We start from the raw sequence: 53,909 nt of genomic DNA, 5'->3' as shown, positions 1-53,909 counted from the left end.
GCTGGGTGAGCCTATCGTGCTGGTGGTCACCGCCTGCAGCCATCGCAAGGACGCCTTTGCCGCCGCGGAATTCCTGATGGACTTTCTCAAGACCGCCGCACCGTTCTGGAAGAAGGAAATCCTGCAGAATGGCAGCGCCCACTGGGTGGAGGCCAAACACAGCGATCAGGCCGCGATCGGGCGCTGGCAGTGATACCTTACACCGCACTGATTCTGGCCGGCGGCCAGGCCAGCCGCATGGGCGGGGTGGACAAGGGCCTGGTGGAACTGGCCGGCCAGCCGCTGATTGCCCGCACCTTGCAGGCACTGGCCGCGCAAAGCCAGCCTCCACAACGCATACTGATTTCTGCCAATCGCCATCTGGATGAATACGCGGCGTACGGGCATGCGGTATTGCCGGACACACTGCCTGATTATCCTGGTCCATTGGCAGGGCTGCTGGCGGGCATGCAGGCGGCACCGGACGCCACCTTGCTGATGCTGCCCTGCGATGCGCTTGTTCTGCCGGTAGATTTTGCTGCCCGCTTGCTGGCGGCCCTGCCGGGCCAACAGGTGGTCAGCGCCAGTGACCCGGCCCAATGGCACCCCAGCCTGCTGGCCTTGCAGCCCGGGCTGGCCGCTGCGCTGGCGGCTTATCTGGCGAGTGGGGGCCGCTCCATCCGTGGCTGGCTGGCCACGCTGCAACACCAAAGCCTGCACGTTGCGCAGAAGCTGCCCAATCTCAATACCCTGGCTGCAGTGCACCAGCTGGAACAGCAGTGGCCGGCTGACTGACGCTGTCCAGCAGCCAGCTTTTGAACAGCCGGGCATTGTCGCTCAGTGATTTGTGGCGGGGATGAGCGAGAAAATCCACCTTGCCGCTGACAAAGGCAAACGGCCCCAGCCGCTTAAGCACACCCTGCTGCAGCAGATCGTGCGCCATGAATTCCCAGCCCAGCCCTATGCCCATGCCCTGCAGCACCGCATTGAAAGCCAGCGTCACCTGATTGAACATCGGCACCCGTGCCGGCGGGCTATAAGTCAGACCGAAATGGCCGAACCAGTCATGCCAGTTGATGCAGTTCCAGGCCGAGGAGTCCAGCTGGATCAATGGCAGCTGTGCCAGATCCGCAGGCTGGCTGATGTCGGGAAAGTCCAGCTGCGCGCTATACACCGGGTACACCACTTCCGGAAACAAGGGCTCGGCGCACAGCGAACTCCAGCGCCCGTCACCATAGAAAATGGCAAAGTCGTACTCCGCCACGCTGGCCTCGTCCATGCTGTTGCTGGCGTGGATATTGACGGTAATGTCGGGATGCTGCTGGCTGAAGGCCACCAGACGCGGGAACAGCCAGAACTGCGCCACCGCGTGGGTGCAGTTCACGGTGAGCGTGTGGCGGTTATGCTCGGCCTGCAGCCGTGCCACGCTGTGCAGCAGCGATTGCAGCATGGGAGATACCTCGCGCTGCAGCGCCAGCCCGGCCGGGGTGGGCTGAATGCCACGCACCAACCGCTCGAACAGCGGCAGCTTGAGCCAGTCCTCCAGCGTACGGATCTGCTTGCTCACCGCGCTTTGCGTCACGCACAGCTCGGTGGCCGCCTTGGTAAAGCTGCCATTGCGTAGCACGGCCTCGAAATGAATCAGGCTTTCCAGCGGTGGCAGATTTCTCAGATAGCGACTCATGCAAGCTCCTTCCCCATTGTGTCCACCGCATGGTGGCATTCCCGATCAGCATCCTGTCATTGCCAGATCATTAATCCAGATAAGGTGCGTACTGGCAAGCCATTCCCAAAAGGAATGCGTTAATGCCGAGATATCCTTTGTCGGACAAGCCCGGCCGGCTTAGCCTTGCCCTTGTTTAGCACAATGGCAGGGAGCAGCAGATGAAACGGGGCATAAGCTATGCCGGCATGGCCGGGGCAGTGTGGGGACTGGTGCTGATGGTGCCGCAGGTATTGCCGGAATTCAGCCCCTGGCTGCTGTGCGCCGTGCGCTTCAGCCTGTACGGGCTGATTTCCCTGCTGCTGGCGCTGCCGCTGGCCGGTCGCCTGCGCGCACGCTTGCAGCGCGCGGATATCCTGATGCTGGCGCGGCTGTCGCTGGTAGGCAATCTGCTGTATTTCATCCTGCTGGCCGCCGCCATCCAGCTGGTGGGCATTGCCCCGGCTTCGCTGATTGTCGGTGTGCTGCCGGTCACCATCACCCTGCTGGGCCTGAAGGATGAGGGGGCCTTGTCACTGCGTCAGTTGCGCTGGCCACTGGCAATGGTGCTGGCCGGTATTGTCTGCATCAATATCGATACCTTTGGCGACAGCCATGGCAGCCAGAGCAGCTGGGTGCGGCTGAGCGGGGTGCTGGCCGCGCTGGGTGCGCTGGCCAGCTGGAGCTGGTTTGCCGCCAGCAATGCCCGCTATCTGCGCCAGCGGCCCTGTTTCGATAGCCATGAATGGTCCTGCCTGCTGGGCATGGTTACCGGGGTGATGGGTCTGGCGCTGTGGCTGGCTTGCCACTGGCTGGGCCTGCCCATGGTCAGCCATGCCACCACGGCCCAGCACTGGCAGCTGTTCTGGCTGGCAGCTGCCGGCTGCGCCCTGGGCGGCTCCTGGCTGGCCAATGCGCTGTGGTATGCCGCCGCCCGCCGTCTGCCGCCCACGCTGTCCGGCCAGCTGATCGTGTTTGAAACTGTCTTTGCCTTGCTCTATGGCTTTGTCTGGCTACAACGCTGGCCCCGGCCGCTGGAGCTGGCCTCCATGCTGTTGTTGCTGGGTGGCGTGTGCTGGGCTGTGCGCCGCCATGCCACGCCAGCAGAAGAGCAAGCCATGCCTGCCTGGCAGGGGAGTTGATTCCGGCGAGTGCAGCACAGAGACAAACCCCCTCTCGCTTTCCGGAAGGAAAGCGAGGCTCCTTTCTTCAAATTGGCAGGGCAAGGGTGGGGGGAAAGGGGAATAGATGGGAAGGCTGCGAAAGCAATATCTTAGTCGAAAGGCCCGGCTTTGCCGGGTCCAGTGCGATCGCACCAAATCACTTTATTAGCAGCCTGAAAAACGCTGCCAAGGCAGCGTTTTTTACTGAGAGAAACAAGCAGCTTACTTGCCGCCAGCCGCACCCAGCTTGGCGCGACGCGCCTTGACTGCATCAGCCAGGGTAGTCAGCAGCTTCTCGGTATCATCCCAGCCGATGCAGGCATCGGTAATGCTCTGACCATAATTCAGTTCACAGCCCGGCTTCAGATCCTGGCGGCCTTCCACCAGATGACTTTCCACCATCACCCCGAAGATGTGCTGATCGCCGGCGGCCATTTGGGCGGCCACATCATCGGCCACTTCCATCTGACGACGGTAGTCCTTGCGGCTGTTGGCATGGCTGAAATCCACCATCAGCTTTTGCGGCAGGCCCACCGCTGCCAGTTCGGCCGCAGCGGCGCGCACGTGCTCGGCGGAGTAGTTCGGCTCCTTGCCACCGCGCAGGATGACATGGCAATCCGGATTGCCACCGGTGGAAACAATGGCGGAATGGCCGGTCTTGGTAACCGACAGGAAATGGTGCGACACGCTGGCAGAGCGGATGGCATCCACGGCGATCTTCAGATTGCCGTCGGTACCATTCTTGAAGCCCACCGGGCAGGACAGGCCGGAGGCCAGTTCGCGGTGAACCTGGCTTTCGGTGGTACGGGCGCCAATGGCACCCCAGCTGATCAGGTCGGCAAAATATTGCGGGGTGATCATGTCGAGGAATTCGGTAGCCGCCGGAATACCCATGTCGTTCAGGGTCAGCAGCAGGCGGCGCGCCAGGCGCAGGCCGGTATTGATATCGTAGGATTCGTTCAGGTGCGGGTCGTTGATCAGACCCTTCCAGCCCACCGTGGTACGCGGTTTTTCAAAGTAGACACGCATCACCACCACCAGCTCGCCCGCCAGGCTGTTGCGCAGGGTAGAGAGCTTGCGCGCGTATTCGATGGCCGCTTCCGGATCGTGGATGGAACAGGGGCCGATGACTACCAGCAGACGGTCGTCCTCGCCGCGCAGCAGGGCAGCGATGTCCTTGCGCGTGGTGTAGATGACTTCGGAAGCGGTTTCGGTAATCGGCAGTTCGTACAGATGGGCGATGGGCGGCAATAACTCTTTGATTTCGCTGATTCTTACGTCGTCGGTCTGGCGTTGCATGTTTGTCCCTAGCTGATATCGTTTTTACCTTGCATAGCAGCAAGATACCCGTACCAGCCAAGGCCGACAAGCCCTTATGTACTTGACAAGCTCCGGCAAAAAAACAAAAAGCGCCATCGCAAGGCGATGACGCTTTGTTGGGCAGAACGCCGCAGAGTATCAGTCTGCGTACTGACGCTTCATGCGTTCGCGGCGTTCCTGGGCTTCCACCGACAGGGTGGCGGTGGGACGGGCCATCAGGCGGCGCAGGCCGATGGGCTCACCGGTGTCTTCACAGAAACCATAGGAACCATCGTCAATCTGACGGATGGAGGCCTGGATCTTCTGCAGCAGCTTGCGTTCGCGATCACGGGTGCGCAGCTCCAGTGCATACTCTTCTTCCAGCGTGGCCCGGTCCGCAGGGTCCGGGGTTGCTTCCTGCTCTTGCAAATGGTTGGCAGTGGCATTGGCGTTGATCAACAACTCCTGCTGCATCTGCAACAACCGGTCTTTGAAGAACTCAAGATGGTCGGCGTTCATGTAATCATCGCCTTCCCAGTTGAGAATATCTTGTTCGGTCAGCTTGGCCATAATTTTGGTGCTTCCAGCATGAGAGTTGGCAGACAGGCGAAGAAGATTACCCACGGTATCGGATTTGTGCAACTGCCAACGACAATTCGTCTTCTTCGGCGTCACCTGCTGCTGTCACTCGGTATAGCGCCATTCCAGGCCGGTAACAAGCCTGTCACATGAAAAAGGCGGCCTGGGGCCGCCTTGTGCAACTGCATGATGCTTATTTTTGCGACAGAACCCATTTGACCAGGGTCTTGATGTCGGCGTCGCTGACCTGGGAGTTCGGCGGCATCGGGATCGGGCCCCACACACCGGAACCACCCGCCTTGACCTTGGCGATCAGCTTGGCTTCAGCGCCCTTGTCACCGGCGTATTTCTTGGCAACGTCCTTGTAGGCCGGGCCAACCACCTTGTGATCAACCGCGTGACAGGACAGGCAGTTGTTCTTTTGTGCCAGCGCCAGATTGGCCATGGCCGGAGCGGCAGCAGTACCCAGCAGCAGGGCAGCAAGCAGCATTTTCTTCATCACGATTCTCCAGATCATTGAGGAAATTACACTACATCTTTTCAGATGCGGCAGAGCATGACAAATAAACATATTTGCTACATCGCCACCTTGAGTTGCATCAAGAAGCTGCTTTCCAGGAACTGCACCGGCAGCATCAGGATCACCTGGATGATCAGAAAGAGAATCAGCGGCGACAGGTCGACCCCGCCCACGGTGGCACGGCGGAAGGGGCGGAGAAACGGGCGGGTCAGCGCATCCAGCACGGGACTGAGCGGATTATAGGGATTCACCCAGCTGAGCACCGCCTGCACGATGACCGCACCCATCAGCAGCGTCAGCGACTGCTTGAATACATCCAGTACCGCCAGCAGTGTCAGTGCCAGCCAGGTTTCCGGCGCAGCCAGGGTGTACATGGGATTGAGCGCCAGAATGATCACGCTGGAAACCATGCTGACCAGCCAGGCCAGCAACATGGTGGCACTGTCGTAACCGCGCAGCGAAGGCAGCAGCTTGCGCAGCGGCAGCACGGCGAAATTGGTAGCCGCCATGACAAACTGGCACAAGGGGTGCTTGAATGGCGCCCGCGCCACCTGCAGGTAAAAACGCAGCAGCAGTACCAGCACGAACAGGTCGGCGATGGTCTTGATCAGAAATTGCACGGTTTCCAGAAACATGAAGCTTTAATCCTGACTGAGTTGTTGGCCCATTTCGATGGAGCGGTCACGGCAGTCCATGGCACCGGCGATGATGGCCGCCTTGACGCCTTCTGCCTCGAAGCGGCCGATGGCGCGTTCGGTAGTACCGCCCTTGGACATGACATTGGTGCGCAGGGTGGCCACCGGCAGCGGACTCTGGCGGGCCAGCTCCACCGCACCGTCAAAGGTGGCCAGCACCAGCCGGCGTGCTTCGTCGGCGGCAAAACCGGCCTGTTCCGCCGCTTCGATCATGCTTTCGATGAAATAGAAGACATAGGCCGGGCCACTGCCGGAAACGCAGGTAATGTCGTCGATGCCTTCTTCCTTGTCCAGCCATACCGTGATGCCGGCGGCCTGCATGATGGTCTCGGCATGGTCGCGGTCGGCGGCGCTGGCACCACTGGCGGCATACAGGCCGGAAACGCCCTTGCCCACCATGGCCGGGGTATTGGGCATCACACGCACGATGCGCTCGCTACCCAGCCAGCGCGCCATGGCATCACAGCGGATGCCGGCGGCGATGGACAGCACCATGCCGCCGTTCAGACGCGGCGCCAGTGCCTGGCATACTTCTTTGAGCTGTTGCGGCTTGACCGCCAGCAGCACGATATCGTCGGCCGACAGCTGTTCCGGCAGGCCGCTTGATGTGCTCACGCCAAAATCACGGGTCAGCTCGGCCAGCTTGGCGGCATTGGGGTCCACCACATGGATCTGATGGCCGCCCTGCTGGTGGAGTCCGCCAATGATGGCCGTGGCCATGTTGCCACCGCCGATGAAGGTAATCTGCATTGCCTGTTTTTCCTCTTTGACTCTTATATGCGCCTGGTCGCCTTGCAGGCGGCTGGTCCGCTTTTGAATGCCAGCTTATGAATGATAGTGGCGCGCACCGAAAATGGCAGTACCGACGCGCACCATGGTGCTGCCGGCAGCAATGGCTTGTGCCATGTCAGCGGACATCCCCATGGATACAGTATCCAATGTCAGACCTGCCGTGCGCAATTCCTGTTGCAATTGCTGCAGCAGGGCAAACTGGCCAGCCAGCTTTTGTGCATCTTCGGTAGGCTCCGGAATGCACATCAGCCCGCGCAGCTGCAGACGCGGCAGCGCCGCCACCGCCAGTGCCAGCTCTTTCGCCTCCTGCGGGGCACAGCCGCTCTTGCTGGCTTCGCCGGACACATTCACCTGCACGCACACCTGCAAGGGCGGCAGGCTGTCCGGGCGCTGCTCGGACAGCCGCTGGGCGATCTTCAGCCGCTCGATGGAGTGTACCCAGTGCGCGGCTTCCGCCACGATGCGGGTCTTGTTGGATTGCAGCGGCCCGATGAAGTGCCACTCGATGTCCAGCGCAGCCAGCTCGGCGGCCTTGGTCTGCAGCTCTTGCACATAGTTTTCGCCAAAGGCCCGCTGGCCGGCAGCATAAGCCTGTTGCACGGCGCTGGCGGGGAAGGTCTTGCTCACCGCCAGCAGGCGGACGCTGCCGGCCTCACGCCCGGCGGCGGCTTCGGCGGCATGGATCTGCTGACGGACGTGTTCGATGGCGTGTGCGATGGAATCGCTCATGGTGTTCCTTGTGGCGATGGCGGGCTGTCTCTACAAAGAAAACAGCGGGACCTGATGCTTAGATTGCTGTCCACATATCCTTTTGCAACAGCTTGCGCTTACAATCGCAAAAAACCTTAGCGTCATGCCCACCGCCGAGTAATCGTGGAGAAATTATAAATGGAAATTTCCGAGCTCTTGGCCTTTACCGTCAAGAACAAGGCATCGGACCTGCACCTGTCCGCTGGTCTGCCACCCATGATCCGGGTACATGGCGACGTGCGGCGCATCAATCTGCCGCCACTGGATCATCATGATGTGCACGATATGGTGTACGACATCATGAACGACTACCAGCGCAAGATTTTCGAAGACGAGTTCGAATGTGACTTCTCCTTCGAGCTGCCGGGCATTGCGCGCTTCCGGGTCAATGCCTTTGTGCAGAACCGCGGCATGGGTGCGGTGTTCCGGGTGATTCCGTCCAAGGTGCTGACACTGGAACAACTGGGCGCGCCGAAGATCTTCCAGGATATCGCCAGCTATCCGCGCGGCCTGGTGCTGGTAACCGGCCCGACCGGCTCGGGTAAGTCCACCACGCTGGCGGCGATGGTGGATTTCGTCAACGAGAACAATTATTCGCACATCCTGACGGTGGAAGACCCCATCGAATTCGTGCATGAAAGCAAGAAATCGCTGATCAACCAGCGTGAAGTCGGCTTGCAGACCCACAGCTTTTCCAATGCGCTGCGCTCGGCGCTGCGTGAAGACCCGGATGTAATCCTGGTGGGCGAATTGCGCGATCTGGAAACCATCCGCCTGGCGCTGACTGCCGCGGAAACCGGCCACCTGGTATTTGGCACGCTGCATACCAGTTCGGCCGCCAAGACCATCGACCGTATCGTCGACGTGTTCCCGGCCGGTGAAAAGGAAATGGTGCGCTCCATGCTGTCCGAATCGGTGCGGGCGGTGATTTCGCAGACCTTGCTGAAAACCAAGGACGGCAATGGCCGGGTCGCTGCCCATGAAATCATGATCGGCACCGCCGCCATCCGTAACCTGATCCGCGAAAACAAGATCGCCCAGATCAATTCGATGATCCAGACCGGCCAGCAACACGGCATGCAGACACTGGACCAGTGCCTGCAGGAGCTGGTGCGGCGCAATATCGTGGCGCCGAACGAGGCTCGCCAGAAGGCGGCATCCAAGGATGCGTTCTAAACTTCAGCAGGCAAGCTAGCCAGCGCGGATGGCCATCATGGAAAAAGACCAGGCATCAAAATTCATTCACGATCTGCTCAAGCATGCGGTGGGCAAGAATGCCTCCGATATCTTCATTTCCGCCGAATTTCCCCCGGCCATGAAGATAGACGGCAAGATCACCCCGGTGGCGCCGCAGCCACTGTCGGCCCAGCACACCAAGGAGCTGGTGCGTTCGGTGATGAACGACCGCCAGACCGAAGAGTTCGAGTCGAAAAAGGAAGCCAACTTCGCCATCAACCCGCCGGGGCTGGGCCGTTTCCGCGTCAGCGCCTTTATCCAGCAGGGCTGTGCCGGCATGGTGATGCGCAAGATCAATACCGAGATTCCCACCTTCGACAAGCTGAACCTGCCGGAGGTGTTGCAGGACATCGCGCTGATCAAGCGCGGCCTGGTGATTTTCGTCGGTGGTACCGGCTCGGGTAAATCCACCTCGCTGGCGGCACTGGTGGACTGGCGCAACAGCCACAATCAGGACCACATCATCACCATCGAGGATCCCATCGAATACGTGCATCAGCACAAGAAGTGCATCGTGACCCAGCGTGAGGTGGGCGTGGATACCGAAGACTGGGAAATCGCGCTGAAAAACACCCTGCGCCAGGCGCCGGACGTGATTCTGATGGGGGAAATCCGCGACCGCGAAACCATGGGCTACGCCCTGCAGTTTGCCGAAACCGGCCACCTGTGCCTGGCCACGCTGCACGCCAACAATGCCAACCAGGCACTGGACCGCATTCTCAACTTCTTCCCGGAAGAGCGGCACCAGCAGGTGCTGATGGACTTGTCGCTGAACATGCGCTCCATCATTTCGCAGCGGCTGTTGCCGATCAAGACCGGCCGTGGCCGGGTAGCCGCAGTGGAAATCCTGCTGAACACGCCGCTGATTTCCGACATGGTGTTCAAGGGGGAAATTGCCGGGCTGAAGGAAGTCATGGGCCGTTCGCGCGAGTCCGGCATGCAAACCTTCGACCAGTCGCTGTTCGACCTGTTCGAAGCAGGCTATATCAGTTATGAAGACGCGCTGCGCAATGCCGACTCGATCAACGACCTGCGTCTGAAAATCAAGTTGTACAGTGAAAGCTCCAAGAGCCGCGACCCACTGGAAGGCATCGATCACCTGGATATCGTCTGAGATATGCCGCACAACCCGTGCACGTCAGCACCCGCAGTGCGGCGCGCCGGCTGGAAAATAGCTGATGTACTTTGACGAAAACACCACCGTCCTCATCATCGAGGACTCCCTCACGGTACGCCAGAGCCTGCGCACCATGCTGTCCATGGCCGGCATTACCCGCTCCGATGCCGTCAGCAGTGCGGCAGAAGGGCGTGCACGGCTGAAGGGGCGGCGCTTTGATGTCGTGTTGTGCGACTACAATCTGGGCGACGGCATGGATGGCCAGGAGCTGCTGGAAGCCCTGCGCAAGACCGGCACCCTGCCACTGTCCACCATCTGGATCATGATTACCGGCGAACGCAAATACGAGCGGGTGGTGGCGGCAGCGGAAATGGCGCCGGACGACTACATCCTCAAGCCCTTCAATTCCAATCTGCTGCTGACCCGCATGAACAGCGCACACCGGCGCAAATCCTTCCTGGCGCCGGCGCACGAGCAACTGGAAAAGGGTAACCGTAGCGGAGCCATCAACACCCTGCAGCAACTGGCCGCCGCCGCCCCCGGCCCGATGAACCGCATCGATGCCAACCGGCTCTGCGCCGAGCTGCTGGTCACCGAAGGACGGCAGGGCGAAGCGCTGCACATCTACCAGGCCCTGCTGGAAAGCAAGGTGATTCCCTGGGCCAAGATGGGTGTGGCACGCATCCAGGCCGACCAGGGCATGCAAGGCGAGTCCAGCGAGCTGCTACGCGAAATCATCCAGGATGCCCCGCTCTATACCGATGCCTACGACCTGCTGGCGCAGAACCTGATCGACGAGGGTCAGTACGCCCAGGCGGTAGACGTGCTGGAAAAGGCGGTGAACATCTCGCCGCGCAATTTTCATCGGCTGAAAAGCTGTGGCACGGCGGCACTGCGCTCGGGCGATCCGGAAAAGGGTGCGCAATACCTGCAACGCGCAGTGGAAATCGGCCGCAACAATAATTTCTTTGGCCCGGAAGTACTGGTAGACCTGCTGCAAGCCTATTCCGAAACCGGCAACACCCAGTATATCGACCGCCTGCAGGCCGATATCAGTGCCAGCCTGGCCGAGCGGCCGGAAGCGCAATTCACCCTGTTGACCTGCAAGGCGCTGACCGCGCTGGTGCAGCAAAGAGCCGAAGAAGCGCTGATGCAGCTGAAGCTGGCAGCCGACGATCTGCTCAAATCCTTTGTCCATTTCGAATCGGCCCAGCGCTTTCTGGGCGCGGTGGTACGCCTGCCGGAAACGCTGATCGAGCCTGAGCTGCTGGCAAGCTGGACGCGTACCATCACCATGCGCTTTGCCTACAGCCGCCACGAGCTGGCCACGTTGCTGGAAATCGCCCGCAAGCATGCCCGTTGCAGCGAGCTGATCGAACACGCTTATGCCGAGCTGCAGGAACAAAGCAACCGCGCAGTGGAACTGACGACGGAAGGCCGGGCCGTCGAAGCCGGGCGCATGCTGCATGAAATGGCGATGCGCCTGTACAACGAGCGCACCGGCATGAATGCTTGCGCCATTCTGTTACGGGTACGCGAGCAGTTGCGCAAGAAAAACCAGGAAACCGGGGAATACGACCAGATGCTGCGCGAGATGCTGGACTGGCTGCCCAGGGACAATGAGCGGGTACAGGGCCTGCTCAGCCGATTGCACGATCAGGACGGTGCCGAAGCCCGTTCAAACTGAAGCAGCCGGCCTTTACTGCCACATGCTGTTGACCCAGTCCAGCGCCTGGGTTTCCACCCGCATCAGCACTTCCGGGTCATAGCCGGCCGGATGCGGGACGGCATCGTCTTCCAGACTCAGCGCCACCCGCAGCAATTCACCCAGCACATGGCGGCCTTCCAGTACCGCCTCTTTCAGGCTGTCCTCTATCGGCAGGCTGGCAATCACCTCGGCCTTGGGCTGCTGCACCAGCACATCCACCAGCGACAGCATGCCAATCATGAAGGCACTTTCCCTGACATCGCGCCGCTCCGGGTAGCAGGCTTCGGCCAGCAGTTCCATGATGCGGCCGCGCGTGGCCGCCAGCTCCAGCAGCGGGTTGCGCTGCGGCTGGACATCGGTGGCATTGCTGGCAAACAGCAACAGCATCGACCAGCGCTTGATCTTGGCCCGCCCCAGCAACATGATGGCCTCGCTGACCGAGGACACCGGCCGGCGGGTGGCGGCCGAGGCGGTCGAACTGAGCTTCATCAGCATCAGTACCACGTCTGGTGCCAGTTTCAGTGCCTGGGACAGTTCATCGTTGTCGGCATCGCTCATCAGCAAGCCCAGCAGGCTGAGCATGGCATGCTGGCTGGCATTGGCCTGGCGGGTGGACAGCACGGTGGGACGGGCAAAGAAATAACCCTGGAACCACTGGATGCCCAGCTCGCGGCACAGTTCGAACTGCTCCACAGTGTCGACCTTCTCCGCCAGCAGAATGCCGGGAAAGCTGGCCAGCTCAGCCACCAGCTGGCGCAATTGCAGCAGGCTGAGCGCCACCAGATCGATCTTGACGATATCCACCAGCGGCAGCAGGGCCAGGCGGTCGGCATCCAGCTCCACCACATCGTCCATCGCCAGCCGGAAACCCTTGTGCCGCAGCTCGGCCAGCCGCGCCAGCAAGGGCGGCGTGACCTTTACCGTTTCCAGGATCTCCAGCACGACCTTGTCACAGGGCAGCACATCCAGCAGATCATCCATCAGCAGGGTTTCGCTGACATTGATGAAACCCAGACGGTCACCCAGCACCTCACCCACGCCCAGATCAACAAAGGCATGGCGGATCACCGCTGTAGTCGCCATCACATCGTCGTCGACCCTGGCGACATTGGCCTGGCTGGAGCGGAACAACAGTTCGTACGCCACCAACTGCTGGTTGGCATCAACGATGGGCTGGCGCCCAAGATAGCGGGTTGAATACATGGACAGGTCTGGCTGAAAAGGTTAGCGCTATCGTCAGTGTAGGCGCAGAGCAGAAAGGTTAGCAGGGAATTTTCCCCAATGATAATACACCATCGTTTACATCATTTGTAAGTATTATCAACTAATAACAATAACAATGTCATGACTGGCACGCTATTAAGAAGCACTGATAAAACCTCACAGAGCACCCGGGACAAGCTGCGTCGACGCCGCCAGTACCAGCAGTGCCTGGCAGCAGCCAGGCCTTGCTTGGCGGGCCTTGGCCTGCTCGGGAAAAATCCGCTTCGACCACGATAAGCCGCCGGCAAGCCCGGCATAAAAAAACCCGGCTTGGCCGGGTTTCTGGTGTGGCGTGCTGCTCAGTGTTGCAGAATCTTCGACAGGAATTGCCGTGCACGCTCGGAGCGGGCATTGATGTCGCCAAAAAAGGCATCCTTGTCGCAATCCTCGACGATGGCACCCTTGTCCATGAAGATGACGCGGTGTGCCACACGACGGGCAAAGCCCATTTCGTGGGTGACGCACATCATGGTCATGCCTTCCTGGGCCAGCTCGGTCATCACGTCCAGCACTTCGTTGATCATCTCCGGATCCAGCGCACTGGTCGGTTCGTCAAACAGCATGGCAATCGGGTCCATCGCCAGCGCACGGGCGATGGCCACGCGCTGTTGCTGGCCACCGGACAGCTGGCCGGGGAATTTGTGCGCATGGGCTTTCAGGCCAACGCGATCCAGCAGCTTCAGGCCCTTTTCCCGCGCTTCGTCCTGGCTGCGGCCCAGCACCTTGACCTGGGCGATGGCCAGGTTTTCGGTAATGGACAGATGCGGGAACAGCTCGAAATGCTGGAACACCATGCCAACCCGGCTGCGCAGCTTGGGCAGATCGGTTTTCGGGTCGCCCACCGCAATGCCGTCGACAATGATTTCACCCTTCTGGAAGGGTTCCAGCGCATTGACGCACTTGATCAGGGTGGACTTGCCGGAACCGGACGGCCCGCACACCACCACCACCTCGCCTTTTTTGACGCCGGTAGTGCAGTCGGTCAGTACCTGAAAGTCGCCATACCACTTGCTTACATTGTTGATGCTAATCATCGCGCTCATACAGCAAACCTTTTTTGCAGACGCTTCACCCATTGCGACGCGCCGAAACTGATCACGAAGTAAACCGCACCGGCAAACAGCAGGAATTCATGCGGCAAACCAACGACATCGCCCTTGGAGCGGGCGGTATTGAGAAAATCCATCAAGCCCACCGCATACACCAGCGAAGTGTCCTGGAACAGGATGATACTTTGCTGCAGCAAGAGCGGCATCATTTTGCGGAAAGCCTGCGGCAGGATCACCAGCCGCATGGCCTGGCCATAACTCATGCCCAGCGCATAAGCGGCATTGATCTGCCCACGAGAAATGGACTGGATGCCGGCACGGACGATTTCGGAAAAATACGCAGCCTCGAACATGACGAAGGCCACCAGGCAGGAGGTAAAGGCCCCTACCGGGGTCAGGTCGCCAGTGATCCAGCTCAGCACCATGGGCACCACCAGGTAGAACCAGGAGATCACCAGCAGCAGCGGTATCGAGCGGAAATAATTGACATACCACTTGGCCAGCCGCGACAGCAGGACATTGTCAGACAGGCGCGCCAGCGCCAGCAGGGTGCCCAGTACCACGCCGCCCAGCACTGCCATCACCAGCAGTTTGAGCGTCAGCAGCATGCCATCGGCCAGGCCGGGCAGGGCGGGGATGATCTGACTGAAATCGAGGGCCATTATTTGCTACCTCCCATCATGCCGGGGATACGCACCCGCTTTTCCACCCAGGCCATGAAGCCCATCAGGCTCATGTTGAGGACAAAGTAGATCAGCGTTGCCAGGGTGAAGGCTTCGAAAATATTGGCGGAAAACTCGGCGGTTTGCTTGGTTTGCGCCAATAACTCCATCAGGCCAATCAGCGAGGCCACCGAGGAGTTCTTGAAAATATTCAGAAACTCGCTGGTCAGCGGCGGAATGATGATGCGGAAAGCCTGCGGCAGCAGCACGAAGCGGTAGGTCTGCGCCGTGGAAAAGCCCATGGCCAGCGCCGCGTTGTTCTGGCCGCGTGGCAGCGCCTGAATGCCGGTCCGTACCTGTTCGCACACGCGGGCGGCGGTAAACAGGCCCAGGCACACCACTACCGACAGGTAGGCCGACGTAGCCGGGCTGATACCCTGCTTGAACCACATTTCCAGTGGTGTGGGCAGCAGGTCGGGTACCAGGAAGTACCAGATGAACAACTGCACCAGCAGCGGCACATTGCGGAACAACTCGACATAGGTGGTGGCGATGGTGGGCAGCAGCTTGCCCGGCAGGGTGCGCATCACGCCCAGTACCGAGCCGAGTGCAAGAGCGATGATCCAGCCGGCCAGTGCCACGGCGATGGTCCAGCCCAGACCGGAAACAAACCAGTTCAGGTAGATTTCACTGCCGACACCGGTGGACTTGAAGAAGATGCCCCAGTCCCAGTGGTAATTCATGTTTTTCTCCAGATGCAAGCAGACGCAGGCGCCTGCTGCCGACAGCAGCATGCCTTCCGCCAATGGGCAGACATGAAGGTCGGATGAAGTCCCTGCCTGCAATGAGCATGAGCAGGCAGCCAGGGCAGACGCAGCGCCGCCTCCCGTGCTGCCGTTATAGCCGGTTGCACGAGGGGAAAACAGGCAGCAATTGAGCCGGCATCGGCCGGCTCAGCATCTGCACTACAGGAAGGAATCGCTTATTCGGCGGCCTTGTCGGTCGGCTTGGCGATCAGTTCCTTCACCACGTCGGACATCGGGAAGTTCAGGTTCAGGCCCTTGGGCGGAACCGGGCTGGTAAACCACTTGGCGTAGATCTTGTTCACTTCGCCGGACTTGTAAGTGGCCTTGATGGCATCGTCCACCACCTTCTTGAAGGCAGCGTCGTCCTTGCGCAGCATGCAGCCGTAGATTTCGAAGGACTGCGGCTTGCCGGTCACCACCCAGTTGGCCGGGCTCTTGGCCTTGGCCATTTCGCCGTACAGCAGGGCATCGTCCATCATGAAGGCCACGGCGCGGCCGGATTCCAGCATCAGGAAGGATTCGCCATGATCCTTGGCGGAGATGATGTTCATGCCCATCTGCTTGTCAGCATTCATGGCCTTGAGCAGACGCTCGGAAGTGGTACCGGCAGTGGTGACAACGTTCTTGCCTTTCAGATCGGCGAAGTCTTTCACGCCGGAGGTCTTGCCAGTCAGCAGGCGGGTACCGATTTCGAAGATGCCCACCGAGAAGGCCACTTGCTTCTGACGCTCGACGTTATTGGTGGTGGAGCCACATTCCAGATCGACAGTACCGTTCTGTACCAGCGGGATACGGGTCTGCGAGGTCACCAGATTGTACTTGACCTGCAGGTTCGGCATTTTCAGCTCTTTCTTCACTGCATCGACAACCTTGTTGGCCAGATCGACCGAGTAACCAATGGGCTTCTGGTTATTGTCGTAGTAGGAGAAAGGAATGGAGGCATCGCGGTTGCCCAGAACGATGACGCCGGAATCCTTGATTTTCTTCAGGGTGCCGGTCAGTTCGGCGGCAAACGCCGGGGTGCTGGCCAGAGCGGCCAGGGTTGCTGCAGAGATAAGACGGGTGCAAAGCTTCATATAAGTTTCTCCTGAGGTCCTTGATCGATCACTGCCCTTGGCCCGAAGACCGCGGACACTGCTGTTATAGGCTGGATTATCCAGCAGCAGGGACAGGCCACATCAGGCCGGCTTTCGCGGTAAACCCCCGTTTACCTGCCAGCCGGACGCTGCCGGTCTTCTGCTTACAGTCACCGCCTCTTTATGTGGGCGGCTCTCCCTGTATTACTGCACACCCCGACCAGGCCGGGGTGAAAAGTTTGCGATTCTGCGGCCACTGGCGACAGTATGCAAGCGGCTCGGCAATGCGGCTGCCTACTCAGGCGCACGCGGTCAATTTGTTGCGACCGCTCAGGCGGACAGGTGGTTCGCCATGCGGACAAAATCCTCCACCGCCAGGTTTTCCGGCCGCAGGCCCGGGTCTATGCCCAGCGCTTCAAAATCGGCCAGTTCCAGCACGCCTTTCAGATTATTGCGCAGGGTCTTGCGGCGCTGCGAGAAGGCCTTGGTCACCAGTTCTTCCAGGGCTTTTTCGTCCTTGGCCACGCCGCAGCGGCCCGGCGCCGGAATCATGCGCACCACGGCAGAGTCCACCTTCGGTGGCGGCCAGAAGGCATCTGGCGGCACATTCAGCACCAGCTCCATTTCAAAGCGGTACTGCAACATCACCGTCAGGCGGCCGAAATCGGTGGTGGACGGCTCGGCCAGCATGCGGTCCACCACTTCTTTTTGCAGCATGAAGTGCATGTCGGTCACGCGCTGGCCAAAGCTGGCCAGGTGGAACAGCAGCGGGGTGGAGATGTTGTAGGGCAGGTTGCCGACAATCTTGAACGCACCATCGCTAATCGAGCCGAAGTCGAACTTGAGCGCATCGCCTTCGTGGATGGTCAGGCGCTCCGGCGGAAATTCCTTTTTCAGCCGGGCGATGATGTCGCGGTCGATTTCCGCCACATGCAGATGCGGCAGGCGATCCAGCAACGGCTTGGTGATGGCGCCCAGACCGGGGCCGATTTCAATGACCACATCGTCTGGCTGCGGATTGACCGCATGCACGATGTTTTCAATCACGCTGGCATCTTGCAGAAAATTCTGGCCAAAGCGTTTGCGGGGAATATGTTGGCTCATGGAAGCTCGAGATAAGAATTGCCTGAATTGTAAACCCTCAGCGGCGGCACATGCCAATCCGCTGTTACATGATCAGGCATGCAGCGCTGCCAGCACGCCCCAGGCCAGTACCAGATAGCGCGCAGCCTTGCCCACGGTCAGCCACAGCAGGCTGGGCAACCAGGGCAGGCGCAGCCAGCCGGCGGCCAGCGGCAGGGCATCGCCGATCAGTGGCACCCAGCTGAGCAAGAGCACGGCCGGGCCATAGCGCTCAAACCAGCGCTGGATGCGTGGTGACACTTCCTTTTTGGGTGCCACCCGTCCCAGCCACAGGCTGGTGGCGCTGCCGGCACTGTTGGCCACGGTGGCCAGCAGCAGGGCCGGCCATAGCCAGTCCGGCCATTTGTAAAGAAAGGCCGCCAGTACCACCTCGGAATTGCCAGGCAGGATAGTGGATGAAGTAAAAGCCGACACCACCAGCCCGCCCAGCGCCAGCCACACCGCCTGCATCAGATATCCAGCTCCAGGTCCGGCTCACCACACGCCTGGGCGATGGCGGTTTTCAGCGTGCTGAAAAATTCCGCACCGTCACGGGCGGCCAGCCACTGGCCATCCTTGAAGGCAAAGTGATAACCGCCGCTCTTGGCCGCGATCCACAGTTCCTGATTGGCCGCATGACGGTTGACCACGATCTTGCCGCCATCGTCGAATTCGATTTCCAGCACATTGCCATTGCTGACAAAGTCGGCATCCACACCGGCATCGTCGATGGCATCTTCGATCCGGCTGAAAATGCGGTCGGTCACATCCAGAAATTCGCTCTCGTTCATGTCGTCTCTTCCTTGAATCGCGTGTGCTAGACTCGGGATTTTGCCACACCGGACTGCTTTTTATGCTGCGAACCATGCTGACCTGCCTTGCCCTGAGCCTTGTCGTGACTGCCTGTGGCTATAAAGGCAACCTGTATCTTCCCAAGCCGGACCAAACCCGCAGCCATGCCTCGGCACCGGCGGCAGAGGCCAAACCAGCGCCCTGAGCGGCCGCTTTACCGGTTTTTACCCCTGGCACAGCAGCGCCGGCCCAGGCCAGCGCTACACTGCCGTGCCGCCGGTCTTGGCTGCCTTATCCTGCTGAATGCTATCGTTAGCTGATCTGCTGATTTGTCGCCGCCCCGTCGCCATCTAGAATGTTCTGCTGCAAGGACGAAAGCCGCCATGACCCGTTTTGCCCGCCATCTCGAACACCACACCATCGTCAATCCCTTTCCCGGCATCGTGAAGCTGGAAACGGCGCTGGGGCACCGCATCAAGACCCGCATCGGCTCCAACGAGAGCCTGCCGGATCCGGTATCGCCACTGGCCGGCGAGCTGGGCAAGGCGCTGGCGGAAATGGCCAGGCTGTATCCCGATCCCTATGCCCATGCGCTGCGCGAGCGGGCAGCCAAGCTCAACGGCGTCAGCCAAACGGAAATCCTGTTCGATACCGGGGCCGACAGCCTGATCCTGCTGGCACTGCGACTGACCTGTAATCCGGGCGATGCCGTGGTCACCACCGCTGGCACTTATCCCTCCTTCCGCTACTTTGCCGAAGGCGTGGGTGCCCGCGTGCTGGAGGTGCCCTATTGCCAGCGTGGCCAGCACATGCAGCCGGATCTGGCACGGCTGGCGGAAGTGGCCCGCGCCGAGCATGCCTCGGTGCTGTATCTGGCCAATCCGGACAATCCCACCGGCCATTACTGGCAGGCCGAAGACATCCGCACCCTGCGCGCCGCACTGCCGCCGCATACCCTGCTGCTGCTGGACGAGGCCTATGTCGATTTCTGCACCGATGCCGCCGATGCGCCACCGGCCGGCATCCTGCCGCACACCCTGCGCCTGCGCACCCTGTCCAAGGCCTATGCGCTGGCCGGGCTGCGCGTGGGCTATGCCATCGCCAGCGCCGACATCATTGCCAAGGCCGACCAGATCCGCCCGCAATACGCGCTGTCCAGCATTGCCCAGGCGGCAGCGCAAATCGTGCTGGACGACCCGGACTACTCGCGCAAGCTGGTGGCGCAAACCATCACCCTGCGCCATCACCTGAGCCATGCGCTGTACGACCAGGGCCTGACACCGCTGCCCTCGCACACCAATTTCGTCTGCGTGGCCTATCCGGATGCACTGCAGGCCGAGGCCATCCAGCGCCATCTCCTGCAATGCGGCATCGCCATTCACCGTCCGCAACACCCGGCGGTGCGCCACATGCTGCGCATCACCGCCCACCCGCAGGCCACCAGCGCCCGCGTGCTGGCCGCGCTGGCCGGCCAGCTGGACTGAGCGCGGCTGACAAAACCCATGTTGCAGCCTTGCGCCGCCTTGCCCTAACCCTTAGTTCTGTTTATATCAGCGCTGCTTGCCCCGGAGACGCTGCGCTCTTGTCAGCTGCGCCAAGCAGCGGGTCCGACAGGCTCCGGGTAGCAGCATCAGCCACCGCTTAGCAAACGCGGTGGTTTTTTTACGCCTACCGCCCACGATGCCACCGGCTACTGACACTATGCTGTCAGCAGGGGGCGTGCATGCTGTGAACACGGCAAGCCCGCCGTAGCCCTTCCCGGAGCCATCCATGTCGCTGATTCACTGGTTTGAAATCCCCGCCGCCAATTTTGACCGTGCCGTTGCCTTTTACCAGCAGGTCTTGCAGCTGCAACTGAAGCAGGAAGACTTCATGACCGACCGTATTGCCGTGTTTCCCGACAGCTCCGGCTGCATCATGGCCAGCCCGCGACTGCCGGCTGGTGGCCAGGGTTGTCGCATCTATCTGGATGGCGGGCCGGATCTGGCCGCGACGCTGGAACGGGTTAAGGCCGCTGGCGGCAAGGTATTGCTGCCCATCACCACGCTGGAAGACGGCAATGGCGATATCGCGCTGATAGAAGACAGCGAGGGCAATAGCATCGGCCTGCATCTGCAAGCCTGAAGCGGGCAAGTCCGCTAGCGGATATCATGTCCCTTCCCGCCTGGCTGGCAGTCGCCACACGCCACGAGCCAGCCAGCACAACCGGAGCAGATCCATGCCGTTTTCCGCACAGGAACGCCAGCAACTGCTGGCACTCAAAGGGGTTGGCCCCACGGTGATCTCCCGCTTGGAGCAGATCGGCTTCAGCAGCCTGAGCCAGCTGGCCGGCCAGGAAGCCGCCGACATCACCTGGCAAGTGGCACAAGCACTGGGCTCCAGCTGCTGGCATAACAGCCCGCAGGCACGGCAGGCCATCGCCGGCGTCATCGCACTGGCGCGGGAACAGCAGCCCCGCGCCACTTCAGAAAAGGAAGCAGGATGAAATTTGCCTATACCATTGTCTATGTGGCGGATGTCGCCAGCTCGCTGGCCTTTTTTGAAGAGGCATTCGGCTTCTCGCGACGCTTGCTCACCCCAGAGGGCGACTATGGCGAGCTGGACAGCGGCGACACCACGCTGTCCTTTGCCAGCAAGGCGCTGGCTCTGAGCAATCATCCCGAGGGCTTTCGCTTTGCCGATGATGGTGCACTGCCACTAGGCGTAGAGATTGCCCTGGCTACCGACGATGTCGCCGCCGCACATCAGGCGGCACTGGCTGCCGGTGCTCGCGAACTGGCCGCACCGCAGCTCAAACCCTGGGGGCAGACCGTGTCTTTCCTGCGCTGCCCGGACGGCATGCTGCTGGAGCTGTGCAGCCCGCTGCCGCACTAAAACCGGACCCACCCCATGCGCCGTGCCGACCGCCTGCTGCAAATCCTCCACCTGCTGCGTGGCCGCCGCCGCACCACGGCAGCCCAGCTGGCCGCCTGGCTGGAAGTATCGGTACGCACCGTCTACCGCGACATGGCCGATTTGCTGGCCAGTGGCTCTCCGGTCAATGGCGAGGCTGGCGAGGGCTACTGGCTGGAACAGGGTTTTAACCCACCGCCATTGAGTTTCTCCGCTGAAGAACTGGCCGCGCTGGAAGTGGGTGCACGCATGCTGGCCGGCTGGACCGACCCCGCCACCGCCAGCGCAGCCGCCAGTGCGCTGGCCAAGATTCACGCGGTGCTGGGCTCGGCCGGGCTGACGCCGGCACCACTGTTTGTGCCGCAGCATCATGACTATCCCTGCGAACGGCTGGCCTCCTTGCGCGAGGCGATACTGGCCGGCCAGGCACTGGACATCGACTATCAGGATGAACTAGGCCACCCCAGCCAGCGCTGCGTATTGCCGCTGGGCCTGTTTTTCTGGGGCAATCGCTGGACGCTGGCGGCCTGGTGTCAGCTGCGTCAGGACTATCGTCATTTCCGCATCGACCGCCTGCTGAAATGGCAGCCGGTCACCGCCAGCTGGCCGCCACACATTTCGCTGGATGGCTTTTTGCAGGCCGCGCAGGCCGGTGCGGCCAATCGCCAGCAGCTGGCCCAGACCACCCATCAGTCATGGCACCGCAGCTAGCGGCTTGCCGGATGACAATTCCCATCACGCCAGCATAGTGACTGGCTATAGTAAGAACTCGGGAGAAGTGTCGTCGGGGAAATAGGCATGAATCTAGAAGATGCCCTGCTGCTCCATTTCGAATTGAAGCTGGAACTACGCACGGCCATGCTGGAGGGCAGACAGCTGGATGCCGCGCAAATTGGCGACTGCTGTGGCTGCGAGCTGGGCCGCTGGCTGCACGGCGAGGGCATGCTCAATTGCGGCCACAATAGCGTGTTTGTACAGCTGGTGGATAACCACCGCGCATTCCACCTGGAAGCCGCGCGCGTGGCCGAGCTGATCAACCAGGGCCAGTTCGATGCCGCACGCGAGGCCTTGGCGGTGGGGCCATCGCGCTACAGCCAGCTGTCCTCCGCCGTGGGCAGCGGCATTGCCGAGCTGCGCAAGCGGCTGTTTCAGCAATTCAGCGGCTAGCCGCCTTGCAACAAGGCCAGTAAAGCCGCCCCATCCAGCTGGGCAGCCAGGTCGCCACCTTGCAGCAGGCTGTCGGCCAGTGCGCGTTTTTCCGCATGCAGGGCAACGATTTTTTCTTCGATGGTGTTTTCCGCCACCAGCCGGTACACGGTGACCGGCCGCTGCTGACCCATGCGGTAGGCGCGGTCGCTGGCCTGGTCTTCCACCGCCGGGTTCCACCATGGGTCGAGGTGAATCACGTAGTCGGCCGCGGTCAGGTTAAGCCCGGTACCGCCGGCTTTCAGACTGATCAGGAAGACCTCGCCCTCGCCAGCCTGGAAGGCGTCCATGCGCGCCTTGCGCTGCTTGCCCGGCGTGGCGCCATCCAGATACTGGTAGGCAATGCCTTGTTCATCCAGCCATTGCCGCGCCAAGGCCAGATGATCGACAAACTGGCTGAACACCAGCGCCTTGTGGCCGTTGTCCAGCAGCTCGGTCATCAGCAGGCAGAAGAAAACAAACTTGCTGGCCGGCAGGGCAGTGTCTGGCTGCAACAGGGCCGGGTGACAACAGAAACGACGCAGCCGGGTCAGCTCGGCCAGTACCTGCATGGTCTTCTTGTCCTGGCTGTCTACCTCGGCCAGCTTTTGCAGCGCTTGCTGGCGCATGGCTTCGTACACGTGCAACTCCTGCTCGGACAGCGGAATGCGGCGGGTGATGTCGGTGCGCGGTGGCAGCTCGGTCAGCACCTCGGCCTTGGTACGGCGTAACAGATAGGGCTGGATCAGCGCCTTGAGCGTGGTACGGGCCTCTTCATCACCCTCGGCGATAGGCTGGGCAAAACGCTGCTGGAAGCGCTCCTCATTGCCCAGCAAACCCGGCGTGACAAAGCGGAACAAACTCCACAATTCACCCAGATGGTTTTCCACCGGCGTGCCACTGGCGGCCAGGCGAAAATCTGCCCGCAGGCTTTGTGCCGCCTGTGCGCGTTTGGTAGCGGCATTCTTGATGGCCTGCGCCTCGTCCAGCACCACACTGGCCCAGTGCACCTCGGCAAAATCATCGGCCTGCAATTGCAGCAGGCCGTAACTGGCAATCACCAGGTCCTGCGGCCCGACTGTGGATAAGTCGCGCTGCTGTTGATAAGGACGCAAGCGCAGGCTGGGAGCGAAGCGGGCGGCCTCGGCCAGCCAGTTGAGCGCCACCGAGGTGGGCGCCACCACCAGCTGTGGCCCCAGATGCGCACGGTCCAGCAGCACGGCCAGCGTTTGCACTGTCTTGCCCAGGCCCATGTCGTCGGCGAGGCAGGCGCCGGCTCCGATATGCGCCAGCCGCGACAACCAGGCAAAACCTTGCAGCTGATAAGGCCGCAAGCTGGCCTGCAGGGTGGCCGGCACCTCAGGTTGAAACACGCGCAGGCTGTCCCGCTGCGCCAGCAATTGCTGCCAGCCGGCATCACCCTCCATGCGACCGATGTCGCCTGCCAGTTCTGCCAGCGCCGGTGCCGCCAGCAGGCTCAAGCGCAGCCCGTCGTGCAGGGCGTGGTCGGCCAGCATGGCTAGCTGCTGCAGCCGGGCGAGCAGGCTATCGGACAAGGCCAGCCAGTCCTGCTCGGACAGGCGCAGATACTGACCGGGCTGATGGGCCAAGGCTTCCAGCAACTGGCGCAGCTGCAGCACACGGTCTTCGTCCACCTGCACCTCGCCGGTCACTTCCAGCCAGCCGTTCTTGCGCTTGGTTTTCAACCGCAGCTGCGGCAGGCCGGCCTGGGCCTGGATGCGCATGCGCTGTCCCTGCGGCCAGACGCACTCAAGCCGCTGCGGGGCGATGGCGTGTAGTTGCTGCAACTGCTGTACGACTTGCAAGGCCTGCTGCTGATCGGCCAGCAGCCATTGCACTACCCCATCAGGGTCGGCCCGGGCTGCCGCCAGTGCCGGACAATCCTGCAACAAAGCCGCCAGCGCCTGTTTTTCCTCGCTCAACTGGCGCTGAAAGCAGATGGGCAGGCCTTGCTCCAGCGCCACTTGCTGCCATGGCCCGCGCCCCGGCGGATACCAGGCGGCCTGCTCGGCCACCCGGCAGCGCAGTTGCAGGCGCAAGCCTTCCGGCAGCGGTACCAGCACGGCAAACAGCCGTGGGTCGGCCGCCATGGCAGGCAGGTCCGCACCATCGTCAGCATCCACCAGCTCGACCGGCAGCCACGGCACCATGTCGCCTATCGCCTCCAGCAGTTTTTTGCGCGCGGCCAGTGGCACGGTCAGGCTGTGACCGAGCAAGGCCGCCAGCTGGCGAATCTCCGGCCCCGGCCAGTACACCAGCAGGCTGTTTGGGCCGCTGCGCTGCCACAGGCAATGCTGGCAGGCGGCAATGCCGGGCGGGCTCAGTTGCAGCACCATCTGCTGTTGCTGGCGCTGCAGCAACAGGCTGATCTGGCCCGCTTCCAGCGTGACGGGCTGTTCCGGCTGATCCTCCCAGAACAGCGCTGGATGACCCAGCAGCAAGGGCAGGGCGGCTTCGCCTTCCAGCTCGGCCAGGCTGCTGCCATCGCTCAACTGATGGGTGCGCTCAAGCTGGCCGATCACCAGCCGGTCCTGCGCGCTCAGCCAGTCCCACTGCGCGGCCTGATCGAGCAAACGCCCCAGCGGCAGCACGCGGCCACGGCTCCAGCCAGCACCTTCAGGCTGCTGGATGCAGGGAGTGAGGCGGATACCGGCTTCATTGGCCAGAATACGCCAGGCCAGGCGCTGGGAGGTGGTGGTTTGCATTGGTGGGAACAGGAAAATTCAGCGGGCTATTGTGCCTGAGCCTGACTGTTTGCGGCAGTTGGCAGGCGCTACGGGCAAACAAAAACCGCCCACCAAGGGTGGACGGTTTGTTTTGCGGGCTGCCAGACAGATGCAGTCCTTGAGCGTGAGCCGTGGACTCAGATGCGCGCCAGCGCACGGCGGGCGGCGGCAATGGTCTGTTCGATGATGTCGTCGGTATGAGCGATGGAGACAAAACCGGCTTCGTAAGCCGACGGGGCCAGGTACACGCCTTCGTCCAGCATGGCGTGGAAGAAGCGGTTGAAGCGTTCGCGGTTCGAGGCTGTTACCTGGGCGTAGCTGGTGGGCACGGCATCGCAGAAGTAGATGCCGAACATGCCGCCCACGCTGTCAGTGGCCATCGGCACACCGGCTTCCTTGGCCGCTTCGGCCAGGCCTTGCGCCAGACGAGCGGTGCGACGGCTGAGGGTGGCATGGAAGCCCGGCTCCTGAATCAGCTTGAGCGTGGTCAGGCCAGCTGCCACGGCCACCGGGTTACCGGACAGGGTGCCCGCCTGATACACATTACCCAGCGGCGAGATGCAGCCCATGATGTCGGCACGACCACCGAAAGCAGCCAGCGGCATGCCGCCGCCAATCACCTTGCCCAGGGTGGTGAGGTCCGGCTTGACGCCGTGCAGCGCCTGGGCGCAGCCCAGATCCACGCGGAAACCGGTCATCACTTCGTCGTAGATCAGCACGCTGCCATGTTTTTCGGTCAGCGCGCGCAGGGCGTGCACGAATTCTGCCGACGGCTTGATCAGGTTCATATTGCCGGCAATCGGCTCCAGGATGACGCAGGCAATCTGCTCGCCGATTTCCTGGAAAGTGCGTTCCAGCTGTTCGACGTTGTTGTACTCCAGCACCAGGGTGTGCTTGGTGAAGTCGGCCGGAACACCACCGGAAGAAGGATTACCAAAAGTCAGCAGGCCGGAACCGGCCTTCACCAGCAGGCTGTCGGAGTGGCCGTGGTAGCAGCCTTCAAACTTGACGATGGCGTCGCGGCCGGTAAAGCCACGCGCCAGACGGATGGCGCTCATGGTGGCTTCGGTACCGGAGGACACCAGGCGTACTTGCTCCACCGAGGGCAGCAGCTTGCAGATTTCCTCGGCAATCTCGATTTCCGCTTCGGTAGGTGCGCCAAAGGACAGGCCATCCACCGCGACATCCTGCACCGCCTTGATCACGGTGGGGTGGGCATGGCCAACAATGGCCGGGCCCCAGGAACCGATGTAGTCGATGTACTGCTTGTCGTCGGCATCCCAGAAATGTGCGCCCAGCGCCTTTTTGACAAAGCGCGGCGTGCCACCGACCGAGCCAAAGGCCCGTACCGGAGAATTGACACCACCGGGGATGGTTTTCTTGCCACGTTCAAACAGTTCGAGATTGCGGGACATGCGGTTTCCTTATGACGGGTAGGGCGCAAACCAGCCTGGTTTGCTGCCGGAATCGGGTTTGCCAGTGGTGCAGGGCATGTACCGTGCGGTATCCATTCTGGCGAAAGAGTTATTTTTCCACAGCCGGGCGGGGCAGTGTTGGCATTTCAGCGCTGCGGCCAGCTGTTGTAGGGCTTCTTGGAAAGATAGGCATTGGTATAACGCCCGTCTTCGGTGACTTCCGCCCCCACCCAGTCCGGCTTGGCAAACGGGGTGTCTTCGGCCGGCAGTTCGATTTCGGCCAGCACCAGCCCGGCATTCTCACCGAAGAATTCGTCCACTTCCCAGATGTAGCCGCCAAACTCGATGCGGTGACGCAGCTTGTCCACCACCATCGGACACATGGCATCCATGATGGTCTGGGCATCGGCCAGCGGAATGGTGTATTCGAATTCGTGGCGGCTGATGTCGCTGATATTGCCCTTGAGGGTGAGCCAGGCCTGCTCGCCCACGATGCGCACCCGCACGGTACGTTCCTTTTCCACCGACAGATAGCCCTGGCGGTATTGCACGCCCTCGGCCAGGCCGCGCCAGCTGTCATCGCTGATCACAAAGCGGCGTTCGATTTCCAGTCCCATGCTGTTGTTTCCCGTTCAGGGCGCTCGGCCCTGCATTCATTCATAAGGTCGGCGCGGCGACACACGCCACGCCGACAGCAAAACAGCGTCAAAACGGCTTGACCACCACCAGAATCACCACCGCGCACAAGGCCAGCACCGGGATTTCATTGAAATAGCGATACCAGACATGGCTGTGACGATTGGCGCCGGCGACAAAGTCGCGATACAGCTTGCCGCAGTACAGGTGGTAGGCAATCAGCACCGCCACCAGGGTGAGCTTGGCATGCAGCCAGCCGCCGCCAATGCCGAAGCCCTGCCACAGCGCCATGCCCAGCAGCAGCGCCAGCACCGCCAGCGGCGTCATGAAGCGATACAGTTTGCGCGCCATCAACAGCAGACGGTCGTATTCGGCGCCAGGCGCAGCCATGGCCAGGTTGACGAAGATGCGCGGCAGGTAAAACAGGCCGGCAAACCACGAGGTGACAAAGATGATGTGGAAAGCCTTGAGATAGAGATAAGCCAATTCGGACTCCATGAGGCAGTGCAGCTGCACTGCCGTGTTTCACGTGAAACAGCATACCGGCAGACCGTGGACCCGGTATTTGCGCATAAATGTCTGCCGTGCACCTTTTCTGCCGTGACAATTCATGCCACATTCCTTGCCACGGCCTGCAGGCCATGATGCTGCGCGACTGCCGGCCAGGTCAGATTTCCACCATTTCGAAATCGTCCTTGCGGGCATCACAATCGGGACAGGTCCAGTTGGGCGGTACATCTTCCCAGGGAGTTCCCGGCGCGATGCCGTCTTCCGGTCGCCCGGCTTCCTCGTCGTAGATGAAACCGCAGATCAGACACATCCAGGTGCGCATACGTTTATCCCAAGCTCGGTTAAAATAGTCATTCTAATTGCTGCTGCACGATCTGACCAAAGAGGTTACCGCCTTGTCCACATTGCCCCCCCCGCCCGCCGTACTGACCCTGGCTGGCTCCGATCCCTCCGGCGGCGCCGGCATCCAGGCCGACATCCTCACCCTGGCCAGTCTGGGCTGCCATCCCTTGTCGGTCATTACCGCCATCACCGTGCAGGATACCGTGGGGGTGGATGACTTCATGGTGCTGGATTCCGACCTGGTCAACGACCAGGCGCGCTTCCTGCTGGAAGACATTCCGGTGCTGGTGTTCAAGATCGGCATGCTGGGCAGCGTGGAAAACGTCGCCGTGGTGGCACAGCTGATTGCCGACTATCCGGACGTGCCGGTGGTACTGGACCCGGTGCTGCGCAGCGGCGGCGGCCACGAACTGGCCGATGACGACCTGATTGCCGCCATGCGCGACCTGTTGATTCCGCAAGTGTCCATCATCACCCCCAACAGCATGGAAGCCCGCCGGCTGGCGATGAACGACCCGGACGAAGACGAGGAACTGAGCCTGGACGAAGCAGCCAAGCGGCTGCTGGCGCTGGGCTGCCCGCATGTATTGATTACCGGCACCCACGAAAATACCAAAGAAGTCATAAACAGCCTGTACAGTCCCAACGGCATCGTCCGTGCCGACCGCTGGGAGCGGCTGCCTGGCAGCTATCATGGCTCCGGCTGCACCCTGGCCTCCGCCATTGCCGGCATGCTGGCCACCGGCCTGATGCTGCCGGAGGCGGTACGTGAAGCGCAGGAATATACCTATCAAAGCCTGGTGGCGGGTTTCCGCCCGGGCATGGGCCAAACCATCCCGGACCGGATGTTCTGGGCCCGCGAAGACGAAGGAGCAGAGGGTGACAGTGATTAAGGGCTTGTATGCGGTATCGCCGGAGGCGGATGACAGCGAGCAACTGCTGGCCAAGGTCAGCCGCGTGCTGGACAACGGCGTGGCCATCCTGCAATACCGCAACAAGAGCGCCAATACCGTGCGCCGTCTGCGCCAGGCCAGCCTGCTGGCCAGCCTGTGCAAGAGCCGCCAGGTGCTGTTCCTGATCAACGACGATGTCACCCTGGCCCGTGCCGTGGAAGCCGATGGCGTGCATCTGGGCAAGACTGACGGCTCGGTAGCCGATGCCCGCGCCGTGCTGGGAAAAAACGCCATCATCGGTGTTTCCTGCTATAACGACATCGCCCTGGCCGAACAGGCTGCCCGCGACGGTGCCAGTTATATTGCCTTTGGTGCCGTCTACCCCTCGCGCACCAAACCCAATGCCGTAGCAGCACCGCTATCGCTGTTTGCCGAGGCCAAAAAGCTGGGCCTGCCCAGTGTGGCCATCGGTGGCATCACCCCGGACAATGCCGCCGAGGTAGTCGCTGCCGGCGCCAGTGCCATCGCCGTCATCGGTGGCCTGTTCGATGCACCCGACCCCGCCGCCGCCGCCCGCCAGATGGCGGCACTGTTCGACTAGCATCCCGTAGCCTTCCCCCAACCTTGCAGACTACGCCGGCACGTCCGGCAGCCAGGAGTGAGCATGACAGCCTTTCACTTTGCGCCGGCCTGTGCCGCTGATTTTGACGAACTGCTGGCGCTGCGCCTGCGCGCCTTGCGGGTCAGTCTGGAGGCCTTGGGGCGCTACGACCCGGTGCGGGCACGCCAGCGCTTTACCGAACAGTTCCAGCCGGCATACTGCCGCCACATCGTGGTGGAGGGCCGCCGCGTGGGCTGTGTCTCGCTCAAGCCGGCCGCAGATGGCCTGCTGATCGACCAGTTCTACCTGCAACCGGCCTGGCATGGCCGTGGCCTGGGCAGCCAGGTATTGCAGGCCTTGCTGGCCGAGGCTGACCAGCGGGGCCTGCCGGTACAGGTGGAAGTGCTCAAGGGCAGCCGCGCCAATGGCTTTTACCAACGGCAGGGCTTTGTGCTGCAGTCCGACGGCCCTTACGACAATTACTACCGCCGTGCCGCCTGTGTAGCCGCCTGAGCAGCCTGCCTGGCTGGTGTGGCTGCCTGGCTGCACCAGCCAACCTTCCTTCCCGGCACTACGCCGGGAAATTCATTTCACGTCCCCGCCCAGCGCCTTGAACAAGGCCACCAGGTTTTCCGCCTGCGCCTGCTGCGATGCCAGCCATTGTTCCTTTACCAGCGCCAGTTGCTGGCTTTGTCCCAGCACTTCAGTCTGTGCCGCTTCGCCCACCCGCAGCCGCTGCCGCGCAATGTCCAGCTGGCGGCCGGCCAATTGCAGGCTGCCATGCAAGGCTTGCTGGCGCTGCCCTTCCTGCTGGTAACGCAACAGGGCGGTTTCGGTATCGGCCAGCGCGCCCAGCACTTTTTGCCGATACGCCGCCAGGGCGGCATCGCGGGCTGCTTCACGGCCGCTGACCTGGTTTTTCAGCCGGCCACCATTCAGCAGGGGCAGGCTCAGTTGCGGGCCGACATTCCAGAAACGGCTGGCGGCTGCAGTCAGATTGCCCTCGTGAATGGAATCCCAGCCGCCACTACCCACCAGCACCAGCCGTGGGTATTGCTCGGCCACTGCTACGCCGATATCCGCGGTGGCGGCCGCCAGCTCGCGCTCGGCCTGGCGGATGTCGGCGCGGCGGCGCAGCAAATCTCCCGGCAGGCCGATAGGCGGCTGTGCCAGCGTGGCCGGTATCGGCCGCTCACCGGCCAGCCGCGCTTCCACCACCGCCAGTGGCTGATCCAGCAACACACTCAAGGCGGTCAGCGCCGCACCCTGCGCCGTCTGCAAGGGCGGTAGCGTGGCTTGCAGGCTGGCCACGCTGGCGGCGGCCTGGTTCAGCTCGCTGTCGGACACTTCGCCGCTCTGCCGCAACAAGCGCGTCAGGCGCAGGGTTTCCTCTGCGTCGGCCAGCTGGGTTTGGGCATTGCGCTGGCGTGCTGCCCAGCCGCGATAGTCGATCACATTGCGTGCCACCTCGGCCGCCACTCGCAAGGCAATATCCGCCTGCTGTTGCTGCAGGCTGTCCAGCCTGGCGCTGGCTGCCTCACGGCTGCGTGCAGTATGACCGAACAGGTCGATTTCCCAGCTGGCATCCAGCCCCAGCCGGTAGTCGTTGAAACCGGTTTTGGGATTGGCCAGCGGGATATTGGCAAAGTTTTCGCTATTGCGGCTGAACTGGTCACGGCCGCTGCGCGCGCCGGCACTCAGTTGCGGCCACAAGGCGCTGTCCACCTGGCCCAGGCTGGCGCGGGCCTGGCGCACCCTTGCTTCGGCCTGGGCCAGATCCAGATTGGCCTGCAATGCCTGCTCCACCAGCTGGCTGAGTGCGGCATCGTCAAACACCGTCCACCACTGCTGCTGCACTGTCTGGCTGCTCGCGCTGGCGGGCTGGAAATGGTAGTGCGCAGGCAGGCTGCTGGCTGGTGGCTGGTAATCCGGCCCCACTGCGCAGGCGCCTAGCGCAGCACTGCTCAGGAAAAGGAAAATCCGCTGGCGAGATGACATCAGTGACTCCTGCGCAAGAACATCAGATAGGCTAGTGCCAGCGTGCTGGCGGCAATGGCCAGCAGCGGCCACAGCTGTGGCCAGGCTTCGGCAAAGCCATAGCCCTTCAGGAAAATGCCCTTGACGATGATGATGAAGTGGCTGAGCGGGTCCACCGCGCTGACCAGCCGCAGCGGCAAGGGCATGTTTTCCACCGGAGCCATGTAGCCGGACAGAATCACCGCTGGCGACATGAAGGCAAACGACCCTAAAAACGCCTGTTGCTGATTGCTGCTGAGGGCGGAAATCAGCAGGCCGAAACCCACCAGCGACAGGCCGTAGCACAGCATGGACACAATCAGCAGCCCCACCGTACCGCTGAACGGCACGTGGTACACCCATACTGCGGCTGCGGCAATGATGCAGCCCTGCACCAGCGCCACCAGCATGCCGGGCAGGGCCTTGCCGGCCATGATGTAGCCTGGGGTCAGCGGCGACACCAGCAGTTGCTCGAAGGTACCTTCCTCGCGTTCGCGGGCCAGCGACAGCGCGGTCACCATCAGGCAGCCGATGGTGGTGATGATGGCCACCAGGCTGGGCAGCACGAACCAGCGGTATTCCAGATTGGGGTTGTACAGGTTCTGCACCACCAGCTTGGCCGGCGGCAACTGATGGCTGCGCTCGGCAGCAAACTGCTGGATCACCTGCAGGGCATAGCCATAGGCGATTTGCGCGCTATTGCTGCGCCTGCCGTCGATGATGGCCTGGGCGGCCACGCTCTGGCCAGCTGCCAGCTTGCGCGACAGATCCTGCGGCAGGCTGATGGCCAGCAGCGCCTGCTGACGGTCGATCACCTGCTGCATTTCTTGCTGGCTGTGCAGCATCAGCACTTGTGGAAAGGCCTGGGTGGCCGCCAGCCGCTGTACCAGTTCGATGGAGGCCGCGCCGCCATCCTGGTTGAACACCGCCAGCGTGCTGTTTTTCACTTCCAGCGTGGCGGCAAAGGGAAACAGCAGCAGTTGCAGCAGCACCGGGGCGATCAGCAGGCGGCGGCTTTGCGGGCTGCGCAGCAGGGCCTGCATTTCCTTGCGGATGAGGGTGAACAGGCGTTGCCACATCTCAGTTGCCATCCAGTCGGCGCGGCGTCCGCCAGGCGGTCAGCCCCAGCCAGAAGGCGGCAGACAGCAGCAGAAACAGCAGGTTGATCAGCAGCACCGGCCAGATTTCACCAGCCTGGAATAAGGTCTGCAGGGCGCTGACAAAATAGCGTGCCGGAATCAGGTAAGTCACCGCCTGTACTGCCAGCGGCATGCTGCGGATTTCAAACACGAAACCGGACAGCATGATGGCCGGCAGAAAAGCTGCGGTCAGCGCAAACTGGGCGGCGATGAACTGGTTGCGGGTGGTGGTGGACAGCAACAGGCCCAGCCCCAGCGCACTGCCCAGAAACAGGCTGGTCACCAGGAACAATACCCACAGCGAACCGCGTAGCGGCACGCCCATCACCAGCGTGGCCACCAGCACGCACATGGCCATGGCCGCCATGCCCAGCAGGTAGTAGGGAATGATCTTGGACAGCAGCAGCTCGGCCCGGGTCACCGGAGTGGATAGCAGCGCTTCCATGGTGCCGCGTTCCCACTCCCGCGCTACCACCAGCGAAGTAAGCAGTGCGCCGATGATGGTCATGATCACCGAAATGGAACCCGGCACCAGGTAGTTGCGGCTGACCGTGGTGGGGTTGAACCAGTAGCGCGCCTGCAGCGTCAGCCCGGCGGGCTCTGCCTGGCCTGGCAGGCGCTGGGCCTGCCACAGCTGCCACACGCCCTGCACATAGCTGGCCACAAAATTGGCGGTATTCGGTTCGGCACCATCGGTCAGCAACTGGATGGCGGCCACGCCCTGGCCTTGCCTGACCTTGGCCGAGAAATCGCTGCGCAGGATTACCACCCCACGCACACTGCCCAGCTGCAATTGCTGGCGCATGGCTGTTTCGGAGTTCGACAGGCTGGCGGCGATATAGGGCGAGGCTTGCAGGGTTTGCACGAAACGGCTGGCTTCCACCCCGCCATCCTGCTGCACGATGCCAAGGCGCACGCGGTTGGCATCCAGATTGATGCCATAGCCGTAGATGAACAGCAGCAACACCGGCAGCACAAAGGCAATCAGGATGCTGCTGGGGTCACGCACGATCTGGTAGCTTTCCTTGCGGCACAGCGCGGCAAGGCGGCGCAGGCTGAGGCTCATGTGGCCTCCCGCTGCCGGTCGTCGCGCTCCACCAGCGCGATGAAGGCATCTTCCATGCTGGGGTCGGGCAGTTCAGCACTGGCCACCATGGCCTTGAGTGCATCCGGTGTGCCGGCAGCAATCATGCGCCCACGGTAAACCAGCCCGATGCGATCACAATATTCGGCTTCGTCCATGAAATGGGTGGTCACCATCACCGTTACCCCCTTGTCGACCAGGCCATTGATATGGCTCCAGAATTCACGCCGGCTGACCGGGTCCACCCCGGAGGTGGGCTCGTCCAGAAACAATAGCGGCGGCTGGTGCATCAGCGCGCAGGACAGCGCCAGCCGCTGCTTGAAACCCAGCGGCAATTCGCCGGCATTCATGGCAAGAAAAGGCTGCAGGCCGAATACCCGCACCATGTCGGCCACCGCCGCGCGCTGACTAGCACCGGACAGGCCATAGATGCCGGCAAAAAAACCCAGGTTCTGCGCCACGCTCAGATTGCCGTACAGGGCGAATTTCTGTGCCATATAGCCGATTTGCTGCCGAGCCTGGCTGGCGGATTTTTTCAGGTCCAGCCCCATCACCCGCGCCTCGCCGCTGCTGACCGGCAACAGGCCGCACATCATCTTGAAGGTGGTGGATTTGCCCGCGCCATTGGGGCCGAGCAAGCCGAATATTTCGCCACGGCGAATGCGGAAATCCACATGATCGGTGGCGACAAAATCGCCAAAGCGGCGGGTAAGCTGCTCGGCCACGATAACGGCTTCAGCATCCACACCGTCTGGCAGCCGCGCAGCTGGCATGTGCTCGGTCAGCGGTGAATCGCCACCCGGCCCGCCACCCAGCAGATCGATAAAGGCATCTTCCAGCCGCGGTTTCACCCGTTGCAAGCTGGCATCCGGCCCGGCTTGCAGGCTGGCCAGATCAGGCAATACCCCGGCCTCGCGCAACACCAGCCGCACCGCATGGCCTTGCAAAGCGCCATCAATCACCGCAGGGCTGCGCAGCGCACGCTGCAGCACCTGCCGCCGGTTGCCGACAATGTCCTGCAACAGCAGGCTGCGCCCCTGCATGCTGTCCATCAGCGCTTGCGGACTACCGCTGTATTGCAGCCGGCCTTCGTGCATCAGCAGCACTTCGCCGCACAGTTCGGCCTCGTCCAGATAGGAGGTGCTCCACAGCACCGCCATGCCGCCGTCCGCCAGACTGCTGACCATGCGCCACAACTCGCGCCGCGAAATGGGATCGACACCGACACAGGGTTCGTCCAGCAACAGGATGCGCGGCGAACCGAGCAGAGTGCAGGCCAGCCCCAGTTTCTGTTTCATGCCGCCGGACAGCTTGCCGGCCAGCCGGTCGGTAAAGCGGGCCAGATCAGTAAACGCCAGCAGGCGCTCGAAGCTATCCGCCCTGGCCTGGCCGGTGACACCACGCAGATCGGCATACAGCCTGAGGTTTTCCAGCACGGTGAGATCTTCGTACAGGCCGAATTTCTGCGGCATATAGCCCAGCTGCAGCCGTAGCGTATCGCCGGCACTCACCGGATCCAGCCCCTCTACACAGATGCTGCCGGCGCTGGCCTTGAGCAGGCCGGCCATCAGCCGCATCAGGGTGGTTTTGCCGGCACCATCCGGCCCCACCAGCCCGGTAATCACCCCGCGGCGGATGTCCGCACTCAGCTCGCACAGTGCCGGCCGCCCGGCAAAGGCGTGGCTGACCGCCTGCAGGCGGATGGCGATGGCGTCCGTGCTGGCGGTCATGGCCGGATTCATGGCTGTGCCAGCTTCACCGTTACCGGCATGCCCTGACGCAGGGCGGCGTCCGGCTGGCTGACAATCAGCCGCAGCCGGTAGACCTGGGCGGTGCGCAGGTCGGTGGTTTCCACATTCTTGGGGGTGAATTCCGCGGTGGGTGAGACAAAGCCCACCACCGCAGCATAAGGCTGGCTGCGCCCATCGCGGTAAATCCACACCTTGCGTCCCGGCTGGGCCTGGCCCAGTTGTGGCTCGGCCACATAGGCACGCACCCATACCGGCTGGCTCAGCGACAGGGTGAGTACGGTGCTGCCGGCAGCCAGCATGCTGCCCGGCTCCACCGCCCGGGTGAGGAGGATGCCGTTGGCCGGCGCGCTGAGCACGGTATCGGCCAGTTGCAGGCGGGCAGCCGCCAGCTGCGCCTGGGCACGTTGGACATTGGCGTCCACCTCGGCCACTTCCTGCGGCCGGTAGCCCTTGCTCAGTGCCTGGTATTGCTGCTGCGCCGCCTGGTACTGCGCCTGCGCCTGATCATGGGCAGAACGGGCGGCATCCAGTGCCTTGACTGCCGCAGCACCACTGCCGGCCAGCTCTTGCTGGCGCTGCCAGGCAGCACGGGCATCGGTCAGCACCGCCTGGCGGGCATCCAGTGCGGCGCGGGCCTGGGCCACGTCTTCGGCCCGGTAGCCCTGATGCATCATCGACTGTCTGGCCTGGAGTGCCGCCAGTGCCGCGGCGGCATCGGCCACGGCATTGCGCTGTGGCGCATCGTCCAGCCGGCCCAGCACCTGTCCGGCCTTGATCTGTGCTCCTTCGTCCACCTGCAGTTGCTGCAAGCGCCCGCCCACGCGGAAAGACAGGTTTACCTCGCGGATATCCACATTGCCGGACAACACCAGCTCAGCGGCCGCCTGCTGCTGTTGCCACCACAGATAAGTACCACCTGCCAGCAGCAAAAGGGCAATGCCGAACAGTACACGCTTGTTCATGTGAATCACTCCTGGCTACTGAGGCCCTTGAGCGCCCAGTGCAATCGCTGTTGCAGATGAGCCGGTTCCAGCGCATAGCTGGCCAGCGCTTGTTGCAGCATGTCCGGTAACAGGGTCTTGCCGCTGCTCATTTGCTGCAGCAAGACCGGAAACCCCAGTGCCGACATCAGGAACATCAGCTGGTGCATGGGTGGGGCCTGGCCTATCTGCCCAGCTTGCTGTGCCTCTTGCAGGCATTGCAGCAATAGCTGGGGATGACGTGGCGCCAGATTGCGGATGAATGCCAGCACGGCGGCCTCGCCCGAGCCGGCATCCAGCAGTAGCTGGCTGATGAAGCCGCGCTGCTCGCGCAGGAAATCCATCAGTTGCAGCAACATGGCGGACAAGCGGCTGAGCGCTGCGCCTTCTTGCTGCTGCACTGCCTGCAATTGCTGGTAGAGCGGCACATACCAGCACTCCAGCAGTTCGGCGGCAAATTGCTGGCGACTGCCAAAGTGATAGACGAAGCTGCCGGGGTTCACCCCGGCCTGCTGGCAGACACCGCGCACGGTCAGCTGGCGCAGGCCGTGCTGACGCATCAGTTGCAAGCCATGTTGCAGCAGCAGGGTACGCGTGGGATGCAGGGCGGGTTCATTGTTCATGCCTTCAATTTATACATGCGTATAAAAATGGCAAAACAATATTTACTGCTTGTTGATGCAAAACAGGAAAAAACCTGTGCCGCGTGGCGGGAGGGCAACAGCGGCCAGCTTACCGCCTATGGCATATCACTGTGGAAGACGGGCTTGCAGCAGGGCAACAATACGCTGGCTGGCGCCACGGTGGGCGGCGGTAAAGGCCTGCGCCGCCTTGCTCATCTGCTGGCGGCGCGCAGCATCCTGCAACAGGCTGAGCGCCTGGATCAGCAGCTGGTCGGCATCAGCCACCTGCAGGGCGGCACCTGCCTGCAACGCCAATTCACTGGCCTGGGCAAAATTGAACATGGATGGGCCAAACAGTACCGGCAAGCCCAGGCTGGCTGGCTCGATCAGGTTCTGGCCACCCAGCGGCAGCAGGCTGCCGCCGACAAATGCCACATCGGCACAGCCGTAATAGGCAAACAGCTCGCCCATGCTGTCGCCCAGCCACAGGCTGGTGTCGGCAGCAAGGGCAGCGTTGTCGCTGCGCCGCTGCACGGCCAAACCCATGTCTTGCGCCAGTGTCGCCACCGCGTCGAAGCGCTCGGGGTGGCGCGGCACCAGTACCAGCAGGGTATGGCCGACATTTGCCTGCTGCCAGGCTTGCAAGATCAGTGCTTCTTCACCGTCACGGGTACTGGCGCAGATGAAGACCGGGCGCTGGCCGATGCGCTGGCGGAAAGCCAGCGCCAGCGTCTGCATGGCGGTGGGCGGGGTGAAATCGTATTTGGTATTGCCACAGACTTGCGGCTCAATTGCACCCAACTGTTGCAAACGTTCAGCATCTTGCGGGCTTTGCGCGGCAACAGCAGTCAAACTGCGCAGGGCTGGCGCAATCAGGCCCTGAATGCGGCGATAGCCGCGCAATGATTTTTCCGACAGCCGGGCATTGGCCAGAAACAGCGGCACCCCTTGCTGCTGGGCGGCATGCAGCAGATTGGGCCAGATTTCGGTTTCCATCAGCACGCCAAAGCGCGGCTGCCAGCAGGCCAGAAAATCACGCACCGCAGCGGGATAGTCGTAGGGCAGATAGCGTACTTCGGCATCCGGATAAAGCTGGCGCGCGGTGTCGCGGCCGGTGGGCGTCATCTGCGTCAGCAGCAGCGGTGCATCCGGCCATTGCTGGCGCAGCGCCTGGATCAGTGGCAGGGCGGCGCGGGTTTCACCAACAGAAACCGCATGAATCCAGATGGCGCCGGTGGCCTGTGGCGTGCGGGCTGCACCGAAACGTTCGTCCCAGTGCTGCAAATAGGCAGGCGCCTTGCGCGCCCGTTTTTTCAGATAGCGACGGATCAGCGGCGTGGCCGCCCACCATAACAGCGAGTACAGCCCGCGCCGCCAGTTCATGCCATGTCCTTGCGCGCCAGCAGGGCCTGCATCACCTCATCCACCGCCGGGCATTGGCCGATGCCGCCCAGATTGGTGGCCCAGGGGGTTTCCACCACGCCGGTCTTGCTGGGGTCGGTATCGGTATAAATGGCTACCAGCGGCACATTCAAGGCATTAGCCAGATGCGACAGGCCGGTATCCACCCCGATCACCGCACGGGCATGGCCGAGCAAGCCACAGGCTTCGATCAGGTTCATGCGTGGTGCCACCACGGCCTGCGGCATGGCGGCGGCCAGCCGCTCAGCCCTTTGCTGTTCGGCAGCATTGCCCCAGGGAATGATCAATTGCAGGCCATGCTCTGCAGCAAGTTTTTCACCAAGCGCAATCCAGTGCTGTTCCGGCCATTCCTTGGATGCACGGCTGGTGGCATGCAGCAATACGGCGTATTCCCCTGCCGGCAGCCACTGCGGCCGCAGCGCCGCTGGTACGCCAAATTGCGGAGTGCCTTGCGACTGGTAGCCAAATACCTTGGACAGCAGCAAGCGACAGCGCTCGACCGCAGACAAGGACCAATCCACCCGGTGGGTTTTGTCATACAGCAGGCAGGCCAGCGGTTCGCGAATGCTCTGGCGGTCGTAACCGGTCAGCGGGGCAGCGCTGAGCTTGGCCGGCAGCGCACTTTTCAACAGCCCCTGGCAATCCACCACCAGCTCCCAGCGGGTGGCACGCAGCTTGCCGCGCATGGCCTTGATTTCTGCCCAGGTGGCTGCGGACAGCAGGTTTTTGCGCCAGCGCCGCCAGGCCAGGGTAATGACTTCATCCACCGCCGGGTGCAAACGGGCGATGTCAGCGAAGTTTTCCTCGGCCAGCCAGCTGATACGAAGGTTGGGGTAGTGCGTTTTCAGCTCGGTAATGGCAGGCCAGGTGTGGATAAGGTCGCCCATCGACGAGGTACGCACGATCAGTACGTTCATCATGGCGCGCATTGTAACCGAGCGTCGCTGTGGTTAACCACGTAAAATCCACAGGCAGCATTTGTGGATAAGCCGCTGTGAATAATTTCGCTCATATTTATCCACAATCTGCCAGCCCTCCCGCCACCCGATTAATCCCAGTGCCATCAACAGGGCAAGCTACTGAACAGATAACGGTTTTTCAGGGTTATCAACAGAAAAGCGCTGCTCTCATTAGTCTCTTCATAATAAAATTGGGCTTAAGATAACTAATCAGGACACGACAAAAATGCGTATGCACAGACCGGCTTGGTCAAGTCTCTGACAGCATGTGGATAAACCCGGTCTGCAGCACACTGCCAAAGTTATCCACAAAGGATCATGTCTTCAGTCATGCGCTGACCAACAACTTTCAATCTGTAATAAATCATTGAATAAACTGGTAAATAAGGACTTATCCACAGCAAGTGGGCCTCTTCTACTAGTTTCTTCCATATACATATGGGAATAACAAGAAAAGATGCGAGAACCGCTCAGCGTTGTGCTCATCACCAAAAACGCCGCTGTCCAGCTGGAAAAAACACTGGCCAGCGTGCAGTGGGCTGATGAAATCGTGGTGGTGGATTCGGGAAGTACGGATGAAACCGTGGCGATAGCTTCTGCCTATAAGGCAAAAGTTATCCACCAGGACTGGCTGGGATTCGGTCCGCAGAAGCAATTTGCAGTCGCTGCTGCCAGTCATGACTGGGTATTGTGTCTGGATGCAGACGAATGGCCATCGCCAGAATTGGTATTGCAAATCAAAGAGATACTGAACAATCCACAGGCAGCTGCCTACCGCTTTGCCCGCAGCAACCGTTTCATGGGTCGTTTTCTCAAGCATGGCGAAGGCTATCCGGACTGGAGCTTGCGCTTGTTTGATCGGCGCCGTGCTCGCTGGTCGGACGACCTGGTACACGAGACGGTGCAGACGGATTGCCCGGTGGAAAAACTGTCCGGCGACCTGATGCACGAGTCGGGTGAAGACATCGCGCTGTATCTGGCCAAGCAGAACCGCTACACCAGCCTGCAGGCGGAATTACTGTATAAACGCGGGAAAAAGGCGGGATGGGCCAAGCTGGTGTTCAGCCCGCTGCTGCGCTTTGCCAAGTTTTACCTGGTACGCCGTGGTTTTCAGGATGGTTTGCCCGGTCTTGTCCACATCAGCATTGGTTGCTTCAACAGCTATATCAAATACGCCAAGCTCAATGAGCTACATCGTTTGGGAAACAGGAAATGAAGATTTTGCTCACCGGCGTGGCCGGTTTCATTGGCCGGGCCGTGGCCGAACGCCTGTTGCAACAGACGGGAATCGAGGTGGTGGGGGTGGATAATCTGAATGATTACTACCCGGTGAGCCTGAAACAGGCCCGCCTTGCCACGCTGGAGGGCCGTGACGGCTTTCGCTTCGTGCCACTGGACCTGGCTGACTGGACGGCGCTGAACGCGCTGTGTGGGGCGGAAAGCTTCGATTACGTGATTCATCTGGCAGCACAGGCCGGCGTGCGCTATTCCATCGACAATCCGCATGTCTACGCCCAGAGCAATCTCGTGGGCATGACCAATGTGCTGGAAGCCTGCCGTCGTCACGCGGTCAAGCACCTGGTGTATGCCAGCTCCAGCAGCGTGTACGGCCAGAATGCCAAGGTGCCGTTTGCCGAGGACGACCGGGTGGATGCACCGGTGAGCTTTTATGCCGCCACCAAGAAGGCCAACGAGGTGATGGCGCACAGCTATGCCCACCTGTATGAGCTGCCTTGTACCGGCCTGCGCTTTTTCACCGTGTATGGCCCGTGGGGGCGACCGGACATGGCGCCATGGCTGTTTACCGAGGCCATCCTGCAAGGCCGGCCGATCAAGGTGTTCAACCACGGCCAGATGCATCGCGATTTCACTTACATCGACGATATTGTCGAAGGCGTGGTGCGGGTGATGCAGCATGTGCCAGTGGCAGGCAAGGGCCAGCCGCCGTATGCGCTGTTCAATATCGGCAATCACCATCCGGTAGCCTTGCTGGATTTCATCGGCAGCATCGAAGCCGCCTGCGGCCGGGCAGCGGTTAAGGAGTACTACCCGATGCAGGATGGCGATGTGCCGGTGACCTATGCCGATACCAGCCGGCTGCGCGCTGCCGTGGGTTTTTCCCCGGACACACCGCTCCAGACCGGCATGCAGGCCTTTGTCGACTGGTATCGCGCCTACCACCAGTGCTGAAGAGCATGATCTGGCCACTTGCTGCGGCGTAGAGGCGCTGTGACGCGCTGCTGGCGCTTTTTTGCCATACCGGCTGGTCGGGATGGCTGGCGCAGCGTGGCGGGTGGTTTACGGGCCGCTTCTGGCCAGGTCGGTTTTTCAATCGCGAATGACAGGGACTGCCATGCAGATACGCCCCGCGCTTGGCACGGATGTGGCCGCGCTCCAGCAACTGATACTGAACGACGGGCCGAATGACTGGAATTATTTGCCGGCTGATGGCGTGGCGGCGACGCTGCAGCAATTGGCGGCGGGCCAGGTGCAGGGCTTGCTGGCAGAGCAGCAAGGCAGGGTGATCGGCGTCATGCTGTTTGCCTGTGACGACCCTTATCCGCAGTACCGTCCGGCCGATATCGCGCCAGCGCAGGCGGCTTTTCTGATCGAGGCGGTGATCAGCCGCGACTGTGCCGGGCAGGGCCTGGGCAGCCGGCTATTGCTGGCGGTATGTGCCGTCTTGGCTGAACAGGGTTGTGGCTGGCTGTGTGCCGACCGCCATCAGGAAAATGCCGGCTCGGCCGGGATGATGCGCAAGGCGGGTTTTGCCGAGCTGGGCAGTTATCCGGACAGCGAACGGCGCTGGAGTGGTTCGCGCCGTACCACGGTGTGTGGCCGCCGTTTGTAGCCGCCACGAACTGGCTCAGCCCCGTTCAGTACAGCTTGGCATTGAGACTGAATACCGCCTGCCAGCCGGCGGTGTGCTGCGCTTGCTGATCGGCCATCCAGCGCGAACCGGCGCCGACATCCAGCGACCAGCGCGGGTTGAGGGGATGGTTCAGCATCAGCAATAGATTGCTTTGCTCCAGGTGGCGGCCATTGCCATCGGCCTGATGCCCCAGGCTGCTGGCGCGTTGGGTATCGGCCAGGCTGCCCCAGCCCAGCAGGCTGATGCGCTGGTTCTGCCAGTTACCCAGGGTGATGTCCAGATTGAGCAATAACAAGCTGCCCGGGCTGGCATGACCCAGCCGGTCGGCATAGCCGATGGAGATCGACCCATCCTGCGGCAGATCCAGCCCGTAGCGCGCCACCCCCATCCAGTGGCTGGAGTTGGCCCCCAGCTCCCACTGGCTTTCATTGGCCGCTGCCAGTGATACCCAGCCGCCAGGAGCGGGCAGGCCGACACCGGCTTCGCCTTCCTGCACAAACAGGCTGCCATAGGGCGTATCGTGGCGCAGATCGATATTCGGCTGCAGGCGGGAGCCGCTGCCGGCACTGGTCTGGTAGACATTGCCGGCCAGGCTGAGCGTCATGCTGCGTACCGCTTCCTCGGCCAGGCAAGGCTGAGCGAGCAGCAGGATGGGCAACAGGGGAAGAATACGGGCCATGGCGACTCCAGGGGCAGGGTGATGAGACTTGATTCCGGCTGCATGGAAACCATTTTCCGCGGCCAGCTGTCGTTGTCGGCAGAGAATACGCCGAGGCTGCCTTCCTGCAAACCGCATGGCGCTTGTTTGCAGGTGCGCGCGCCAGGGTGAGACAAGGCCAAAACAAGCGAAAATAACTGGGCAAGCGGAGTTTGCCTGGCATCAATGTGCATTCGGCAGGCCTTGTTTACGCCCGGGCACCGCCGGCCATGACCAGTCTCTACCGTCATCCATTCCCGCAGCCTGCACCCGCCATTCCCCCCGCGATGGACACTTGCCATACCGACGCACATATTTTTTTCCACCCAGCCACGCCGGATGGACCGGCTGGCATAGCGGTGCGCTCAAGCTGATGAATTCATGTCGTAATTTGTAGTTGCCTGCTGGCCGGAGGCTGTGAATTTTTATGCATTATTAATTATTTGTGTTTTTTAATACAAAATTCAATATTAAGCGGAACTACCACGACTTTTTTGCTATCAGTCATTGCATCAAGACTTTGCCGGAGGGCTGCGCCATGCTTCATCATTCGCCCCTGATTGCCACCATTGTCGGCAGTCTGGTGTTTGCTTTCATGCTGGGAACGCTGGCTTTCCGCCTGCGCCTGCCGCCGTTGATCGGCTATCTGTGTGCCGGCATCGTGGCCGGCCCCTTCACCCCCGGCTTTACTGCGGACGGCCAGATTGCACCGCAACTGGCCGAGATGGGCGTCATCCTGCTGATGTTCGGCGTCGGCCTGCATTTTTCGGTGCGCGATCTGCTGTCGGTCAAGGCCATTGCCTTGCCGGGAGCCATCGGCCAGATCCTGCTGGCCACCGTGCTGGGGCTGGGCATGTCGCAGCTGTTGGGCTGGCCGCTGGGCGAGGGCGTGGTATTCGGCCTGGCCTTGTCCACCGCCAGTACCGTGGTCTTGCTCAAGGCCTTGCAGGAAAAGAATCTGGAACAGACGGATGACGGCAAGATCGCCATCGGCTGGCTGGTGGTGGAAGACCTGGTGATGGTGCTGACGCTGGTATTGCTGCCGATCTTTGCCGGGGTGTTGGGCGGCAAGGGTGCGGCCACCGCCATCAGCGGTAGCGCGGTACTGTGGACCATCGTGCTGACGCTGGGCAAGGTGGCGGCTTTTGTGGCGCTGATGCTGGTGTTTGGCCGCCGTTTCATTCCGTGGATGCTGGAGCGCATCGTGTATACCGGCAGCCGCGAGCTGTTCCGGCTGGCAGTGCTGTCCACGGCGCTGGGCGTGGCTTACGGCGCGTCCTTGCTGTTTGACGTGTCGTTTGCGTTGGGGGCTTTCTTTGCCGGCATGGTGCTGGCCGAGTCACCGCTCAGCCACCGTGCGGCAGAAGAATCGCTGCCGCTGCGCGATGCCTTTTCCGTACTGTTTTTCGTGTCGGTCGGCATGTTGCTCAATCCAAGCGTGCTGTTGCACAACTTCTGGGAAGTGCTGGGCACGCTGCTGATCATCGTGGTGGGCAAGTCGCTGGGGGCTTATGGCATTGTGCGCCTGTTTGGCCGCAGCCCGGCCACTGCGCTGACCATTGCCGCCAGTCTGGCGCAGATCGGCGAATTTTCCTTCATTCTGGCCGGCTTGGGCATTGCCTTGGGTTTGATGAGCGAGCACAGCCATTCGCTGATTCTGGCCGGTGCCATTCTGTCCATCCTGCTTAATCCGCTGCTGTTTGTCTGGACCGAGCGCTATCGCCAGCGCCAGCAGCAGGCGCTGGATGGCTGAGCCTGGGGGGCTGACAACATAGCGTAGCCTGCCTGGGGCAAGGCGGGCCGCCGCAGACAGTACAAAGAGTAGGGCAAGGAGGCGCAAGGCAGGAGCGGGGGTTTGGTTAGCGGGTCTTAGTTGTCGTTATGCTCGAGCCGGCTGGAGGGCAGCCGGCACAGCATGATCTTGTCCACCCGGGTCTTGTCCATGTCCACCACTTCGAAGCTGAAGCCCTGCCAGTCGAAGCGGTCGGTTACCGCCGGTACCCGGCCCAGCTGATACATCATCACGCCGCCCAGGGTGTGGATATTGCCGGTGTCTTCACCCGGCAGCGGCTCATCGATATCGAAATACTGGCGGAAGGCATCCAGCGTCACCATGCCATCCAGCAGATAGCTGCCATCCTCGCGCTGCACGATGTCGTCGTCTTCACCGATGGCATGAATGGATGGCAGATCGCCCACCACGGTTTCCAGCACGTCATTCATGGTCACCAGGCCTTCCAGCTCGCCGTATTCGTCCACCACCAGTGCCAGATGCGTACGCGCCAGCTTGAATTGCTCCATCAGCTGCATCAGGCTCACCGTGGCCGGGATGTAGAGCGGGATCTCCAGGTCAGCGATGAAATCCACGCTCTGGCCAGCCAGCACCCGGTCCAGCATGCGTTTGGTGTCCAGAATGCCCAGCACATGCTCCATGCCGCCCTTGCATACCGGAAAACGGCTGTAGCCGTGTGCGATCAGCAGCTGGCGGTTATCGTGCTGCTGGTCTTCGATATCAATGGAAACGATGTCCTTGCGCGGCGTCATCACCGCCGCCACCTTGCGGTCATCCAGCCGGAAAATGTTTTCCACCAGCTCCTGCTCGGTACGGTCGAACACGCCTTCATCCGCCCCCTGTTCCATCAGCACGCGGATTTCTTCTTCGGTAATCGATGGCTCGCTGCTCTTGCGTGCGCCGATCAGCCGCAACAGGGTATCGGTCAGCCGTGACAGCAGGCGCACCAGCGGAGCGGCGGCACGCGACAGCAGCAACATGGGCGGTGCCAGGGTACTGGCGATGCCTTCCGGATTGAGCATGGCCAGCCGCTTGGGTACCAGCTCGCCAAAGATCAGCGACAACATGGTGATGGCGGCCACCATCAGCGCCACCGACAGCGGTTTGTTGTAGGCATGCAGTTGCGGCAGGTTCAGTTCCAGCCAGTCGCGCAGGTGATCGGACAGCGCAGCTTCGCCATACACCCCGGAAAAAATGCTGATGCTGGTGATGCCGATCTGTACGGTGGACAGGAAGCGGGTGGGTTCTTCCGCCAGCCGCAGCGCCGAACGCGCACCGCGACGGCCTTCTTCAGCCCATTGTTGCAGCCGTATCTTGCGTGAGGACACGATGGCGATTTCCGACATGGCAAACACGCCATTCAGCACAATCAGAACAAACAGGAAGAAAATATCCACGATGCGGGAGAGGCGGGAAGATAACCCCTGCTAGCTTAGGGCAATGCGGCGCGGCTGCAAAGCAGGGTTTTGCTGAGCAAGCTTGCCGCAGCAACCCCACTTTGCCGGCGGCTCAGAACAGGCTGTTCTGACTGGCGGCGGGCATCCAGTGAATCGTGCCGCGGCCATGGGCGGCCAGCCAGGCATTCACCTGCGAGAAATGACGACAGCCGTGAAAGCCGCGGCTGGCTGACAGGGGAGAGGGATGGGCGGCGGTCAGCACCAGATGACGGCTGCTATCGATGCGCTCGGCCTTGGTCTGGGCCCAGTTGCCCCACAGCAGGAAGACGCAGCCGGGATTTTTCTGATTGACGGCGTCGATCAGCGCGTCGGTCACCGCTTGCCAGCCCAGCTTGCCATGGCTGCCGGCCTTGTCCATTTCCACGCTCAGCACACTGTTCAGCAGCAGCACACCCTGTTCGGCCCAGTGCGTCAGATCGCCGCTGGCCGGCATGCCGCCACCCAGGTCTGCCACCAGTTCCTTGTAGATATTGCGCAGGCTGGGCGGGATACGCACGCCGGGCGGCACGGAAAATGACAGGCCCATGGCTTCGCCCTGACCGTGATACGGGTCCTGGCCCAGGATCACCACCTTGATGTCGGCCGGCGCCATGGTGCGCAGGGCATTAAAGATGTTGGCGCGCGGCGGAAACAGGGTTTTGCCCTGGGCAGCTTGCTGGCTGAGCTGCTGATCAATCTGTACCAGACGAGCAAACACGGCGGGTGATTTCAGCACATCCTCCCAGGCGGGATGGACCGGAGCCAGGGCAGGAGCAAGATATTGCAGTTGTTTCAGACTCAAGACAGATACCGTTTCGGATTGGTTTTGCTGCGTTTTTGGACGCAGGCAGCAGGGACAAGTTGCAAAACAAAAGCCATTCCGCGAGGGAATGGCCTTGTCAGGGTACGGCTTGCCGGCAGCGAGGGCTGCTGATCTCAATAATGGGCCATGGCCGGATCTACATCACAGGCCCAGGCTTCCACTCCACCACGCAGGCTCAGCACCTGCTCGAAACCGGCATTGGCCAGATACAGGCCCACCTGATAGCTGCGTACGCCATGATGGCAGACAGTGACGATGGTCTGGTCGTCCGGCAGCTCGCTCATGCGCAGCGGTATCAGGTTCATCGGAATGTGCAGTGAGCCCGGAATGCGGGCTAGCTGCACTTCCCAGTCTTCCCTTACATCCAGCAGCACGGGCTGTTCTGCGCCGGCATCGGCCAGCCACGCCGCCAGATCGCTGGCGGTGATTTCCCGCAGCATCAGAAAACGAAGCGTTCCGGCTCGATGGCTTCTGCCTTGGCCAGACGGGAAATACAGGTTTCAAACAGATTGGTTTCGCTGAAGGCGGATTCGCCCACACGCTTGATCAGCTTGCAGCTCATCACCGGCAGGTCGCCGACCACCACGATCATGCGGCCACCCACGGCCAGCTGGGCTTTCAGGCTTTCCGGTACCACCGGCAGCGAACCACCGACCACGATCACGTCGAACGGTGCCTGTTCCTTCAGGCCATCCAGACCATTGCCTTCCACCAGGGTAACGTTGCCGATGCCGGCCTTTTTCAGGTTGGCCGCAGCGGTTTCGCGGGTGGCGGCGTTGATTTCCACGCTATAGACATGGCGGCCCAGCTTGGCCAGCAGGGCGGTAAGGTAACCGGCACCGGTGCCGACTTCCAGCACCTTGTCCTGCGGCTGTACCGCAACATCCTGTGCCAGACGGGCTTCCAGCTTGGGCTGCAGCATCTTGCCACCGTGCGGCAGCGGCAGTTCGGTGTCGACAAAGGCCAGCTGGCGCTTGTCGGCAGCGACGAAGTCTTCGCGTTTCACGTGAAACAGCAGGTCCAGAATTTTCGGGTCAAGTACGTCCCACGGACGAATCTGCTGCTCGACCATGTTGAAACGGGCATTTTCAAAATCCATCAGCTTACTCCGAAGGGCTGGCTGCCAGAGCGGGTGTGCCGCATTGCGGAAAACCTGACTTCATGGGCAGCGTGTCATGACGATAACTTGCGATTATCCCACATTTACCTTACCTTCACAGCATCGCTAGGGGTCCTGTGTGATCTGTTATGGCCTTGATATTCCTGTGGGATGACAAGAATAGGCCATTCATATTGCACGGGTGAGAAATACCCTTGGAACCTGACCCGGTTAATCCCGGCGTAGGGAAGCGCAATCTGCATGGTCCCACCCCCTTTCCTTGCAGCCCGGTTCGCCGGAATTCCGCTCCTTGCGCCGTTTCATCGCATGGAGGAAACCCGATGAACGCGCCTGCAAAACTGAATGAACAGATGGTGGTCGATACCGCCGCCATCCAGCCCCTGCCCAATTCCCGCAAGATCTACGTCGAAGGCAGCCGTCCGGATATCCGCGTGCCGATGCGCGAAATCAGCCAGAGCGACACCCCCACCCAGTTTGGTGGCGAGGCCAATCCGCCCATCTATGTTTACGACACCAGTGGCATTTATTCCGATCCGGCAGCCAATATCGATATCCAGAGCGGCCTGCCCGCCTTGCGTGCCGACTGGATTGCCGAGCGCGGCGATACCGAACAGCTGGCTGGCCTGTCCAGCGAATACGGTCGCGCCCGTGAAGCCGACAGCAAGCTGGACGAGCTGCGTTTCAACCTGAAGCGCAAGCCACGCCGTGCGCTGCCCGGCCAGAACGTCAGCCAGATGCACTATGCGCGCCAGGGCATCATCACGCCGGAAATGGAATACGTCGCCATTCGCGAAAGCCTGAACCGCAAGGCCTATATCGAGAGCCTGCAGGTGGCTGGCGGCAAGAATGCCAAGCTGCTGGAACTGATGACGCGCCAGCATGCCGGCCACAGCTATGGCGCGGCACTGCCGGAGGAAATCACCCCGGAATTCGTGCGTCAGGAAGTAGCCGCTGGCCGCGCCATTATTCCGTGCAACATTAACCACCCGGAATCCGAACCGATGATCATCGGCCGCAACTTCCTGGTGAAGATCAACGGCAATATCGGCAATAGCGCGGTAACGTCGTCCATTTCCGAGGAAGTGGACAAGATGACCTGGGGCATCCGCTGGGGTGCCGACACCATCATGGATTTGTCCACCGGCAAGAACATCCATGAAACGCGCGAGTGGATTCTGCGCAACTCGCCGGTTCCGATTGGCACCGTGCCCATCTACCAGGCGCTGGAAAAGGTGAATGGCAAGGCCGAAGACCTGACTTGGGAAATCTTCAAGGACACGCTGATCGAGCAGGCCGAGCAGGGTGTGGATTACTTCACCATCCACGCTGGTGTGCTGCTGCGTTATGTGCCGCTGACCGCCAATCGCATGACCGGCATTGTGTCGCGTGGTGGTTCCATCATGGCCAAGTGGTGTCTGGCCCATCATCAGGAAAACTTCCTCTACACGCATTTCGAAGAAATTTGCGAAATCATGAAGGCCTACGACGTGGCCTTCAGCCTGGGTGATGGCCTGCGTCCGGGCAGCGTGTGGGATGCCAATGACGCCGCGCAACTGGGCGAACTGAAAACCCTGGGCGAGCTGACACAGATTGCCTGGAAACACGATGTGCAGGTGATGATCGAAGGCCCCGGCCACGTGCCGATGCAATTGATCAAGGAGAATATGGACAAGGAACTGGAGTGGTGCCATGAAGCGCCGTTCTACACCCTGGGCCCGCTCACCACTGATATTGCACCTGGCTACGACCACATCACTTCCGCCATTGGCGCGGCACAGATCGGCTGGTACGGCACCGCCATGCTGTGCTACGTCACCCAGAAGGAGCACCTGGGCCTGCCCAACAAGGATGACGTCAAGGAAGGCATCATCACCTACAAGCTGGCGGCACATGCGGCTGATCTGGCCAAGGGTCACCCCGGCGCGCAGATTCGCGACAACGCCTTGTCCAAGGCCCGTTTCGAATTCCGCTGGGAAGACCAGTTCAATCTGGGCCTGGACCCGGACAAGGCGCGCAGCTTCCACGACGAAACCCTGCCCAAGGACAGCGCCAAAGTGGCGCACTTCTGTTCCATGTGCGGCCCGCATTTCTGTTCGATGAAGATTACCCAGGATGTACGCGAATTCGCTGCCAAGCAGGGCATCAGCGATGAAGCAGCATTGCAGAAGGGCATGGAAGTGAAGTCGGTGGAGTTTGTGAAGGGTGGAGCCAAGCTGTACGACAAGATCTGATTTTATCCACAGCCTTGATATCCACAGGTTTGAGCAAAACGGCAGCTGCGGCTGCCGTTTTTCATGGCTGCGCTTTATCCACAGCATTCAGACCAGCAGGCAGATTGCGGGCGGCTGAGCGCGATGACAGCCCCTAGCCTGCGCGACAGGCTGCTGTGTCTGTGGGTAAGTTAAAATCCATTTTGTTTCATCAACTTGCCGAACAGGTACACGCTGTGGATAAACGGCAGATTATCGGACTGCTGTGGATAAGATGAGCCGGCATAGTTTTCCTGACTACTGAAAGTGGTTCCATGTTGTCGCGGGCCATTGGCTCTGCTCATGGGGCCATAAGCCGTGCAGCATGAAGGCTGGTCCATCAAGGAGTTTGTCATGTCGCAGACTGTTCACATCCGTCCGCTTGCCGCTGCTGATTTTGCCGCCTGGCTGCCACTGTGGCAGGGCTATCTGGATTTCTACCACAGCAGTCAGAGCGAGGCGGATACCGCCATCACCTGGCAGCGTTTTCTTGACCCGGCCGAGCCGATGCAGGCCTGGCTGGCCTGGCAGGGCGAGCAGGCGGTGGGGCTGGTACATACCGTATTGCATCGCAGCAGCTGGACGCCGGGCAATTACTGTTATCTGCAGGATTTATTCGTACAGCCGGAGGTGCGCGGCACGGGTGCCGGGCGGGCCTTGATTGAGCAGGTGTATGCCTATGCGGCGGATGTCGGCTGCAGCCGGGTGTACTGGCTCACCCATGAAAGCAATGCCACCGCGCGCCAGCTGTACGACCGGCTGGCAGATAATCTGGGCTTTATCCAGTACCGCAAGCAGGTTGGTTGAAACTGGAGCGCGGGTTGCGATGCGATTATGCTGATGCCCTCACCACCAAGGACATGGTCATGATCAACGTCAGCATTCTCTATCCGTATAGCGCTACTGCCCGTTTCGATTTCGACTACTACCTGCAGCAGCACATGCCGCTGGCCAGCAAGCTGCTGGCCCCGGCCTTGCTCGACATGCGGGTGGAGAAGGGCATCAGCAGTAGCGAACCCGGCAGTACGCCCAACTTTACTGCGCTGTGCCAGCTACAGTTCGAATCGGTCGAGACATTTTTGGCGGCCTTCATGCCGATAGCGGAACAACTGCAGGGTGATATCGCCAATTACACCGATATCACGCCGCAGATCCAGTATAGCGAAGTACTGCTGGGTTAAGACCCGATAACCAAACCCCCGCTCCAGCGTTGCGCCGCCTTGTTCAGAGAGGCCAAGCTATCTGTCAGCCGGCACTAAGCCGCGTGCAGGACGGCTGACAGTTCGCTCGGTCCCTGCTGCAGCACCAGCTGCGGCGTGCCATGCCAGGCGGCCAGTTTGCGCAACATGGCGGCCAGATCCTGGCATAGCTGGGCAGTGGGCTTGATGCCTGCTTCCAGATACAGCGCCTTGATTTCGAATACCCCCTGCTGGCGATGGGCCTTGGCGTCCATGCGCCCCACCAGCCGGCCACGGCTGAGCAGCGGCAGCACAAAATAGCCAAACTGGCGCTTGGCCGCCGGGGTATAGCATTCGATGCGGTAATCAAAGCCGAACAGCTCGCTGGCACGCTTGCGATCCCACACCAGCGGATCAAAAGGCGACAGGGCGGTGCTATGGCCGGATTTGAGCTTGTTTTCGGCCGCCAGTGCCAATTCGGCCTGCAGGCTGTGATGGACAAACACATCATGCTGCCAGCCCTCGATGCGGGCCGGAATCAGCTCGCCGGCATCGGCCAGCTGGTGTAGCAGGGCATCGTACTTGCCCCGTTTGAGCCGGTAGTAATCGGCCACCCAGCCCGCCTTGACCACGCCCAGTGCGCGGCAGCTATGGCGCACCATGTCGCGCTGCGCTTCTGCCAGGCTGGGCAGGTCGCGTGCGTCGTCCCAATCCGGCATCACCCGTTCTGCCACATCGTAAACGCGCTGAAAGCTGCGTCGCTCCTTCACCATCAGCTGGCCCAGGGTGAACAGCACTTCCAGATGGCGCTTTTCCGGCTTCCAGTCCCACCAGCCGTCACCCTTGCCGGCGCTGCGCTTGAAATCGGCCGAGCGCACCGGGCCGTGTTGTCTGACCTGTTCCAGTATCGTGTTGACCGCATCCTGATGTTGCTCCAGCCAGCGTTGCGGGTATTTCCAACCCATCTGGGCCGGATCCCGCATGCGGTGGCGCAGCAGGCGGTAGTCTTCGCGCGGGACGAAACAGGCTTCGTGCGCCCAGTATTCGAACAGCTGGCCACTGGCGAGCGCAGCATCCAGCCAGGCCGGGTCGTAATGGCCCAGCCGGCTGTACAGCACCAGATAGGGACTGCGCGCCACCACGCTGATGGTGTCGATCTGCAATAGCGCCATGCGGCGAATGGCGCTCATTACGTCGAGCGGGGCGGCCTTGCGCCGTGGCGGGGCCAGTAGTCCCTGGGCGGCCAGATGCAGCAGGCGGGCTTGTGGCAGGCTGAGATGCTGGGTCATGGTGTGGGCAGACAGGAGACAGGACCGATGACTATAGCAAAGCCACTGCGCTTGTCGATTGCACTGTGTTCCGTTCCGCGCCATCCTGCAGTACTGCATCAGGAGCAAGAGGAAAAATAACGATGGATACCGGCAAGCATCAGCTGGAGCAGCTGTTTGCCCAGCTTGGTCTGGACAATGATGTCACGGCAATAAAAGTGTTTCTGGCACGTCACTGGCTGGAGCCGCAACAGGCGCTGGCCGATGCGCCATTCTGGAGTGTTGCCCAGGCAGATTTCCTGCGTCAGGCCCTGGCCAGTGACGCGGAATGGGCCGAGGCGGTGGATGAGCTGGCCGCATTGCTGAGCCAGAAATAGCCTTTGGCTGCAGTAGCACAACGCGGCTAGCACCCGTTAACGGTGCTAGCCGCGTTTTTGTTGCCCGTACGGTTTTGCCGCGGGAGCGAGCGCCGTCTATGCGGTGATTAGCCCGGCGTGGGCAGTCCCTGGCGGGCGAAGGCCAGCCGGCCCGCAGGCTGGCCAGGTGGCTGCTGACTGGCCTGGCCGGACTGGGGCAGGGTGAAGTAGCTGATGGCTGCCTGCAGCTCGTGCGCCATCTGCTCCATGGCACCGGCCGAGCTGGCGGTCTGGTTGGCGGCGGTGCTGGTTTCTTCCGACATCTGCGCCACCTGTTCCACATTGCTGGCGATCATGGTGCCGGCCGCCTGCTGTTCGGCCAGCGCTACCGAAATGGCTCCCACCGATTGCTTGATGCGATTGACATTGCCGTTGATGCCGCTGACGGTATCGCGGGCCTGGCCCGCCTGGCGCAGCCCGGTTTCCATGCGTTCCACCGTGGCGTGCACATTGTTGATGACCAGTTCGCTGCTTTCCAGCATCTCGCGGATCATGCTGCTGATTTCGGTGGTGGACTGGCCAGTGCGCTCGGATAGCTTGCGCACCTCGTCGG

At 61.4% G+C, this 53,909-nt stretch carries 59 protein-coding genes and 1 riboswitch (1 of these 60 running past the window's edge); of the genes, 24 read left to right on the top strand and 35 right to left on the bottom strand.

The features are described from left to right. Window positions 1-193 carry the 3' end of a molybdenum cofactor biosynthesis protein MoaE gene (locus EAY64_RS15940; RefSeq protein ID WP_103525721.1) on the top strand. It extends 266 nt beyond the left edge of the window, so 193 of the gene's 459 nt are visible here — the last part of the coding sequence; its start codon lies off the left edge, out of view; its stop codon occupies window positions 191-193. Continuing rightward, on the top strand, window positions 190-774 hold the full coding sequence (gene mobA / locus EAY64_RS15935; protein WP_226034301.1) for a molybdenum cofactor guanylyltransferase MobA: 585 nt from the start codon (window positions 190-192) through the stop codon (window positions 772-774). The genes EAY64_RS15940 and mobA overlap by 4 nt, the downstream gene beginning before the upstream one ends. Here the strand turns inward: mobA and EAY64_RS15930 are convergent. Next, complete coding sequence (locus EAY64_RS15930) at window positions 722-1,663, bottom strand: LysR substrate-binding domain-containing protein (protein ID WP_103525720.1); 942 nt, start codon at window positions 1,661-1,663, stop codon at window positions 722-724. The genes mobA and EAY64_RS15930 overlap by 53 nt on opposite strands. 200 nt (window positions 1,664-1,863) lie before the next feature. Here EAY64_RS15930 and EAY64_RS15925 point away from each other — a divergent pair, with 200 nt between their 5' ends. Then, window positions 1,864-2,823, top strand: a complete 960-nt coding sequence (locus EAY64_RS15925; RefSeq protein WP_103525719.1) for a DMT family transporter — start codon at window positions 1,864-1,866, stop codon at window positions 2,821-2,823. Window positions 2,824-3,066: 243 nt separating this feature from the next. Here the strand turns inward: EAY64_RS15925 and aroG are convergent, their stop codons facing one another. The 6 genes from aroG to EAY64_RS15895 form a co-directional block, all read right to left on the bottom strand. Then, window positions 3,067-4,143: a 3-deoxy-7-phosphoheptulonate synthase AroG gene (gene aroG / locus EAY64_RS15920; protein ID WP_103525718.1), complete on the bottom strand. Its 1,077-nt coding sequence runs from the start codon at window positions 4,141-4,143 to the stop codon at window positions 3,067-3,069. 159 nt (window positions 4,144-4,302) lie between these two features. Beyond that, window positions 4,303-4,713 (bottom strand): RNA polymerase-binding protein DksA, encoded by a 411-nt coding sequence (gene dksA / locus EAY64_RS15915; RefSeq protein ID WP_045845893.1) that lies wholly within the window; start codon window positions 4,711-4,713, stop codon window positions 4,303-4,305. Window positions 4,714-4,915: 202 nt separating this feature from the next. Beyond that, window positions 4,916-5,221, bottom strand: a complete 306-nt coding sequence (locus EAY64_RS15910; protein ID WP_059285120.1) for a c-type cytochrome — start codon at window positions 5,219-5,221, stop codon at window positions 4,916-4,918. Between the two features lie 77 nt (window positions 5,222-5,298). Then, window positions 5,299-5,877, bottom strand: coding sequence for a YggT family protein (locus tag EAY64_RS15905; RefSeq protein ID WP_103525717.1), 579 nt, complete (start codon window positions 5,875-5,877; stop codon window positions 5,299-5,301). Window positions 5,878-5,883: 6 nt separating this feature from the next. Continuing rightward, the gene (gene proC / locus EAY64_RS15900) at window positions 5,884-6,687 is read right to left on the bottom strand and encodes a pyrroline-5-carboxylate reductase (protein ID WP_103525716.1); all 804 of its coding nucleotides are present in this window, start codon (window positions 6,685-6,687) and stop codon (window positions 5,884-5,886) included. Between the two features lie 75 nt (window positions 6,688-6,762). Then, complete coding sequence (locus EAY64_RS15895) at window positions 6,763-7,458, bottom strand: YggS family pyridoxal phosphate-dependent enzyme (protein WP_103525715.1); 696 nt, start codon at window positions 7,456-7,458, stop codon at window positions 6,763-6,765. Between the two features lie 159 nt (window positions 7,459-7,617). Between EAY64_RS15895 and EAY64_RS15890 the strand changes: the two genes are divergently transcribed. From EAY64_RS15890 to EAY64_RS15880, 3 genes are all read left to right on the top strand, one after another. Next, window positions 7,618-8,655 (top strand): type IV pilus twitching motility protein PilT, encoded by a 1,038-nt coding sequence (locus EAY64_RS15890; RefSeq protein WP_103525714.1) that lies wholly within the window; start codon window positions 7,618-7,620, stop codon window positions 8,653-8,655. Window positions 8,656-8,692: 37 nt separating this feature from the next. Further along, window positions 8,693-9,829 carry a PilT/PilU family type 4a pilus ATPase gene (locus EAY64_RS15885; RefSeq protein ID WP_103525739.1) on the top strand — a complete coding sequence of 379 codons (1,137 nt, stop codon included), beginning with the start codon at window positions 8,693-8,695 and terminating at the stop codon, window positions 9,827-9,829. A 64-nt stretch (window positions 9,830-9,893) separates the two neighbouring features. Continuing rightward, entirely contained in the window at window positions 9,894-11,519 is a 1,626-nt protein-coding gene (locus tag EAY64_RS15880; protein WP_103525713.1) for a response regulator, read from the top strand. Between the two features lie 12 nt (window positions 11,520-11,531). Here EAY64_RS15880 and EAY64_RS15875 read toward each other — a convergent pair whose 3' ends face one another. From EAY64_RS15875 to cyaY, 8 genes are all read right to left on the bottom strand, one after another. Beyond that, the gene (locus tag EAY64_RS15875) at window positions 11,532-12,743 is read right to left on the bottom strand and encodes an EAL and HDOD domain-containing protein (protein WP_103525712.1); all 1,212 of its coding nucleotides are present in this window, start codon (window positions 12,741-12,743) and stop codon (window positions 11,532-11,534) included. Between the two features lie 359 nt (window positions 12,744-13,102). Further along, window positions 13,103-13,837, bottom strand: coding sequence for an amino acid ABC transporter ATP-binding protein (locus EAY64_RS15870; protein WP_103525711.1), 735 nt, complete (start codon window positions 13,835-13,837; stop codon window positions 13,103-13,105). Between the two features lie 5 nt (window positions 13,838-13,842). Continuing rightward, window positions 13,843-14,514 carry an amino acid ABC transporter permease gene (locus EAY64_RS15865; protein ID WP_103525710.1) on the bottom strand — a complete coding sequence of 224 codons (672 nt, stop codon included), beginning with the start codon at window positions 14,512-14,514 and terminating at the stop codon, window positions 13,843-13,845. After that, window positions 14,514-15,257, bottom strand: a complete 744-nt coding sequence (locus EAY64_RS15860) for an amino acid ABC transporter permease (protein ID WP_103525738.1) — start codon at window positions 15,255-15,257, stop codon at window positions 14,514-14,516. Before EAY64_RS15860 ends, EAY64_RS15865 begins: the two co-directional genes overlap by 1 nt. 239 nt (window positions 15,258-15,496) lie before the next feature. Continuing rightward, a complete protein-coding gene (locus EAY64_RS15855; protein ID WP_103525709.1) occupies window positions 15,497-16,396 on the bottom strand; it encodes a glutamate/aspartate ABC transporter substrate-binding protein in 900 nt (299 codons plus the stop codon). A 330-nt stretch (window positions 16,397-16,726) separates the two neighbouring features. Continuing rightward, window positions 16,727-17,500 (bottom strand): 16S rRNA (adenine(1518)-N(6)/adenine(1519)-N(6))-dimethyltransferase RsmA, encoded by a 774-nt coding sequence (gene rsmA, locus EAY64_RS15850; RefSeq protein WP_103525708.1) that lies wholly within the window; start codon window positions 17,498-17,500, stop codon window positions 16,727-16,729. A 72-nt stretch (window positions 17,501-17,572) separates the two neighbouring features. Next, entirely contained in the window at window positions 17,573-17,989 is a 417-nt protein-coding gene (locus EAY64_RS15845) for a YqaA family protein (RefSeq protein WP_103525707.1), read from the bottom strand. Next, window positions 17,989-18,309: an iron donor protein CyaY gene (gene cyaY, locus EAY64_RS15840; protein ID WP_103525706.1), complete on the bottom strand. Its 321-nt coding sequence runs from the start codon at window positions 18,307-18,309 to the stop codon at window positions 17,989-17,991. The genes EAY64_RS15845 and cyaY overlap by 1 nt, the downstream gene beginning before the upstream one ends. A gap of 62 nt (window positions 18,310-18,371) precedes the next feature. On the opposite strand from cyaY, the gene lptM reads away from it, so the two are divergent. From lptM to EAY64_RS15810, 7 genes are all read left to right on the top strand, one after another. Beyond that, complete coding sequence (gene lptM, locus EAY64_RS20655; RefSeq protein ID WP_199105198.1) at window positions 18,372-18,515, top strand: LPS translocon maturation chaperone LptM; 144 nt, start codon at window positions 18,372-18,374, stop codon at window positions 18,513-18,515. Window positions 18,516-18,693: 178 nt separating this feature from the next. Beyond that, window positions 18,694-19,794, top strand: a complete 1,101-nt coding sequence (locus tag EAY64_RS15835) for a pyridoxal phosphate-dependent aminotransferase (protein ID WP_103525705.1) — start codon at window positions 18,694-18,696, stop codon at window positions 19,792-19,794. Between the two features lie 286 nt (window positions 19,795-20,080). Continuing rightward, entirely contained in the window at window positions 20,081-20,434 is a 354-nt protein-coding gene (locus tag EAY64_RS15830) for a VOC family protein (protein ID WP_103525704.1), read from the top strand. 94 nt (window positions 20,435-20,528) lie between these two features. Beyond that, the gene (locus EAY64_RS15825; protein WP_103525703.1) at window positions 20,529-20,795 is read left to right on the top strand and encodes a Pathogenicity locus; all 267 of its coding nucleotides are present in this window, start codon (window positions 20,529-20,531) and stop codon (window positions 20,793-20,795) included. Next, a complete protein-coding gene (locus EAY64_RS15820; protein ID WP_103525702.1) occupies window positions 20,792-21,184 on the top strand; it encodes a VOC family protein in 393 nt (130 codons plus the stop codon). The genes EAY64_RS15825 and EAY64_RS15820 overlap by 4 nt, the downstream gene beginning before the upstream one ends. Window positions 21,185-21,199: 15 nt before the next feature. Beyond that, complete coding sequence (locus EAY64_RS15815; RefSeq protein WP_103525701.1) at window positions 21,200-21,913, top strand: helix-turn-helix transcriptional regulator; 714 nt, start codon at window positions 21,200-21,202, stop codon at window positions 21,911-21,913. A gap of 87 nt (window positions 21,914-22,000) precedes the next feature. Continuing rightward, window positions 22,001-22,369: a CZB domain-containing protein gene (locus EAY64_RS15810; RefSeq protein ID WP_103525700.1), complete on the top strand. Its 369-nt coding sequence runs from the start codon at window positions 22,001-22,003 to the stop codon at window positions 22,367-22,369. On the opposite strand, the gene EAY64_RS15805 is transcribed toward EAY64_RS15810, so the two are convergent. The 5 genes from EAY64_RS15805 to EAY64_RS15785 all read right to left on the bottom strand — a co-directional run bounded on the left by EAY64_RS15805 (window position 22,366) and on the right by EAY64_RS15785 (window position 28,017). Then, complete coding sequence (locus EAY64_RS15805) at window positions 22,366-25,113, bottom strand: DEAD/DEAH box helicase (RefSeq protein WP_103525699.1); 2,748 nt, start codon at window positions 25,111-25,113, stop codon at window positions 22,366-22,368. The two genes, EAY64_RS15810 and EAY64_RS15805, sit on opposite strands and share 4 nt — an antisense overlap. Before the next feature lie 158 nt (window positions 25,114-25,271). Further along, entirely contained in the window at window positions 25,272-26,549 is a 1,278-nt protein-coding gene (gene hemL, locus EAY64_RS15800) for a glutamate-1-semialdehyde 2,1-aminomutase (RefSeq protein ID WP_103525698.1), read from the bottom strand. A gap of 146 nt (window positions 26,550-26,695) precedes the next feature. Further along, window positions 26,696-27,166, bottom strand: a complete 471-nt coding sequence (locus EAY64_RS15795) for a CYTH domain-containing protein (RefSeq protein ID WP_103525697.1) — start codon at window positions 27,164-27,166, stop codon at window positions 26,696-26,698. An 88-nt stretch (window positions 27,167-27,254) separates the two neighbouring features. Then, the gene (locus EAY64_RS15790) at window positions 27,255-27,683 is read right to left on the bottom strand and encodes a CopD family protein (RefSeq protein ID WP_103525696.1); all 429 of its coding nucleotides are present in this window, start codon (window positions 27,681-27,683) and stop codon (window positions 27,255-27,257) included. A 169-nt stretch (window positions 27,684-27,852) separates the two neighbouring features. Further along, complete coding sequence (locus tag EAY64_RS15785) at window positions 27,853-28,017, bottom strand: rubredoxin (protein ID WP_045845915.1); 165 nt, start codon at window positions 28,015-28,017, stop codon at window positions 27,853-27,855. A 73-nt stretch (window positions 28,018-28,090) separates the two neighbouring features. Here EAY64_RS15785 and thiD point away from each other — a divergent pair, with 73 nt between their 5' ends. The 3 genes from thiD (at window position 28,091) to EAY64_RS15770 (ending at window position 30,044) form a co-directional block, all read left to right on the top strand. After that, a complete protein-coding gene (thiD, locus tag EAY64_RS15780) occupies window positions 28,091-28,930 on the top strand; it encodes a bifunctional hydroxymethylpyrimidine kinase/phosphomethylpyrimidine kinase (protein ID WP_103525737.1) in 840 nt (279 codons plus the stop codon). Then, the gene (thiE, locus tag EAY64_RS15775) at window positions 28,917-29,531 is read left to right on the top strand and encodes a thiamine phosphate synthase (protein WP_103525695.1); all 615 of its coding nucleotides are present in this window, start codon (window positions 28,917-28,919) and stop codon (window positions 29,529-29,531) included. The genes thiD and thiE overlap by 14 nt, the downstream gene beginning before the upstream one ends. Before the next feature lie 63 nt (window positions 29,532-29,594). After that, complete coding sequence (locus EAY64_RS15770; RefSeq protein WP_103525694.1) at window positions 29,595-30,044, top strand: GNAT family N-acetyltransferase; 450 nt, start codon at window positions 29,595-29,597, stop codon at window positions 30,042-30,044. 72 nt (window positions 30,045-30,116) lie between these two features. On the opposite strand, the gene EAY64_RS15765 is transcribed toward EAY64_RS15770, so the two are convergent. The 8 genes from EAY64_RS15765 to waaC all read right to left on the bottom strand — a co-directional run bounded on the left by EAY64_RS15765 (window position 30,117) and on the right by waaC (window position 39,466). Continuing rightward, the gene (locus EAY64_RS15765; RefSeq protein ID WP_103525693.1) at window positions 30,117-31,529 is read right to left on the bottom strand and encodes an efflux transporter outer membrane subunit; all 1,413 of its coding nucleotides are present in this window, start codon (window positions 31,527-31,529) and stop codon (window positions 30,117-30,119) included. After that, entirely contained in the window at window positions 31,529-32,626 is a 1,098-nt protein-coding gene (locus tag EAY64_RS15760; protein ID WP_103525692.1) for an ABC transporter permease, read from the bottom strand. The genes EAY64_RS15765 and EAY64_RS15760 overlap by 1 nt, the downstream gene beginning before the upstream one ends. 1 nt (window position 32,627) lies before the next feature. Next, on the bottom strand, window positions 32,628-33,752 hold the full coding sequence (locus EAY64_RS15755) for an ABC transporter permease (RefSeq protein WP_103525691.1): 1,125 nt from the start codon (window positions 33,750-33,752) through the stop codon (window positions 32,628-32,630). After that, window positions 33,749-35,500, bottom strand: coding sequence for an ATP-binding cassette domain-containing protein (locus EAY64_RS15750; protein WP_199105213.1), 1,752 nt, complete (start codon window positions 35,498-35,500; stop codon window positions 33,749-33,751). Before EAY64_RS15750 ends, EAY64_RS15755 begins: the two co-directional genes overlap by 4 nt. An 8-nt stretch (window positions 35,501-35,508) precedes the next feature. Then, entirely contained in the window at window positions 35,509-36,483 is a 975-nt protein-coding gene (hlyD, locus tag EAY64_RS15745; protein WP_103525689.1) for a secretion protein HlyD, read from the bottom strand. Window positions 36,484-36,488: 5 nt separating this feature from the next. Continuing rightward, window positions 36,489-37,124 (bottom strand): TetR/AcrR family transcriptional regulator, encoded by a 636-nt coding sequence (locus tag EAY64_RS15740; RefSeq protein WP_103525688.1) that lies wholly within the window; start codon window positions 37,122-37,124, stop codon window positions 36,489-36,491. A 126-nt stretch (window positions 37,125-37,250) separates the two neighbouring features. Continuing rightward, window positions 37,251-38,507, bottom strand: a complete 1,257-nt coding sequence (waaA, locus tag EAY64_RS15735; RefSeq protein ID WP_103525687.1) for a lipid IV(A) 3-deoxy-D-manno-octulosonic acid transferase — start codon at window positions 38,505-38,507, stop codon at window positions 37,251-37,253. Continuing rightward, window positions 38,504-39,466 (bottom strand): lipopolysaccharide heptosyltransferase I, encoded by a 963-nt coding sequence (gene waaC, locus EAY64_RS15730; protein WP_103525736.1) that lies wholly within the window; start codon window positions 39,464-39,466, stop codon window positions 38,504-38,506. The genes waaA and waaC overlap by 4 nt, the downstream gene beginning before the upstream one ends. Window positions 39,467-39,962: 496 nt before the next feature. Here waaC and EAY64_RS15725 point away from each other — a divergent pair, with 496 nt between their 5' ends. The 3 genes from EAY64_RS15725 (at window position 39,963) to EAY64_RS15715 (ending at window position 42,356) form a co-directional block, all read left to right on the top strand. After that, complete coding sequence (locus EAY64_RS15725) at window positions 39,963-40,721, top strand: glycosyltransferase family 2 protein (protein WP_103525686.1); 759 nt, start codon at window positions 39,963-39,965, stop codon at window positions 40,719-40,721. Then, on the top strand, window positions 40,718-41,695 hold the full coding sequence (locus EAY64_RS15720; protein ID WP_103525685.1) for an NAD-dependent epimerase: 978 nt from the start codon (window positions 40,718-40,720) through the stop codon (window positions 41,693-41,695). The genes EAY64_RS15725 and EAY64_RS15720 overlap by 4 nt, the downstream gene beginning before the upstream one ends. 163 nt (window positions 41,696-41,858) lie before the next feature. After that, window positions 41,859-42,356 (top strand): GNAT family N-acetyltransferase, encoded by a 498-nt coding sequence (locus EAY64_RS15715; protein ID WP_226034302.1) that lies wholly within the window; start codon window positions 41,859-41,861, stop codon window positions 42,354-42,356. A gap of 25 nt (window positions 42,357-42,381) precedes the next feature. Here EAY64_RS15715 and EAY64_RS15710 read toward each other — a convergent pair whose 3' ends face one another. Next, window positions 42,382-43,056 carry a hypothetical protein gene (locus EAY64_RS15710; RefSeq protein ID WP_103525683.1) on the bottom strand — a complete coding sequence of 225 codons (675 nt, stop codon included), beginning with the start codon at window positions 43,054-43,056 and terminating at the stop codon, window positions 42,382-42,384. 556 nt (window positions 43,057-43,612) lie between these two features. Between EAY64_RS15710 and EAY64_RS15705 the strand changes: the two genes are divergently transcribed. Further along, the gene (locus tag EAY64_RS15705) at window positions 43,613-44,827 is read left to right on the top strand and encodes a cation:proton antiporter domain-containing protein (protein ID WP_103525682.1); all 1,215 of its coding nucleotides are present in this window, start codon (window positions 43,613-43,615) and stop codon (window positions 44,825-44,827) included. A 116-nt stretch (window positions 44,828-44,943) separates the two neighbouring features. On the opposite strand, the gene EAY64_RS15700 is transcribed toward EAY64_RS15705, so the two are convergent. From EAY64_RS15700 to EAY64_RS15685, 4 genes are all read right to left on the bottom strand, one after another. Then, window positions 44,944-46,263 (bottom strand): hemolysin family protein, encoded by a 1,320-nt coding sequence (locus EAY64_RS15700; protein WP_103525681.1) that lies wholly within the window; start codon window positions 46,261-46,263, stop codon window positions 44,944-44,946. A 112-nt stretch (window positions 46,264-46,375) separates the two neighbouring features. After that, window positions 46,376-47,098: a uracil-DNA glycosylase gene (ung, locus tag EAY64_RS15695; RefSeq protein ID WP_103525735.1), complete on the bottom strand. Its 723-nt coding sequence runs from the start codon at window positions 47,096-47,098 to the stop codon at window positions 46,376-46,378. A 140-nt stretch (window positions 47,099-47,238) separates the two neighbouring features. Next, on the bottom strand, window positions 47,239-47,565 hold the full coding sequence (locus tag EAY64_RS15690; protein ID WP_103525680.1) for a rhodanese-like domain-containing protein: 327 nt from the start codon (window positions 47,563-47,565) through the stop codon (window positions 47,239-47,241). After that, a complete protein-coding gene (locus EAY64_RS15685) occupies window positions 47,565-48,224 on the bottom strand; it encodes a protein-L-isoaspartate O-methyltransferase family protein (RefSeq protein WP_103525679.1) in 660 nt (219 codons plus the stop codon). The genes EAY64_RS15690 and EAY64_RS15685 overlap by 1 nt, the downstream gene beginning before the upstream one ends. 118 nt (window positions 48,225-48,342) lie before the next feature. Continuing rightward, window positions 48,343-48,490: riboswitch (TPP riboswitch) on the top strand. Between the two features lie 75 nt (window positions 48,491-48,565). On the opposite strand from EAY64_RS15685, the gene thiC reads away from it, so the two are divergent. The 3 genes from thiC (at window position 48,566) to EAY64_RS15670 (ending at window position 51,675) form a co-directional block, all read left to right on the top strand. Then, the gene (thiC, locus tag EAY64_RS15680; RefSeq protein WP_103525678.1) at window positions 48,566-50,476 is read left to right on the top strand and encodes a phosphomethylpyrimidine synthase ThiC; all 1,911 of its coding nucleotides are present in this window, start codon (window positions 48,566-48,568) and stop codon (window positions 50,474-50,476) included. A gap of 372 nt (window positions 50,477-50,848) precedes the next feature. Further along, window positions 50,849-51,301 (top strand): GNAT family N-acetyltransferase, encoded by a 453-nt coding sequence (locus EAY64_RS15675; protein WP_103525677.1) that lies wholly within the window; start codon window positions 50,849-50,851, stop codon window positions 51,299-51,301. Window positions 51,302-51,360: 59 nt separating this feature from the next. Beyond that, the gene (locus EAY64_RS15670; protein WP_103525734.1) at window positions 51,361-51,675 is read left to right on the top strand and encodes an EthD family reductase; all 315 of its coding nucleotides are present in this window, start codon (window positions 51,361-51,363) and stop codon (window positions 51,673-51,675) included. A gap of 74 nt (window positions 51,676-51,749) precedes the next feature. Here the strand turns inward: EAY64_RS15670 and EAY64_RS15665 are convergent, their stop codons facing one another. Then, complete coding sequence (locus EAY64_RS15665) at window positions 51,750-52,961, bottom strand: winged helix-turn-helix domain-containing protein (RefSeq protein ID WP_103525676.1); 1,212 nt, start codon at window positions 52,959-52,961, stop codon at window positions 51,750-51,752. 122 nt (window positions 52,962-53,083) lie between these two features. On the opposite strand from EAY64_RS15665, the gene EAY64_RS15660 reads away from it, so the two are divergent. Then, window positions 53,084-53,317 carry a DUF2789 family protein gene (locus tag EAY64_RS15660; RefSeq protein WP_103525675.1) on the top strand — a complete coding sequence of 78 codons (234 nt, stop codon included), beginning with the start codon at window positions 53,084-53,086 and terminating at the stop codon, window positions 53,315-53,317. A gap of 107 nt (window positions 53,318-53,424) precedes the next feature. Here EAY64_RS15660 and EAY64_RS15655 read toward each other — a convergent pair. Further along, window positions 53,425-53,909, bottom strand: a 485-nt coding sequence (locus EAY64_RS15655) for a methyl-accepting chemotaxis protein (RefSeq protein ID WP_233566499.1), incomplete at its 5' end; no start/stop codon positions are given.

This window comes from Aquitalea palustris, assembly GCF_003693445.1.
Classification (GTDB): domain Bacteria; phylum Pseudomonadota; class Gammaproteobacteria; order Burkholderiales; family Chromobacteriaceae; genus Aquitalea; species Aquitalea palustris.
The sequence above is the reverse complement of the archived record's forward strand: the minus strand, read 5'-3'. Positions and strand labels throughout refer to the sequence as shown.

Excerpts from the sequence above, each read along its gene's own strand:
- EAY64_RS15930 (WP_103525720.1), bottom strand. The coding sequence starts at position 1,663 with ATGAGTCGCTATCTGAGAAATCTGCCACCGCTGGAAAGCCTGATTCAT.
- EAY64_RS15925 (WP_103525719.1), top strand. The coding sequence starts at position 1,864 with ATGAAACGGGGCATAAGCTATGCCGGCATGGCCGGGGCAGTGTGGGGA.
- aroG (WP_103525718.1), bottom strand. The coding sequence starts at position 4,143 with ATGCAACGCCAGACCGACGACGTAAGAATCAGCGAAATCAAAGAGTTA.
- dksA (WP_045845893.1), bottom strand. The coding sequence starts at position 4,713 with ATGGCCAAGCTGACCGAACAAGATATTCTCAACTGGGAAGGCGATGAT.
- EAY64_RS15910 (WP_059285120.1), bottom strand. The coding sequence starts at position 5,221 with ATGAAGAAAATGCTGCTTGCTGCCCTGCTGCTGGGTACTGCTGCCGCT.
- EAY64_RS15905 (WP_103525717.1), bottom strand. The coding sequence starts at position 5,877 with ATGTTTCTGGAAACCGTGCAATTTCTGATCAAGACCATCGCCGACCTG.
- proC (WP_103525716.1), bottom strand. The coding sequence starts at position 6,687 with ATGCAGATTACCTTCATCGGCGGTGGCAACATGGCCACGGCCATCATT.
- EAY64_RS15895 (WP_103525715.1), bottom strand. The coding sequence starts at position 7,458 with ATGAGCGATTCCATCGCACACGCCATCGAACACGTCCGTCAGCAGATC.
- EAY64_RS15890 (WP_103525714.1), top strand. The coding sequence starts at position 7,618 with ATGGAAATTTCCGAGCTCTTGGCCTTTACCGTCAAGAACAAGGCATCG.
- EAY64_RS15885 (WP_103525739.1), top strand. The coding sequence starts at position 8,693 with ATGGAAAAAGACCAGGCATCAAAATTCATTCACGATCTGCTCAAGCAT.
- EAY64_RS15880 (WP_103525713.1), top strand. The coding sequence starts at position 9,894 with ATGTACTTTGACGAAAACACCACCGTCCTCATCATCGAGGACTCCCTC.
- EAY64_RS15875 (WP_103525712.1), bottom strand. The coding sequence starts at position 12,743 with ATGTATTCAACCCGCTATCTTGGGCGCCAGCCCATCGTTGATGCCAAC.
- EAY64_RS15870 (WP_103525711.1), bottom strand. The coding sequence starts at position 13,837 with ATGATTAGCATCAACAATGTAAGCAAGTGGTATGGCGACTTTCAGGTA.
- EAY64_RS15865 (WP_103525710.1), bottom strand. The coding sequence starts at position 14,514 with ATGGCCCTCGATTTCAGTCAGATCATCCCCGCCCTGCCCGGCCTGGCC.
- EAY64_RS15860 (WP_103525738.1), bottom strand. The coding sequence starts at position 15,257 with ATGAATTACCACTGGGACTGGGGCATCTTCTTCAAGTCCACCGGTGTC.
- EAY64_RS15855 (WP_103525709.1), bottom strand. The coding sequence starts at position 16,396 with ATGAAGCTTTGCACCCGTCTTATCTCTGCAGCAACCCTGGCCGCTCTG.
- rsmA (WP_103525708.1), bottom strand. The coding sequence starts at position 17,500 with ATGAGCCAACATATTCCCCGCAAACGCTTTGGCCAGAATTTTCTGCAA.
- EAY64_RS15845 (WP_103525707.1), bottom strand. The coding sequence starts at position 17,989 with ATGCAGGCGGTGTGGCTGGCGCTGGGCGGGCTGGTGGTGTCGGCTTTT.
- cyaY (WP_103525706.1), bottom strand. The coding sequence starts at position 18,309 with ATGAACGAGAGCGAATTTCTGGATGTGACCGACCGCATTTTCAGCCGG.
- lptM (WP_199105198.1), top strand. The coding sequence starts at position 18,372 with ATGCTGCGAACCATGCTGACCTGCCTTGCCCTGAGCCTTGTCGTGACT.
- EAY64_RS15835 (WP_103525705.1), top strand. The coding sequence starts at position 18,694 with ATGACCCGTTTTGCCCGCCATCTCGAACACCACACCATCGTCAATCCC.
- EAY64_RS15830 (WP_103525704.1), top strand. The coding sequence starts at position 20,081 with ATGTCGCTGATTCACTGGTTTGAAATCCCCGCCGCCAATTTTGACCGT.
- EAY64_RS15825 (WP_103525703.1), top strand. The coding sequence starts at position 20,529 with ATGCCGTTTTCCGCACAGGAACGCCAGCAACTGCTGGCACTCAAAGGG.
- EAY64_RS15820 (WP_103525702.1), top strand. The coding sequence starts at position 20,792 with ATGAAATTTGCCTATACCATTGTCTATGTGGCGGATGTCGCCAGCTCG.
- EAY64_RS15815 (WP_103525701.1), top strand. The coding sequence starts at position 21,200 with ATGCGCCGTGCCGACCGCCTGCTGCAAATCCTCCACCTGCTGCGTGGC.
- EAY64_RS15810 (WP_103525700.1), top strand. The coding sequence starts at position 22,001 with ATGAATCTAGAAGATGCCCTGCTGCTCCATTTCGAATTGAAGCTGGAA.
- EAY64_RS15805 (WP_103525699.1), bottom strand. The coding sequence starts at position 25,113 with ATGCAAACCACCACCTCCCAGCGCCTGGCCTGGCGTATTCTGGCCAAT.
- hemL (WP_103525698.1), bottom strand. The coding sequence starts at position 26,549 with ATGTCCCGCAATCTCGAACTGTTTGAACGTGGCAAGAAAACCATCCCC.
- EAY64_RS15795 (WP_103525697.1), bottom strand. The coding sequence starts at position 27,166 with ATGGGACTGGAAATCGAACGCCGCTTTGTGATCAGCGATGACAGCTGG.
- EAY64_RS15790 (WP_103525696.1), bottom strand. The coding sequence starts at position 27,683 with ATGGAGTCCGAATTGGCTTATCTCTATCTCAAGGCTTTCCACATCATC.
- EAY64_RS15785 (WP_045845915.1), bottom strand. The coding sequence starts at position 28,017 with ATGCGCACCTGGATGTGTCTGATCTGCGGTTTCATCTACGACGAGGAA.
- EAY64_RS15770 (WP_103525694.1), top strand. The coding sequence starts at position 29,595 with ATGACAGCCTTTCACTTTGCGCCGGCCTGTGCCGCTGATTTTGACGAA.
- EAY64_RS15765 (WP_103525693.1), bottom strand. The coding sequence starts at position 31,529 with ATGTCATCTCGCCAGCGGATTTTCCTTTTCCTGAGCAGTGCTGCGCTA.
- EAY64_RS15760 (WP_103525692.1), bottom strand. The coding sequence starts at position 32,626 with ATGTGGCAACGCCTGTTCACCCTCATCCGCAAGGAAATGCAGGCCCTG.
- EAY64_RS15755 (WP_103525691.1), bottom strand. The coding sequence starts at position 33,752 with ATGAGCCTCAGCCTGCGCCGCCTTGCCGCGCTGTGCCGCAAGGAAAGC.
- EAY64_RS15750 (WP_199105213.1), bottom strand. The coding sequence starts at position 35,500 with ATGACCGCCAGCACGGACGCCATCGCCATCCGCCTGCAGGCGGTCAGC.
- hlyD (WP_103525689.1), bottom strand. The coding sequence starts at position 36,483 with ATGAACAAGCGTGTACTGTTCGGCATTGCCCTTTTGCTGCTGGCAGGT.
- EAY64_RS15740 (WP_103525688.1), bottom strand. The coding sequence starts at position 37,124 with ATGAACAATGAACCCGCCCTGCATCCCACGCGTACCCTGCTGCTGCAA.
- waaA (WP_103525687.1), bottom strand. The coding sequence starts at position 38,507 with ATGAACTGGCGGCGCGGGCTGTACTCGCTGTTATGGTGGGCGGCCACG.
- waaC (WP_103525736.1), bottom strand. The coding sequence starts at position 39,466 with ATGATGAACGTACTGATCGTGCGTACCTCGTCGATGGGCGACCTTATC.
- EAY64_RS15725 (WP_103525686.1), top strand. The coding sequence starts at position 39,963 with ATGCGAGAACCGCTCAGCGTTGTGCTCATCACCAAAAACGCCGCTGTC.
- EAY64_RS15720 (WP_103525685.1), top strand. The coding sequence starts at position 40,718 with ATGAAGATTTTGCTCACCGGCGTGGCCGGTTTCATTGGCCGGGCCGTG.
- EAY64_RS15715 (WP_226034302.1), top strand. The coding sequence starts at position 41,859 with ATGCAGATACGCCCCGCGCTTGGCACGGATGTGGCCGCGCTCCAGCAA.
- EAY64_RS15710 (WP_103525683.1), bottom strand. The coding sequence starts at position 43,056 with ATGGCCCGTATTCTTCCCCTGTTGCCCATCCTGCTGCTCGCTCAGCCT.
- EAY64_RS15705 (WP_103525682.1), top strand. The coding sequence starts at position 43,613 with ATGCTTCATCATTCGCCCCTGATTGCCACCATTGTCGGCAGTCTGGTG.
- EAY64_RS15690 (WP_103525680.1), bottom strand. The coding sequence starts at position 47,565 with ATGCTGCGGGAAATCACCGCCAGCGATCTGGCGGCGTGGCTGGCCGAT.
- EAY64_RS15685 (WP_103525679.1), bottom strand. The coding sequence starts at position 48,224 with ATGGATTTTGAAAATGCCCGTTTCAACATGGTCGAGCAGCAGATTCGT.
- thiC (WP_103525678.1), top strand. The coding sequence starts at position 48,566 with ATGAACGCGCCTGCAAAACTGAATGAACAGATGGTGGTCGATACCGCC.
- EAY64_RS15675 (WP_103525677.1), top strand. The coding sequence starts at position 50,849 with ATGTCGCAGACTGTTCACATCCGTCCGCTTGCCGCTGCTGATTTTGCC.
- EAY64_RS15670 (WP_103525734.1), top strand. The coding sequence starts at position 51,361 with ATGATCAACGTCAGCATTCTCTATCCGTATAGCGCTACTGCCCGTTTC.
- EAY64_RS15665 (WP_103525676.1), bottom strand. The coding sequence starts at position 52,961 with ATGACCCAGCATCTCAGCCTGCCACAAGCCCGCCTGCTGCATCTGGCC.
- EAY64_RS15660 (WP_103525675.1), top strand. The coding sequence starts at position 53,084 with ATGGATACCGGCAAGCATCAGCTGGAGCAGCTGTTTGCCCAGCTTGGT.